Below are 56,616 nucleotides of genomic sequence, written 5' to 3'. Positions count from 1 at the left end.
CTCTCCGGCAGCCACCCCGCGGCGCGCGCGGTGGCCCACACCATCTTGAAGTGCATGGCCTGCGGGGCGCCGACCACGTACAGGATGCGGTCGGCCTTGAGGTCGTCCACCCGGTACCGGACGGTGGCCAGGTCCGTGGTGGCGTAGCCGTAGCCGCCGTCGCTCTTGCGGACGATCAGCGGGACCGGCTTGTCCTCGCGGCCGGTGAACCCCTCGAGGAACACGCACAGGGCGCCGTCGCTGATCTCGGCGATGCCCTTGGTCTCCAGCTCGTCGCACACGTCGGCGAGCATCGCGTTGTAGCTGCTCTCACCGGCGAGGTGTTCGTCGGTGAGGGTGACGCCCAGCTTGGCGTAGACCTTGTTGAAGTAGACCCGGGACAGGCCCACCAGCTTGCGCCACAGGCGCAGGGTCTCCTCGTCGCCGCTCTGGAGGGCCACCACGCGGCGGCGCGCGCGGGCGGCGAAGTCGTCCGTGCCCTCGCCGGAGGAGTCGAACTTGGTTCGGGCCGCCTGGTAGAAGGCGTTGGGGTCCGTGGTGAGGAGGTCGGCCTCCTCGGACTCCTCGCCGACCTCCAGCAGGTGCTCGATGAGCATGCCGAAGGGGGTGCCCCAGTCACCGATGTGGTTCTGCCGGATGACGTTGTGGCCCAGGAACTCCAGGGTGCGGGCCAGGGAGTCGCCCACCACCGTGGTGCGCAGGTGCCCGACGTGCATCTCCTTGGCCACGTTGGGCGCGGAGTAGTCGAGCGGGATGTTCAGGCGCTCCTGGACCGGAACGCCCACGCGCGGGTCGTCGAGGAGCTGGCGCGCCTGGTCGGCGATCCAGTCCTCGCGGAGCGTGAGGTTGATGAAGCCCGGCCCGCTGACCTCGACGTCTCTGCACACGTCGGCGACGTCCAGGTGCTCCATGATCGCCGCGGAGACCTCGCGGGGCTTGCGGCCCAGGCGCTTGGCGAGCGCGAGTGCGGCGTTCGCCTGGTAGTCGGCGAACTGGGACGGGCGGACGACGGGATCGGTGTCGGCGAACTCGGGGCCGAAGGCGGCACCGAGGGCGGACTGGACCCGTCGCGAGAGTACTTCCTGCGGGTCGACCATGCCCCTAAGACTACCGACCGCCTATCCCCCTCCCGACAGGTTTCAAACGGACCCCCGGGGCGCCGATTCGCCGGGGGCCGGCCGGATACCCTCCCTCCATGAAGCAACCGTGGAACCCCGAAGCCCCCGGTGTGTTGAGGCTCCCCTCCGGTCGCGTGGTCCGGGGCCGCGGCCTGGGCTACCCGTTGCCGGAGGGCCCGGTGCCCGTGTTCGGGCTGTACCTGCTGGACCACGAACCGCCGACCTTCACCTGGTCCGGTCGCTGGGTGCACTGGCCGGACTTCGGTCTGCCCGCCGATGACGCGGACGCCCTGGCCGCGCTCCGTGAGGCCCTGGACCGAGCGGACCGGGAGCGGGTGGAGCTGGCCTGTCTGGGCGGGCGGGGCCGGACCGGGACCGCGCTCTCCTGCCTGGCGGTGCTGGACGGGGTGCCCGCGTCCGAGGCCGTGGCCTACGTGCGCGAGCACTACTCGCCGCACGCGGTGGAGACCCCCGAACAGGAGGCCTACGTGCGGGCCTTCGGCGGTTCCGAGGGCTGAGCCGCGGGGAGACCGGGCCGGGTCCGGGTCAGCGCTCCTCGGAACGGCGGTGGAGCCAGTGCGGGGAGCGCTGGGGTACCCGGCGGCGGATCTGGTCGCCTATCCGGCCGCCCGCGAGGTCGTGGGCGAGCCGGCAGGCCTGCGCGATGCCCTCGGGGTGGCTGTCGCCGTGCGCGATGACCACGGTGCCGTTCAGGCCCAGCAGGGCGGCACCCCCGTAGGTCTCGCTGTCGAACCGCTCCCGCACCCCGCGCAGGGCACCGCGCTGGAGCAGGGCGCCGGTCCGGGCCAGGGCGGACGAGGTGAGCGCCTCCTTGAGGGCGTTCATCGTGAAGGCGGCGGTCCCCTCGATGGTCTTGAGCGCCACGTTGCCGGTGTGGCCGTCGGTCACCACCACGTCGACCCTTCCCCGCAGCAGGTCGTGGCCCTCGATGTTGCCCCGGAAGTCCATGGACTCGGAGTTCTCCGGGGCGGCCAGCAGCTCGCTGGCCCTGCGGATCAGCCTGTTGCCCTTGCCGGGCTCCGAACCGATGTTGAGCACGCCCACGCGGGGGCGTTCCACCCCGAAGGCGGTCTGGGCGTAGGCGCACCCCAGGTGCGCGAACTGGACCAGCATCTCCGGTTTGGCGTCGGCGTTGGCCCCGGCGTCCACCATGATCGTCGGGACCGGACCGGTCGGCAGGGTCACCGCCAGAGCCGGGCGCAGCACCCCCGGCTGGGTGCGCAGCCGCACGGTGGAGGTGGCCACTATCCCGCCGGTCGAGCCCGCCGAGACCAGCGCGTCCGCGTCCCCCCGGCGGATCAGCCGACAGCCCACCGCCGCGCTGGACCGGGGACGACGCCAGCTGGCCAGGGCCCCCTCGTCCATGGCGATGTTGTCCTCGGCGTGCACCACCGGGATGTCGCGCAGGGCGCCCTCCTCGGCGAGCTGGGCGGCGATCTCGGTGCGGCGCCCCACGAGCAGGACCCGCAGGCCCAGCTCACGGAAGGCCATGACGGCGCCGCGTACGACCTCACGGGGGGCGTTGTCGCCGCCCATGGCGTCCACCGCGATGATCGGCGGTGACGTACGCGGTACCGGTGCGTCCGCGTCGGGTGTGCCAGTCACAGCTTCCTCACACGGTCGGTTGGTGCTGACGGACGGGTGTGGCGTGCCGTTGGCGCAGCTGGGCGCGGGCACACGGCACGGATGAACACGCCTCTTCGGGGCCGCACGGGGTGATGTGGTGACACGCTATCGGGTCGCCCTCCCGCTGACTGCGGACGGCACCTTCGTGTAGTCATGCGAGGATACTTCCTGTATGTCCAGGTCAGGGCTGGATATTACGCAGAGCGGGTACAAAGCCCCTAGACGGGGTATATCCGCTCGCTGGCCGTGTCGCTGGAAACACTCTGGTCACAGCCGATAACTGATTTTTCATCCCCAGGTGGTCGCCCGGCACCCGTATGCCGGAGCCACCGGCTCAGGGCTGCCCTGCTCCACGCGGGCGGGCCCCTGTCCAACCGCAGGAGAGGAGAGGCGTGAGCGTAACGCCAGACGTGGCACAGTCCCCGTCCGCCGGACGTCGGTTTCGTGCCTACACGACGAAACACCTTGACGAGCTCACGGCGAGAGCCGGTCTCGCGGCTGACGAGCAGCTCGCGGTCAAGGCGGTCGCCCATGTGCTGCCGTTCCGGGTCAACAGCTACGTCATCGACGAGCTGATCGACTGGGACGCCGCTCCCGACGATCCGATCTACCGACTGGTCTTCCCGCAGGCCGACATGCTCCCCGCGGCCGACGTCTCCCGGATCGCCGACCTCATCAGTTCCGGAGCGGGCCGCAAGGAGCTCAACGAGGCCGCCAACGGCGTCCGCGCCAAGCTGAACCCGCACCCGGCCGGGCAGATGGACCTCAACGTGCCCACCACGGGTAACGAGGAGCCCATCCCGGGCATCCAGCACAAGTACAAGGAAACGGTCCTCTTCTTCCCGAAGCAGGGCCAGACCTGTCACGCGTACTGCACCTACTGCTTCCGCTGGGCGCAGTTCGTCGGTGACGCCGACCTCAAGTTCGCGTCCGGCGAGATCGACCAGATGGTCGACTACGTGCGCAACCACCCCGAGGTCACCAGCGTCCTGTTCACCGGTGGCGACCCGATGATCATGGGTGAGGGGGTCATCTCCCGCTACATCGAGCCGCTGCTGGAGATCGAGCACCTCGAGGCCATCCGGATCGGGACCAAGGCGCTGGCCTACTGGCCGCAGCGCTTCACCACCGACCCGGACGCGGACGACACGCTCCGTCTGTTCGAGAAGGTCGTGGCCTCGGGCAAGAACCTCGCGTTCATGGCCCACTTCTCGCACCCGAACGAGATGAAGTCCGGGCTCGTGCAGGAGGCCGTGCGCCGCATCCGCGAGACCGGGGCGGTCATCCGTACCCAGGCGCCGCTGATCCGCACGATCAACGACGACTCGGCCACGTGGGAGGACATGTGGCGGACGCACCTGCGTCACGGCATGGTGCCCTACTACATGTTCGTCGAGCGTGACACCGGCCCGCAGGACTACTTCGCGGTGCCGCTGGCGGAGGCCTACGACATCTTCCGGGGTGCCTACCAGAAGGTCTCGGGCCTGGCCCGGACCGTGCGCGGCCCGTCGATGTCGGCGACCCCGGGCAAGGTGTGCGTGGACGGGGTGACGGAGATCTTGGGAGAGAAGGTCTTCGTCCTGCACTTCATCCAGGCACGCGACCCGGAGCTGGTCGGCCAGCCCTTCTTCGCCAAGTACGACGAGAAGGCCGCCTGGCTGTTCGACCTCAAGCCCGCCCTCGGTGCCACCCACTTCCCGTGGGAGAACGCCCCGATCGGCGCCAACGGCCTGGTCGATCCCGCCAGCCTCTAGCCGGAGGCCGCGTCCGCCCCGGTGGACGCGGCGGTGAACAGCGGAGCCCGGCACCCTGGTGGGTGCCGGGCTCCGTCCGTGTCCGTGCCGTGGACGGATGCAGGCCGCCGTGGGACGGGTGTCGACCACGGGGCCGACGGCGCGGACACGGTCCCGGGAAGGTCTGCCTGTGGGGGAGGAGGGCCCGGGGCCGGATGGTTCGTGGGGGTGCGGTGCGCGGGTCCGGCACCGCCCCGGTCAGTCGAGGAGGGCGTCGAAGTCGCCGGTCTTGGCGCCCCGGACGAAGGCCCTGATCTCGGCGGGCGTGTAGACCAGCGCGGGCCCTTCCGGATCGCGGGAGTTGCGCATGGCGATGTCACCGCCGGGCAGGGTCGCGACCTCCACGCAGTTGCCGTCCGGGTTGCTCCAACTGCTCTTGGTCCATGCGACCTCCAACCGGTCCGCGGGGACGCCGTTGTAGATCGGTTGCATCCTCAACCTCCTGGAAGTTCGGGGACTGGTGAGCGGGGTGTCCGCGAACGGCTCAAGCACGCCGTGCGTGTCGGACCTGACCACCCGGACGTCCGCCTTGTCCAGGGGCGATCGGTTTCTTGGCGGGTGATCCATTTGTCCCCATACGAGCCCAAAGCGTAGTCCATGCACGTGCATCGGTGATTGCATCGGTAATCAACCCCCCGTGTGCGCGCAGGGGGAAGCCGAAGGAACCGCATGTCAGACCTAACGTGCCAGGGCCGCAGAAGGTTCGGCTTTCCGCGATTGTTTCCCAGTCGTGGCCGAAGCCGGACACGAAAGCGACCCCGTGGGTACGCAGGGCGTTCACGGGGTCGCGGGGGGTACGGGTCCGGGCACGGTCAGCTCGGGTGGGGGATCGGGACGCGGAGGGCTGGTGTGGGGGATCGGCGGGGCCGAGGGCGGCCGGTCGCGGGTGGCTGTGCGCGGACGGGTGCCCGGCGGACCGGCTCGGAACCTCAGCCCCCGTAGCGCTTGAGGAAGTCCTGGAGGATGTCCGGGGTCTGGCCCGGAAGGGGAGCCTGGGTCGCCAGGTGGTCCATGGTCTGCGCGTAGCGGCTGGTGTCGTCGAACTTGTCGAAGTACAGGGCGCTGCTCAGCTGCTCCAGGTAGACCACGTCGGGCAGCTGGGGCGTGGGGAACCGCAGGATGCTGAACGGGCCGCCGGCCGCCGGGTGGCCGCCCATGGCGAACGTGGCGATCTGGATGGTGATGTTGGGGCGGCGGGCCATCTCCAGCAGGTGCTCGACCTGCTCGCGCATGACCTCGGCGTCGCCGAAGGGACGGTGCAGGACCGCCTCGTCGATGACGGCCCACAGGCGCGGCGGATCGCCCTCGGCGGACGAGAAACGCCGTTGCCGATGCATACGCATGTTCACACGGCTGTTGACGTCCTCCTCCGAGGTGGCCGTGCGCGAGAGCCGGATCACCGAGCGGGCGTACCCCTCGGTCTGGAGCAGCCCGGGTACGAACTGGACCTCGAAGGTACGGATGACCGACGCGGCCTCCTCGAGGCCGACGTAGACGCCGAACCACTGCGGCAGCACGTCGCCGTACTTGTGCCACCAGCCCTGGGCGTTGGCGCTGGAGATCATCCCGACCAGGGCCTCGCGCTGCTCGGGCTCCTTCACTCCGTACAGCTTCAGCAGGTCGTCGACGTCCCGGTGTTTGAAACTGACCTGGCCGAGCTCCATACGGCTGATCTTGGCGTGGGACGCGCGGATGGCGTATCCGGCGTCCTCCCGGGAAATGCCCTTCTCCTGGCGCAGGCGCCGCAGCTGGGTGCCGAGCAGAATGCGCAGCACGGTGGGACCACCACTGGAATTGGCCAGGAAATCCTGTGTGACCTGGTGGTTCGGCGTCGGGTCTGCTACCACTTCGCCTCCCTATGGAGTGGTATTGGCGGGAGCGACCGCTCAGTATACCGATGTCGTTCTTCCGGGACAGGGGGTCGAGAGCCGAATCGAACCCCAGTGAAGGGTACCGGCGAGAATCACGGAAGAGGGGCGGACTAATTCTTCGTGAGAGGGCCTACCGAAAGGGGGAGGGCTTCCTATAGTGTTGCCCAACGTTGGGCTGCACGTGCATCTGTGGTTTGCGTATGTAAGGAACACGTACGCGGGGCAGGGAGCGGCGCAGGACGGACGCGCGAACCGACATCATCCGTGAGGACCGTGATGAACACAGAGCTGGTGCCTTCGGAGCTGCACGCCGGGGCATCCTGGGGCCGCTCCTCCCGGACGCGCACGCCCGAGTCGACGCGCGGCGGGTGGTGGGACCCGTCGCTCGGTCGCTTGGGTATCGGGGAGAGTCGGTGCGCGCCTGGTGGCGCCGCCGCCTCCTTCGGCGCGGTGCCGGACTCGGTCCGGTCGGCCCGGGAGTTCGGGGCCGAGAACCTGGCCGCGTGGGGGCTCACGCGGCTGGCCGAGGACGTCCGGCTCATCATCTCCGAACTGGTCGGCAACGCCTGTCGGCACGCGGTGACCGACGAGCCCCCCGAGCGCACCCGGGTCACCCTCCAGCTGCGGCCGTTCCCCAGGGACGGTGCGGTGGTGTGCATGGTCGCCGACCCCGAGCCGCGCGGACCGGTCCGGGTCGAGGCGCACCATTTCGCCGAGTCGGGACGCGGACTCGGGCTCGTGGCCGCATTCAGTCGCGAATGGGGCTGGAATCCCGTGGACGGTCACGGAAAGATCGTTTGGGCGATTTGCGGTTCTGATCCGTTCTGACGGCACGCCGATATCCACGGGAAACGGACGGCGACCGTGTTCCGGGACAGGTGTGGAGTCCGCCGGGCCGAGTAGGCTGTCAAGGCATGTCGGCATTTGACCGACGGCGGCACAGACCCCACCGACCCCCACCACGGGAGTAAGGCGTGGACGTACTGGACCCGGACCAGGAGCGCTTCCGCTGCGACGGCATGACCGTCATCCACCTCGAGGGCGAGATCGACATCGCCACGGCCGAGGGCGTCTTCGCCCGCCTGGCCTCCTCCGTGATCGAGAACTGTACGATCGTCGACCTGTCCGGGGTGGGCTTCATCGACGCCTCGGGGGTCAACGCGCTGGTCGGGGCCATGCGGATCGCCTCCGGCTCCCAGCGCCACCTGCTGGTGTCGAGCCCGCCGCGGCAGCTGAGCCGCATCCTGGACGTCCTGGACCTGCACGGGATGCTGCCCACCCACGCCGACGTCATCGCCGCTCGGGCCAGCCACACCGCCCACGTCCCGCACTGACCCCCGGAGTCCGCGCGGCAGCCGCCCGCCGACGCGAGCGGGGTGCGCCGCCGGGGGAGGACCCCCGAGCGACGCACCCCGAACCGCCCGGGTGCGCGTCCCGGCCTACTCCACGGTCACGCTCTTGGCGAGGTTGCGGGGCTGGTCGACGTCGTTGCCCTTGGCCAGGGCGAGTTCGCACGCGAACACCTGCATGGGGATCGTCGCGACGATCGGCTGGAGCAGGGTCGGCACCGCCGGGATCTCGATGAGCGAGTCCGCGTACGGACGCACCGACTCGTCGCCCTCCTCGGCGATCACGATGGTGCGGGCGCCACGGGCGCGCACCTCCTGGATGTTCGACACGATCTTGTCGTGCAGCACGCTGCGCCCCTTGGGCGAGGGCACCACGACGACCACCGGCAGACCGTCCTCGATCAGCGCGATCGAGCCGTGCTTGAGCTCGCCGGCGGCGAACGCCTCGGCGTGCATGTACGCCAGCTCCTTGAGCTTGAGCGCGCCCTCCATCGCCACCGGGAAGCCCACGTGGCGGCCCAGGAACAGGACGGTGTTCTCGTCGGCCAGGGAACGGGCCAGTTCGCGGACCGGCTCCACCGAGTCCAGGACCCTCTCGATCTGCTCCGGCATGGTGGCCAGCTGCGCGATCACGGCGTTGATCTCGTCGCCGAACTTCAGCCCGCGCACCTGTGCCAGGTACAGGCCGATCAGGTAGCAGGCGGCCAGCTGGGTGAGGAAGGTCTTGGTGGCGGCCACCCCGACCTCCGGGCCGGCGTGCGTGTACAGCACGCCGTCGGACTCGCGCGGGATCGTCGAGCCGTTGACGTTGCAGATCGCCAGTACGCGTGCGCGCTGCTCGCGGGCGTAGCGGACCGCCATCAGGGTGTCCATGCTCTCGCCGGACTGCGAGATGGCGATGACCAGGGTCTGCTGGTCCAGGATCGGGTCGCGGTAGCGGAACTCGCTGGCGACCTCCACCTCGCAGGGGATCCGGCACCAGTGCTCGATCGCGTACTTGGCGATCAAACCCGCGTGGTACGACGTGCCGCACGCGATGATGACGATCTTCTCGACCGACCGCAGCTCGGCGGGGGTCAGCCGCATCTCGTCCAGGGTGAGCTGGCCGTCGACCGAGACCCGGCCCAGGAGGGTGTCGGCGACAGCCTTGGGCTGCTCGACGATCTCCTTGAGCATGAAGTAGTCGAAGCCGTCCTTCTCCGCCGCCGAGGCGTCCCAGTCCACGTGGTACTCACGCACGTCCACCGGGTTGCCGTCGTAGTCGGTGACGACCACGGAGTCGGCGCGCAGCTCCACGACCTGGTCCTGGCCGAGCTCGACCGCCTCACGGGTGTGGGCGATGAACGCCGCCACGTCGCTCGCCAGGAAGTTCTCGCCCTGCCCGCGACCGACGACCAGCGGGGAGTTGCGGCGCGCCGCGACGACCAGGTCCGGGTCGTCGACGGAGACGGCGACCAGGGTGAAGGCACCCTCCAGGCGCTTGCACACCTCGCGCATGGCTCCGGGGAGGTCCCCGTCGCCGCGCCGCTCCAGCTCCTTGCTGAGCAGGTGGGAGGAGACCTCGGTGTCGGTCTCGGACAGGAACTTGCAGCCCTGCTCCTCCAGCTCCAGGCGAAGGGCGGCGAAGTTCTCGATGATGCCGTTGTGGACGACGGCCACCCGGTTGTCGTTGTCGACGTGGGGGTGGGCGTTCACGTCGTTGGGCGCGCCGTGCGTGGCCCAACGGGTGTGACCGATCCCGGCGCCCTCACCCGAGACCGGGTTCTCCTCCAGGGCCTGACGCAGGTTGGCGAGCTTGCCCGCCCGCTTCTGGGAGCGCAGGGTCCCTTCACCCAGCACAGCGACACCCGCGGAGTCATATCCGCGGTACTCCAACCTCGCGAGGCCGTTCACGACGACCTCTAGCGCCGGTTGCGGCCCGACGTAGCCAACGATTCCGCACATGGGCGCCAGCGTAAGCCAAAAGATGTCCGGAATCGACCAACCAGTGGTTCATACCACTTGTTGTTTTCCCAGGTGGCGGTATAGACCATTTGGTGCATGCTGAGTAGACCACGCAGGTGGGAGGGTGGGAGCGGTCGTCGAGTGGAACCGGTTCCCACTCCGACGAACCCACCCAAAAAACCTTGCGTGTCGGGCGTGTGAACGTGTGGTGTCCCGCACGTTCCGCCTCGGCGCCGGACAATCGGGGGACCGGCTGCCCGGAGTGGGGGAGCGCCTCGTCTAAGGTGGTCAACCGTGTCTCACGCGACGAAGAACGGCATCTCCTCGCCGTACGTGGAACTGGACCGCGCGGCCTGGGCCGCCCTCCGGGCCTCCACGCCCCTGTCCCTGACCGAGGCCGACCTCAGCGACCTGCGAGGTACCAACGACCCCACCTCCCTCGACGAGGTCCGCGACATCTACCTGCCGCTGTCGCGGCTGCTCAACCTCTACGTGGGCGCCACGCAGCAGCGGCACGCCGCCGTGCGCGCCTTCCTCGGGGAGTCCGACCGGCCGTCGCCGTTCATCATCGGCGTGGCGGGCAGCGTCGCCGTGGGCAAGTCCACCACGGCGCGACTGCTGCGCTCCCTGCTCGCCCAGTGGCCCAACCACCCGGACGTCGAGCTCGTCAGCACCGACAACTTCCTCCACCCCAACTCCGTCCTCCAGTCGCGCGGACTCATGCGCCGCAAGGGGTTCCCGGAGAGCTACGACCGGCGCGCGCTGGTCCGGTTCGTCTCGGAGATGAAGGCCGGGGCCGACCGCCTCGACATCCCCGTCTACTCCCACCTGCACTACGACGTCGTTCCCGACGAACGCCAGACCGTGCACCGTCCCGACATCCTCATTGTCGAGGGCATCAACGTGCTCCAGCCCGCGACCGCCGGACGCCTGGCCGTCGCCGACTTCTTCGACTACTCCATCTACGTGGACGCCAAGGTGGACAACGTCCGCAGCTGGTACCTGGACCGGTTCCGGGAGCTGCGGCGCACCGCCTTCTCCGATCCCCGCTCCTACTTCCACCACATGGCCACCACCATCGAGGAGAACGAGGCCCTGGAGTTCGCCGCCAACACCTGGCAGACCATCAACGAGGTCAACCTCGTGGAGAACATCCGGCCGACCCGGGGCAGGGCCACCCTCGTCCTGTTCAAGGGAGACGACCACCGCGTCAGCCGGGTGCGCCTGCGCAAGACCTGACCGGCCCGCCCCGCCACGGGGCGGGCGGTCCCGCAATCCGGCGAACGGCCCCGTGCTCCCCGCCTCATGACTACCGTGACCCTATGGCCACTCCCAACGAGTACGTCCCCACCCCCACCGAGGTCATCGCATCATGGATCCCGCATGATGCCCGCTGGGACAAGCAGGCCCGCGCCGCCGCCCGCAGAGGCGTCACCGACCTGCGCCAGTACGTGATCGGACTGGTCTCCGACTACCGCGACGGCGGCGTCGAACTCACCGACGAGTACGACCGGCGGACCATCGACGCCGTCGTCGAGGACGTGGAGCTCGGGGGCGGGCTCGGGCGTGTGCGCTGGGACACCGTCCAGGACGCGATGCTCGTCCCGGACCGCTCCGGCGTCTGGTAGCTCCCCTGGGAACCTGGTCCCGGTCCACCGGGCTCGGGTAGGCTCACAGGTTCGGCATCACCGCCCCGCCGGGGCGTGGTGCGCGCTCATGGATCGGAACGAACCGGGCCCCTCGTGGCGACCGGGGCGGGACCGCGCGCACGCGTGAGGTCGCGTCCTGTCCCGCCGAACCACGAGGTTCCCCATGACCACGAACGATCCCTCAGCCGTGTCCGCTGACCCCGAGATCATCGCCGAACGGCGGGCGCTCAGCGCCGCCCGCGCCGCCCTGCGGGGCATGCGGGAGACGGTCGACGCCACCGAGATCCTCTTCGGTGACGCCGCCAAGGACAAGGTCACCGACGCCGCCCTGCGCCGCGGGCGCGAACGCCGGCTGGCAGCCCTGGCCGACATCCCGGGCGCCCCCCTGTACTTCGGGCGCATGGACTTCGAGCCGGGAACCGTCTTCCTCGACGACACCCCCTCCGAACGCCCCGACCGCGTCCACATCGGCCGCCGCCACGTCCACGACGGCCGCGGCCGCCCCGTGGTCCTGGACTGGCGCGCGCCCATCAGCGTCGCCTACTACCAGGCCTCGCCCAGCGACCGGATGGACGTGCGGATCCGCCGACGCTACGGGTTCGGTACCGTCACCGGCGAGGACGGCGAGCCCGAGTCGGTCCTCACCGCCTTCGAGGACGAGGACCTCGTGCTCGGCCCCCGGGCCCCCGAGGCCTCGCTGGGCAGCGACCTCCTCAACTCCGAGATCGAGCGCCCCCGCACCGGCCCCATGCGCGACATCGTCGCCACCATCCAACCGGAACAGGACGCGCTGGTCCGCGCCCCGCTGGAGACCACCCTCTGCGTCCAGGGCGCCCCCGGTACCGGCAAGACCGCCGTGGGCCTGCACCGCATCGCCTTCCTGCTCTACAGCGAACGCGAACGCCTCTCCCGATCCGGTGTGGCAATCATCGGGCCCAACCGTTCGTTCCTCTCCTACATCCAGGACGTGCTCCCGGCGCTGGGCGAGGTGGACGTCCACCAGACCACCGTCAACGAGCTCCTCACCCGGGACCTGCCCGCGCGCCTGCGTCCGGCCCGGGGGTGGGTCCGCCGCGCGGAGACCCCCGAGGCCGCGCGCACCAAGGGCTCCGCGGTCATGGCCGAGGTGCTCCGCCGCGACCTGTGGGCGCACCTGCGGGCCCCGGAGGAGACCGTGATGGTCCGCCAGGGTTCGCGCCGCTGGCGGCTGTACCCGGAGGACCTGCGCCCCCTGCTCGACGAACTCGCCGAGCGCGGGGTGGCCTACGGGTCCGGCCGTGAACTCCTGTCCCACCGCATGGCGCACATGATCCTCTCCCTCATGGAGGCCGAGGGCCAGGTCTGCGACGACCGGACCCACACCCGGGTGCGCCGGGACCCTGCGGTGCGCGCCGCCGTCACCGCGCTGTGGCCCAAGGTGGACCCGCTCAGGATGGTGCTCGGTCTGCTCACCGATCCCGAGCGCCTGGCCCGCGCCGCCGAGGGCCTGCTCAGCGCCGAGGAACAGCGGGCCGTGCTCCTGCCGGGGCGGCCGCGCGGCCCCAAGTCGGCGCTGTGGTCGGAGGAGGACCTGGCCCTGGTGGACGAGGCCGCGGCGCTGATCGAACGGGTCCCGGGGCTGGGGCACGTGGTCGTGGACGAGGCCCAGGACCTGAGCCCCATGCAGTGCCGGGCGATCGGCCGCCGCGCCGGTGCGGGGTCGCTCACGGTGCTCGGCGACATCGCCCAGGGCACCAGCCCCTCCGCGGCCCGCAACTGGACGACGCTGCTGGAACACCTCGGCAAGCCCACCGGCCACCTGCACGCACTGAACCGGGGCTACCGCGTCCCGGCGCAGATCATCGACTTCGCCGCCCGGCTGCTGCCCTCGATCGCCCCGGGGCTGGGCGCCCCGGTCGCGGTCCGGCGTTCTCCGGGCGCGCTCCGGCTGGTCCCGGCCGCCGAGGGCATGGCCCGGGCGCTGGCCGAGTCCTGTCGTGGGGCGCTGGAGGGGGAGGGGTCGGTGGGTCTGATCGCCGCGGACCACCGTCTGCCCGAGCTGTGCGAGGCGCTGGCCGCCGAAGGGGTGAGCGCCCCGCTGTTGGGTGAGGCCGGTATGGACGGCTCCCGGCTGGTGGCGGTCCCCGCCAGCCTGGCCAAGGGGCTGGAGTTCGACACCGTGGTGGTCGCCGAACCCGCCGAGATCGTCGAGGCAGAGGAGCGCGGGGTGAACCGCCTCTACGTGGTCCTGACCCGCGCGGTGAGCTCCCTGCACGTCGTCCACACCCGCCCGCTGCCCGACACGCTCGCCTGACCTGCACCCCCGGAATCCGGCCCGTTCTTCGGAAAGGCGCGTGCAACCCCACGGGCGATTCGGCCGTCGGACCTGGTGCGGGCGGACGCACGAAGGGGGAACAGCATGAGGGGTGTCGTCCTCGACGACCTGGGGAAGCCGGTCGCGATCGGGGGCCCGGAGCTCGACCGACGGCTGCGAGGGGCCATGGAACGCGGCGGCGCCGATGAGTTCGGGGCGCTGCACGAGGAAGCCGAGGACCGGTTCGGGGCCGACGTGCTTTGGCCGTCGCGGGCCCGGGGTGACGCCGGGGCGCTTGGCGTCCACACGCGGCTGCGGGATCGTCGGGAGTGGGAGTGGGAGCCCACCCACCCGAACGTCCTCCTGGCGCCTCCGCGCCTGGCCACCGTGGGCGACCTCCCCCGGGCGTGCGTGGAGGCCCTGGGCCCCAGGACCCACGGGACGTGCGCGGCGCCGGAGGCGCACGCTCGGTGGCGGGTCCACGTGCTTGGGGGAGAGGAGCGCCGTTGCGCGTGAGGGCCCAAGGAGGCGGACGCGCCCCGGAACCCCGGGACCCGGACCCGCGCGGCCCCGGCCCCCGGACCCCCGAACCGAGAAGGCCCGGTCCCGGGGTTCCCCAACCCCGCAGGCCGCACCCCGACAGCAGTCGGTGCCGCGCTCCCGGATCAGCTGACGGCGTGCCTGGTGCGCGCGCGCTTCCACTGCCCGGGTACGACACCGGTGGCCAGCAGCCACAGGGCCACGGTCACCAGGTGGGCGCGTTCGGCCAGGCCGAGGGCGACCCCGGGCGAACCGTCCCCGGAGGACGCGAACACCAGCGCGGCCAGCACCAGGACCACCGCGGCGGCCACGGCCTGGGCCAGCGTGATCACCGCGAGGACCACCCAGGCGCGCTCCCCGGCCCTGCGGCGGTCCCAGGTCAGGGCAGCCGACGCCAGCAGGGCGGCCAGGGTGGCGACCACGGCCAGCACCGGTTGGACGGCCGTCGCCCCACGGACCCCCTCCACCACGGACTCCACCGTGCAGGCGGCGTCCGTGGCCACCACGCACCGGCCGGGCAGCAGGGACGCCGCCAGGGAAGCGGCACCGAACACGGCCATCGACCACCAGGAGACCGTCAGCCAGCGGCGGGGGCGCCGCGCCCCCAGGGCCAGCCCCAGACCTGCGGCGAGGACCACCAGGATCGCGGCCGTCCGGTACGCGCTGTCGAGGAACTGCCCGAAGCCGGAGGCGGGATCGGCGAGGGCCCCCTCGGTGACACCCGGGCCGACAGGGAGGATGATCTCGACGGCCCACAGGCTGTAGACGACGGCGGCGACCACGGCGGCGACACGGCCGTCGCGGTGGTCCCAGTGCGGTGTCGCGGTGTTCGAGTGTGGCATCGCGCCCCCAGTCTCCCCAGCTGACTCGTGTATGTCTCTCGGACGCGGCGAGGCGCCCGCACGTTCCGTCGTCGCGGGGACACGGGCCGTTCTGGGACCCTACGTCAGTCAACTCGCGGCGGCACTGTTATCCACGGGTGCGTGTTCGAGCGGCATCATCGTGGAACACCACGGGACACCGGCCGGTAGGTCCGGGAGCCGCGAGGGTATCGACGACCTACGGAAGGGCGCACGTGATGAACGGCGCAACCACGACACGATGGCTGATCGTGGGGGTGGACGGCACCGACTCCAGCAGGCACGCCCTGGAGTGGTCCGCGCACCAGGCCACGCTCCGCGGCCTCGGGGTACGGATCGTCGCCGCGGCGAACCCCCTGGCCACCGAGGACTTCGGGGTCTGGGGCGACGAGGGGGGACGCATCGAGGAGGGACCGGGCGCGGGCGCGCGACGGCTGCTCGACCGCGCCAGCGACTGGACGTCCCGGCTGTTCCCCGAGCTCTCCGTCCAGACCCGCCTCTCCTACTCCCGCCCGACGGAGGCCCTGCTCACCGAGGCGGCCGCCCCCGGAGCGGTGGCCGTGGTGGTGGGGTCGCGCGGGCTGAGCGGGATCGCCGCCGCGTTCGTGGGGTCGGTGGGTATAGAACTGGCCGCCCGCTCGCCGCTCCCGGTCATCGTGCTGCCCCGGGACCACGCGTCCGCGCACGGGGTGCGCAGCCGGGTGATCGTGGGGGTGGACGGCTCCGGACCCAGCCGCCACGCCCTGGAGTTCGCCTTCTCCCAGGCGGAGTTCGCCGACACCGACCTGGTGGCGGTGAGCGCCTGGCAGCCGCTGGTCGCCTTCGCGGCGGCCACGGGACCGATCCCGCCCGAGCTCTTCGACGACGCGACCGCCGCCGAGGCCGCGCGGCACGCCCTGGAGGAGGAGCTCACCGACCTGCGCCTGCTCCGCCCGGAGGTCCGCGTCCACACGCGGGTGGTGCGCGCGCACCCGGTCGTCGCGCTCCTGGAGGAGGCCACCCCGGCCGACCTCATCGTGGTGGGATCGCGTGGGCGCGGCGGCTTCCGGGGCCTGCTGCTGGGCTCCGTGAGCCACTCGGTCCTGCACGGTGCCCGGGGCCCCGTCGCCATACTCCGCTGAGCCCGCGGATCCGGGCAGAGGTCTATTCCGCGTGAACCCGCCCCTCGTCCGTTGTGTGACGAACAGCACCGTGTGTCGCTCTGGAGGGCCGTCCGGCCCGTGACACAGGGGAAACCGGCTCCGAGCAGTACCGGAGCACGGCCCGTGCGGACACGTTCCGGCACGTACCCGAACCACCCGAATCCCCTGCTGTGCAGTGGAATCGGCTTCGTCGACCCCGGGCGTATAGACCATTGGCCTAGTCCAATTGGTCAGCTTCGGCACTCGTCGTTCATGATGCGAGGGATCTCGTAAGTTCGATGAGGAGCCGTTGTGACTGCTGACGTGGGTACTGATGTGGGCGCCGCCCCGACCAAGAACGAGGAACTCGTCTCCTGGGTTCGTGAGGTCGCCGAGCTCACCCAGCCGGACGAGGTCGTCTGGTGTGACGGCTCCGAGGAGGAGTGGACGCGCCTGACCGACCAGCTGGTCGAGCAGGGCACCTTCACCCGTCTCAACTCCGAGAAGCGTCCGAACAGCTTCTACTGCAAGTCGGACCCCACGGACGTCGCCCGGGTCGAGGACCGCACCTTCATCTGCTCCGAGCGTCCCGAGGACGCCGGGCCCACCAACAACTGGATCGCCCCCGACGAGATGCGCGCCACCTTCGGCGAGGTCTTCCGGGGCTCCATGCGCGGTCGCACCATGTACGTCGTGCCCTTCTGCATGGGCCCGCTGGGCGGCGACATCTCCCAGCTCGGCGTCGAGATCACCGACTCCGCCTACGTCGTGGTCTCCATGCGCATCATGGCCCGCATGGGCTCCGCCGCCCTGCGCCTGATCGAGGAGCGCGGCGAGTTCGTCAAGGCCGTCCACTCCGTCGGCGCTCCCCTGGAGCCCGGCCAGCAGGACGTCGCCTGGCCCTGCAACTCCACCAAGTACATCTCGCACTTCCCGGAGACCCGCGAGATCTGGTCCTACGGTTCGGGCTACGGCGGCAACGCCCTGCTCGGCAAGAAGTGCTACGCGCTGCGCATCGCCTCGGTGATGGCCCGCGACGAGGGCTGGCTGGCCGAGCACATGCTCATCCTCAAGGTGACCTCGCCCGCCGGGAAGTCCCACTACGTCGCCGCCGCCTTCCCGAGCGCCTGCGGCAAGACCAACCTCGCCATGCTCCAGCCGACCATCCCCGGCTGGAAGGTCGAGACCGTCGGTGACGACATCGCCTGGATGCGCTTCGGCGCCGACGGCCAGCTGCGCGCCATCAACCCCGAGGCGGGCTTCTTCGGAGTCGCCCCCGGCACCGGCGCCAAGACCAACGCCAACGCGGTGGAGACCCTCTGGGGCAACAGCATCTTCACCAACGTCGCGCTCACCGAGGACGGCGACGTGTGGTGGGAGGGCCTGACCGAGGAGGCCCCGGCCAACCTCACCGACTGGAAGGGCCGTCCGTGGACGCCCGAGTCCGGTGAGCCCGCCGCCCACCCGAACTCCCGCTTCACCACTCCGGCCGGGCAGGCCCCGACCATCGCCGACGAGTGGGAGGACCCCGCGGGCGTCCCGATCTCCGCGATCCTCTTCGGCGGCCGCCGCGCCACCGCCGTGCCGCTGGTGTCGGAGTCCTTCAGCTGGCAGCACGGCGTGTACCTGGGTGCCAACGTCTCCTCCGAGAAGACCGCCGCCCAGGAGGGCTCCGTCGGCGAGCTGCGCCGCGACCCGTTCGCGATGCTGCCGTTCTGCGGCTACAACATGGGCGACTACTTCGCGCACTGGATCAGGATCGGCAAGCAGGCCGACGCGTCCAAGCTGCCGAAGATCTTCTACGTCAACTGGTTCAAGAAGAACGCCGACGGCAAGATCGTGTGGCCGGGCTTCGGTGAGAACAGCCGCGTCATCAAGTGGATCGTGGACCGCCTGGAGGGTGAGGCCGCCGCCGTCGAGACCCCGATTGGCTACCTGCCGACCACCGACGGCATCGACACCGACGGACTGGACGTCTCCGCCGAGGACATGGAGTTCGTCCTCGACGTCGACACCGACGTCTGGAAACAGGAGGCCGCCCTGGTCCCCGAGTTCTTCGGGACCTTCGGTGACGACCTGCCCGGCGAGCTCTGGGACGAGTACCACTCGCTGCTGAGCCGCCTGGAGAAGTAGGGCCTCCCCGACTGTCCGTCCACACGTACGGACGGTCGACTCCCGAGAGGGTGCGGGCACCACACGGTGCCCGCACCCTCTCGTCTTTGGTGTGTCCGGGCAGGTCATGACATGGGGGGACAGGTCCCGGTGGGTGCGGGCACGTCCCGGTGACGCTTTGCGCTTTCCACGCGAATGGCGCGGTGCCGCGTGCTAAGGATGGTCCGTCCTTAGCCGAGAATCCCCGGGGAGCCCCCTTGGTCACGCTGTTCGTCGTCCTCGCCGTCCTGGTCGCCATGGTCGGCGGCGCCGCGCTCGCCGCCTGGCGCTACCGGATCAACGGCGCCTTCGCCGACGGTGCCCTGGGGGTCGTCATCGCCCCCTGCGTGCTGTCCCTGTACCTGGTGTCGGCGGCGATGGCCGTGGTCATCGGCTGGGAGGACTTCAAGTCGGCCGAGGACGACATGATCGCCGAGGCCGGGGCGGCCCAGGCCCTGTACTGGAGCAGCACCGCGTTCCCCGGCGAGGAGGGCGAGGCCGTGCGCGGCCACCTGCGCGCCTACATGGCGACGGTGGTGGAGGACGACTGGCCGCTGATGGAGTCACGGGGAGAGCTGAGCCCCGGAGGCGACGACGACCTCGCCCTGTTGGCGGGGTCGGTGCGGGGCCTGTCCGTCTCCGACACCGGCGACGGGCTGGACCGGCTGACGGCGCGCCAGGAGGTCACCAAGCTCAGCGACGCCCGCAGCCAGCGCGCCGACGCGGCGGGGGACCAGATCCCCCTGGCCCTGCTGGTCGTCTCGGCGCTGTCGGCCGTGGCCATCGCGGTGCTGCCCTACGCGATGATCAAGAAGGGTGCCAGGACGGCCTACTTCTGGGCCGGGGTGAACCTGGTGTTCGTGTTCGGCACCATCGTGCTGCTGCTGTTCATGGGGAACCCGTACAACGGTGTGCTGGCCAACGACGCTGGCGCCATGGAGGACGCGGTGGCGGCGTTCGACCGCGCCGACCTCACGGTGGACCGCCCGTAGGCGGTCCCGGACCGTCCCGCCGGAACCCGGCGGGACGGGACCGCGTCAGTCGGCGGTGCTTGCCACCACGGCACGGCCCCCGACGACGGAGGCACCGGCCGCGACGATCGCGACGACGACCATCGTGCGCAGCGGGGTGAACGCCGAGGAGGACGTGGACGGAGCGGGCGGGCCCGCGTCCACCAGGAGCGCCTGGGCGGGGGGCGAGGGTTCGGCGGGCGGTTCGGTAACCGGGGTCGGGGTCGGGGACGCGGGCGGGTCGGGGGTCGGGACGGACGTCGATGGCTCCGGGGAGGCCTCCGGTTCGGGGCGGTCCGGCTCGGGCTCGGCGGGGGCCATCCGTTCCTCCCGCTCGTGCGGCGGCGCGGGTTCCTCCTGGGGCGGCGGTTCCGGCGGTGGTGGTGCCGGGGGCCGCGGCTCGGGCGGTACCGGCGGAGGCGGAGGCTGGGGGCACGACGGAGCCTGACCCGTGTGGACGACCACGCGGACACCGTTGGCACACACCAGGACATGGGACCCGGGCCGGACGTCGACGTGGGCGTCCGGGGTGTCCACCTGGGTGCCCGTGGGACCGATGTCCACCTGGGAGGTGCCGTCGCCGACACGCACCCCTGACGGGCCGACATGTACGGAGGGGTCCGCCTGTTCGGCGAAGGCCGGAGCGGGTCCGCAGGCGAGTACGCCTGCGCCCGCCACCAGGGTGAGGAGCGCCCAGATCCGCCGGTGGGGGCTGAGGGCCCTCCACCGTGCGTGCCGGTGCCGGGGAGGTGACGGGGGTTGTGGGGGCGGCGAGAGGTTCCGTGACCGCCCGTGCTGAGGTCTGTTCACACGGTGATGCTACGGGGTGTGATCGGCGCCCAGGGTGGATTCGGGGCGCCGCCCGGGGCGCACGCCACGCTAGCGGCAGCTGATGTACTTGTTGACGAAGGTCTTGTTCTGCTCGTCGACCTGCATGCGGCCCTGGACGTTGCCAATGGGGGAGAGGTTGGCGGTGAAGCTGCGGGTCTGGCCCGCGTTGATGTTCAGGGTGGGGCCGTTGCGGGTGAGACTACCGAGCTGTGCGACGGAGAACTTGATGGTCAGCCGGGACCCGGTGGTCTTCTTGTAGGTGACCGTCGCGCTGTTGCAGCCGGTGGTGCGCGTGGTCAGTGTGCCGTGCGTGATGGGGAGGGACTCGGTGGCGCGGGCACCGACGCGGTCCGGGTCCTCGACCGCCGGAGCGTACTCGGGGTTCTCCTCCAGGAAGGCGTCCAGGCTCTCCACGTCCTCACCGACCTCGAAGACCCCCTCGTCGGTGATGATGATTTCCTGGCTCTCCGTGCGGACCTGACCCATCTCGGCGCTGGCCGTGCCGGGAACGAGGAGGACGGTGGTCGTGACCAGGGCGAACAGCGCGGTGAGCCGGGACGTTTTCTTCAGGCGGGGGGAAGCGTGGGGCACTTTGTCCTCCGGTGGTGGGTTCGCGCGGGGGTGCTGTGAACCTACCAACCGCAGACTCGACGGCCCAAGGGCCTTTTGGTCCCGGGACCTTCCGTGCCCCTATGTGGGAGGGGATGGCCGGGGCCCGGTGGCGAGGTCGTCACCGGGGCCCGGTCTCTCGTCGGGTCAGCTCAGGATGCCGAGGTGGTGGGGGAGGGTCCGGCCCAGGGCTTCCAGGGTGGTCAGTCCCAGGAGGAGGGTGGAGCTGATGGCGGTGGCGGGCCACCCCCACCACCGGCGCGGCGCCCGGTGACGGCCCCGGGGAAGCACGGGTTCCGGCTCGACCCGGGAAGCGGCCTGTTGGGCTTCCCGGGCCTCCCGCGCCGCGCGTTCGCGCTGTTGGCGGGCGACGTGCACCCAGTGCGGCACCGGACCGTGTTCGAGCATGTAGGCCACCCGGGGGTTGCCCTGCATCTGGCGGAGCAGTCGTTCCTGACGGGCTTGGTGCGATTCCGGCTCCTGGGACGCCGCTGACGGAACCGGGACGCCCCAGGAGGGGGCGGACCTCGACCTCCGCTGTGGGCGTGCGGCGGGCCGGGGGAAGCGGTGGCCTCGGGGTGCGGCCAGGACCGACCGCACTTCCGTGCTGACCTGAGCGCTGCCGGTCACCGGGCACCACCACTGGCGGAGCCGGTCCCGCGCGTGATGGCGCCACCGGTGGTCAGGGTGGGGAGGGTGAACTCGGCCCAGATGACGGTGCCGAGCCCGGCGCAGAACGGGAAGTCCAGTACTGGGCGGAACCCCCACCGGGACGCCAGCTCGCCCACCATGAACAGCCCCCGGCCGCGTTCGGCCTGAGCCCACTCGCTCCTGGTGCTCCTGCGCGGAACCCTGGGGGCGCTGTTGGTGGTGGCGTCGGTGCGGGTGCCGTCGTCGATGATCGAGATCCGGACCGTTCCCGGACGAGGCAGGTCCAGGGTGCGGACGACTCGTCCGTCGGGGTCTTCTCCGGAGCGGGAGTGGTCGCAGGCGTTGGCGAACATCTCGCTCACGCACAAGGCCATCTCCTCCCGCACATCGATCGTAGGGCCGGTCATCCGGCCGAGGTCGGTGTTCAGGTCCGCGCGGACCCGGCTGGTCTGCGACAACTGCCCCGGGTAGACGCGGTACTCCCACCGCCGTCCGGCGGGTGGGGTGATCGAGTAGTCGAGGGCATGCGTGTGCGGCACAATGGCCATGTCGGCAATCGCTTTCTCTTGAACGGGTGGTTGTTGTCGGCCTGCTCTGGGGGTGTTGTCGCACCCGCCAGAGCTTTTTCGTGGAAGGGCTTCGGGGACGGTCAGGCAGCGGGCGGAGGTTCCGGATCGCTCCGGTGAACACCGAGGTGGCGGTGGGCGAGCAGCCGCAGGAGTTCGGTGCGGTTGGGTGCGGTGATGCGCTCGTAGGGGTCGCCGTCCCCGGTCCAGCCCAGGGGGCGGCGGGCCACGTAGACCTCGTTTGGGGGCTGGCCTTCGACGGTCATGTTCCAGTGCTTGTGCAGCAGGGTGCAGAGCACGTGTTCGGGGACCGGCAGCGACTCTGTCTGGGGGTTGTGCTGCTTCGGGACCGTGCCCGCCACCGGCCTGTTGCCGGGTACCCGTGTGGGTGCGGGGTGGTCGTGGATGGCCTGGTCGATCAGCTGCATCGCTTGTTGCGCGTCGCTCTCTTCTCGGGCGATCCGCAGGGCCTCCAGGACCAGGGGGAGGCGGTTGCGCAGGGTGTGGTTGTGCCACACGTCCACCTGCGCGGGAGTCAGATGCGCGGGAGCGGCCAACGCGTCCTCGGCCACCGCCAGCAGGTCCCTAGTGTCGATGTCCAACATCACTGCTTCCCCTCGATCCGGGTCCACGGGTTGTTGGTGAGGTCGTAGGACAGGTGGAACCAAACCTGCCGGAACTTCGGGTTGCCGTTGTCGCCCCACCGGTCCGCCAACGCATTCACCAGCCCCAACCCCAGTCCCTTGCGCATACGGAACGGGGTGCCCACCGTGCGGGAGAAGTAGTGGGCGTGGAAGGGCTTGATGAAGCTGGCCAGGGGGACCGTGGTCTCGCGTTGGGTCAGTTCGGGGGAGAACACGCTCATGTGGCCACCGCCAACCGTCGTAGCCCGGCCAGGACGGTTCCCAGGACCTGCATGGGGGCGGAGTCGATCGGCCTCCTGGGCGAGGGGATCAACGGACCACGAGAACGAGACGTGGTGGTGCGGGGGTTGGCGGCGAAGGCACGCACACGCGCAGCCTGCCTGGGACGACGGCGGTGGAACGCCACGGACGCGAGATGGCACACACATGCCAGCGCGGACAGATTCAGGGAACGGGGCGCCACGGCGCACACCTCCGGTACGGAGAGTGCCGGGGATGGGGACCCCGGCGGAGTTGGGTACGCAACCATATTGACTCTGTCAGACTGACGCGTCAATAGGACCTCGTCAGACTGACCGTAATGCCCGTTTCTGGGTAGGAGCTTTATGATCCAGATGTCACCACCCGATCCAGCAAAGGCAGACGTGGCACAGAAAGACCGACCCAGTATTGAGCGGAGACGGTTCGCAGCGGAGCTGCGAAGGATGCGTGAAGCCGTCAGCATGACCGTGGAAGAGGCTCGCCTTGCACTGGCGTGGTCGTCCGGGCGCCTCAACCACATGGAGGGTGGGCGGCACAGCATCCCCGATGTATCGGCGCTCAGTGCCCTCATGGATCTCTACAAGGTGACGGATCCAGCTAGACGTGAAGCCTTGCTGGCACTTCGTCGTGAAGCGAGAACACGACCGTGGTGGCATGATTTCGAGGACGTACTGGACGATGGCTACGTGGGGTTCGAAGCTCAAGCACGCCGTATCTCAGCGTTCCATCCGATCGTGGTGCACGGTCTACTCCAAACACCGGCTTACGCAGCTGCTTCTGCACGCGCATCCCTAGCGCGCACTGAGGCTGAGATTGAACGCATCGTTGCTGCCCGCATTGAACGCCAGAAGCTGCTCAAGAGCCCTGGCGCCCCGGAGTTTCGATGTGTGCTCGACGAGGCGGTTCTTCTTCGGTTGGCAGTCAACTCTGAACTCGCACGTGACCAGTTGCAGCACTTGGTGGACATCGCGGAAGCCATCAACACCGTGGCGCTGCAAGTCCTCCCTATCGGGGCAGGGTTGCACGGTTGCATGCACGGCTCAACCGTCATTCTCGATTACGAGGACCAGCGGGATCCCAGCCTGGTCTACCTCGAAACGCGAGGGCGAGGCACCTACTTGGACTCCCCTGCGCAGGTATCTGACTACCGCCTCGCGCTGGATGACGTCGCCTCAGATGCTCTGTCCAAGATGGCAACGATCGAGCTCATCAAGAGCTTGATGAACGATTAAAAGAGGTACACCATGTATTCATCCCAGGCGTTTCACAAGAGTAGTTACAGCGCTAACGAGGCTGCCTGCGTTGAGGTCGCAGAGGGGCGGAGTGTGTTGGTTCGCGATACCCAGAACCGAGAGGCTGGGGCTCTGCGGTTCCCGCCCACCGAGTGGCAGGCCCTGATTGGCTCTACTCAAGACGAAGCATAGGAAAGCAAGCAGAAGCCCCCACCGGCAAGAGTGGGGGCTTCTGTGTATTCATCCCGCGAGCACTCTACTTCCCGAAGTGAGATCGGCTGTCCGCAGCTGGACAGGGATTTGGGACGTTGCCTCTGAACACGAGGTGTAGAAGCGGGCAGGACTGTGTATGAGTCAGTCAGTGCCCCCACCCGCAGCGGAGGTTCCCACGATGCACCCCCACATCGACGAACTCACCTTCCACAAGTCCAGCTACAGCGACCGCAACAACTGCGTCGAGGTCGCCCGCTACCGCAAGTCCTCCTACAGCGGCTCCACCACCCAGAACTGTGTGGAGGTTGCCGATCTCCCTGGTGAGCACCTGGTTCGCGACACCCAGAATCGCGCCCTGGGCGCTCTGGGGTTCGCCGGGGCAGAGTGGGCCGCTGCCCTCGGCGTTATCCGTGCCGACCAGATGTAGCCCCCTGTCCGTCTACAGGCCCTGACTGATCGCAGTCGGGGCCTGTCCGTTCGTCTAGCTGCCGCGAACTGGGTTCGCACCACCTTGTCGCTCCACGGGTCATGGGCTCCGCCGTCCGCAGTTGGGCAGGATCGGAGCTTCCACCGGTACCTGACCAAACGGCTCGCCAATCCGCTGTGGGACGCCAAACAGCTCGTGCTCTTCCGTAACATCCCGGTGTCGGATTCCCGGATGCTGGCCGAGGCACTGGCCAGTGTTCGAGAGTCGTTCAGCAAACACAACCTCGCTCGCGTGTACGCGGCCCTGGCCCCTGGAAGGGCATGACCCTCGATGCCACTGATGGAGATTGAGCGCAAACGTAAGTTGGAGAATCGCGAGCTCCTGGAACAGCGGCTGGAACAGTCGGGGTTCGTCGCGATGAGGCCGACGGTGGAGGTCGATACCTACTACAGCAGGCCCGACGTCGACTTCCTGGTCACTGTCGAGTGCCTGCGGGTCCGTGAACGTGACGGCGGGTGCGAGGTCACCTACAAGCCCGCCTCCGACTCCACCACCCACAGCACCACGGGTGTCATCGCCAAGCAGGAGACGAACGTGGCGCTGGCGGACACTGCCCAGGTCGCACACGCCCATGCTCTGCTGGAGGCGTTGGGCATGGTCCGGCTGGCCCGGGTGGAGAAGTCGCGCACCTGCTACCGCGACTCGGGGCAACCGGAGCTCTCGGTGGTGGTGGACACGGTCACGGGCCTGGGATCGTTCGTCGAGACCGAAATCGTCTCCGAAGGCTCTCGCCAGGAAGCCGTGCGGCAACTCGAAGAGATCGAACAGCTCCTGGAGCTGGGTCCCCACCCGGTGGTGACCTCGCCATACCGGGACCTGCTGTTGAGCGCCCAAGCGAACGAGGGCGCGGTGCGCACCTCTGTGTCCTGATCCGTCCTTGATGGCGTGGCCGGGTGGGGAGATGGGCTGGGCCATCCGCAGGAAGCCCAGAGGCATGACCACGATCTCGCTCGTCTCATGCCAGGGCGCCGGACTAGGGAGAGTGCAGGCGGAGCACCGCGTGCTCGGCCCACTCCGGCGGGCGGGTGAACCGCGAGACCACCATCATCGTGAGGAAGGCCAACGGGATGGTCCAGGCCGCTGGTTGTGCCAGCAGCACGCTCACCCAGCCCTCGGGCGTGCTGAACAGGATCGACCAGCCGACCGCGCCGGTCGCGGTGACCCCGCCGACGATCAGCCCGGCGGCCGCCCCGGGCAGGGTGAGCCGCCGCCACCAGATGCCCAGCACCAGCAGGGGACAGAAGGTGGACGCCGCCACCGTGAACGCCCACACGACCAGCACGTTGATGTCGATCATCTGCGCGGGCAGTGCCAGGAGCACGGCCACGCACGCGCCGACCGCCACCGCCAGCCGCAGCCGGGGCACGCTCCCCTGGAACAGGTCGTGGGACAGCCCTCCAGCCAAAGCCAGCAGGAGGCCCGAGGACGTGGACAGGAACGCGCCGAAGGCCCCCGCCGCTACCAGGGCGGTCAGGATCGTGCCCACCGAACCGGGGACCGCCTCGGCGGGCAGCACCACCGCCACGGTGTCGGTGCCCTGGAGCATCACCAGCTGCGGTGTGAGCACTCGGCCCAGCAGGCCGTAGACCGTGGGGAACAGGTAGAACAGCCCCAGCAGGGCGATGACGCCGACCGCCACCCTGCGGGCGATCCGCGCGGTCGGACTCGTGTGGAACCGCATGATCACGTGCGGCAGGCCCATACAGCCGAGGGTGATGGCGAGCAGGGTCGACCAGGTCTCGAACAGCGGGTACCCGCCCACATCCAGCAGCGGAGTGCTCCACCGCTCACTGCCCAGCTCCGGCAGGCCCGCGGGGTGCGGGATGGTGGCGCCCTCCGGGAACACGTACTCCGTGCCCTCGGACACCGAGTGCCCTCCGGCGGCCAGCTCCAGTTCCTCGCCGTCGGGGGTGGTCACGGTGACCGCGTCGTCCAGGCTGAAGTCCGTGGCCACGGTGAACTCCACCGGCGTGGTCCGGGGGAAGTGCGTGCCCCACTCCGGGTGCAGCGCGTCCGCGCGGGTGTCCGCGCCCGCGTGCACCACGAGGAAGATCGCGGGAACGGCGAGGAAGGCCAGCTTGACGACGTAGTGGAAGGCCTGCACGTAGGTGGCCGAGCGCATACCGCCCGCCGCGATCGACCCGCTCACCACCAGGCCCGCCAGCAGCACGCCCACCCAGTAGGGGGTCCCGCTGACCAGGCTCAGCACCACCCCGGCGCCCTTGAACTGCGGCACCAGGTACAGCAGCATGATCACCAGCACCACGCACCCGCAGAGCTTGCGCAGCCGGGGCGCGCCCAGCCGGTACTCGGCGAAGTCCGGCACGGTGAAGGCTCCGGACCGCCGCATCGGCCCGGCCACCAGCGCCACCACGGCGACGTATCCCGCGGTGAACCCCACCGCGTACCACATGGTGCCCAGCCCGTTCTTGAGCAGGAGCCCGGCGAGGCCCAGCACCGAGGCGGCCGACAGGTACTCACCGGCGATGGCGAGGGCGTTCCAGTTCGGCGACACGCGCCGGGATGCCACCAGGAAATCCGAGGTGGAGCGGGCCGCCCGCACCCCGTACAGGCCGATCACCAGGCTGGTGACCAGGACCAGGCCGATCGCCAGCACGGCCGTGGTCATGGTGTTCCGTCGGGATCGGCGCCGTCCGCCTCGGCCCGTTCCGACGCTCGGGCCTCGGCCCGGTCCTCCAGGCGTTCGGCCGCGCGCACGTGCCACAGGGCCAGACCGAACAGCAGCGGGTAGACCGCCACCGTCAGCAGCAGCCAGGAGACCGGGACCTCGGCCAGCCGCGTCCGCCCCAGTTCGGGGAAGGCGGCGAAGGCCCCGCTCAAACCGAAGAGCACCCCCGCCAGCAGCAGGACCGTGCGCACCGCCGTGCGCCGCTGGGCCCGGAAGAGCCGCCGCGCCGCCTCGGTGTCCACCGGGGCGGGCACCGGGATGAGGTGGTGCGCGGGTCGGTTGCCCCTGGCCAGCGCGATGCGGGTCTGCGGGCTGGTGAGCTTTTCGCGGCGAGGGCTCATCCGCGCCCCCGTCCGGCGTTCACTGCTGCTCCTTGACCGCTCCGGGCGGGCGGGCCGAACGGCCGAGCTGGTCGCGCTTGGCCGCCTCCATGAGCTGGCTCCGGAGGTGGCGGCTGTGGCGTCGGCTCACCGGCACGTCACCGGCGGGGGTCCCGGCCACCAGGCCTGACGAGGAGGTCACCCGCAGGTCTCGCACCCAGGGGATGGCGATCAGGAACCCCCGGTGCACCCGGATGAACCCGGCCGAGGCCCACACCTCCTCCAGGTACGACAGCGACAGGCGGATCAGGTGCGTGCCGTCGGCCGTGTGCAGCCGCACGTAGTCGCCCTGCGCCTCCACGAACTGCACGTCGTCGCGCTTGACGAAGACGGTCCGGCGCCCGGAGTCGATCTGCACCACGTGCAGGTCCTCCGCGGGGGGCGCGGTGCCGCCGGACCCGCGCAGCTGCGCGATCCGCCCCACCGCCTCGGCCAGCCGCTCCGGCCGGATCGGCTTGAGCAGGTAGTCCACGGCCCCGATCCCGAAGGCCTCCACGGCGTGCGCCTCGGAGGCCGTCACGAACACGATGGACGGCGGCTCCGACATCACGCTCAGCACGCGTGCCACGTCCATGCCGTCCAGCCCGGGCATGAGGATGTCGAGGAAGGCGGCGTCGATGCTGGTCGTACCGAGCAGGCGGACGGCGGTGGCGCCGTTCGACGCGACCAGGACCTCCGAGACCTCGGGCATGTCCGCCAGAAGGGAGGCCATCTCCTGCCGGGTGGAGGACTCGTCCTCCACCACCAGCACACGGAGTTCGGGCTTCACCGGACCACCACCCCGGGTGCGAATCTCGGTACGCGCACGGTCACCTTCGTCCCTTCTCCCAGAGCGGTCTCGATCACCAGACCGTACTCGGGCCCGTAGACCGCCCGCAGCCTCTGGTCGACGTTGGCGAGACCGACGCCCCGGGACTCGGGGCCGGTGCCCGCCAGCAGCGCCCGGGCCAGCTCCGGGTACATGCCCACACCGTCGTCCTCGATCTCGATGACGCACAGCGGCCCCTCGCCGAACCCGGACACGCTGATGTGCCCGGTGCCCTCCTTGCGTTCCAGCCCGTGCCGGATCGCGTTCTCCACGATCGGCTGTACGACCAGGAAGGGGATGGCAACGGGGAGCACCTCGGGAGCCATCCGCACGGTGATGTCGAGGCGGTCGTGGAACCGGGCCCGCTGGAGTTCGAGGTAGGTCTGGGTGGCTTCCAGTTCGTCGGACACCGTGGCGTAGTCACCCTTCTCCGAGAACCCGTACCGGAGGTAGTCGGCGAAATCCGAGAGCAGGTGACGGGCCCGGTCCGGGTCCGTGCGCACCAGCGCGGCGATCACGGCGAGCGCGTTGTGGACGAAGTGCGGGGAGATCTGCGCGCGCAGGGTCCGCAGGTCGGCGGCGGCGATCCGGGCGCGGGCCCGGCGCAGGGCGGCGTGGTCCAGGCAGTCCGAGACCAGCGCGGCCGCCGCCTCCACGTCCGCCTCCACAGGGTGGCCCGAGGCCACCAGCGCGCCGGAGAGCTCGTCGGCGACGGTGAGGGGCACCGCGCACACCGAGGAGCCGTCGGGCAGACGGGTGCGGGCGCCGCCCCCGTACTCGAAGACCTGGGACAGCAGGGCTTCGACCTCGGCGGGGGCCGGGCACCTCCCATGGGAGGCGACCGTTCCGTCGAGGTCGGCTAGCAGCACCCCGTCCACCGCCAGGACCTGGCGCAGGCGGCGGGCGGCGGAGTGCGCGCCGCGCCCGTGCAGGCCGTCCCGGAGGTCGACCCCCAGGGCGTGGACCTGGCGCATCAACTCGACGCTCGCCCGGCGTTCCGAGGACGTGGGGCGCCGGGAGGGGGAAAGCCACGACAGCCACCGATAGGACACGGACCGATCTTATCCTCGTAAAATGTGTCGACGATCACGTGCTGACGTCGCCTTTCCTCTTCGTGTCGGGGCGCGCACCGTCGGTGCGGACGGTGCACGGGGACGGGCCCGTCGCCTGGGGAGGCGACGGGCCCGTCAGTGGGAGACCGGCGAGCTAGTGGCTGCCGGCCTTCTCCGCGCCCGCGCCGGTGAGGGCGCGGACCTGGAGCATCGCGAACTTGTCGAAGTCGCGCTCCTTGGACATCAGCGTTCCGACGATCGCGCAGACCAGGCTGATCGGCACCGACACCAGGGCCGGGTTGGGCAGCGGGAACCAGGCGAAGTCGACGTTGGGCATGAGCGCGGTCTCCGAGCCCGAGACCACGGGCGAGAAGAACACCAGGCCGACGGCGCTGATCAGACCGCCGTAGATGCCCGCGAGGGCCCCGGCCGTGTTGAAGCGCTTCCAGAACAGGCTGAGCAGCAGTGTCGGCAGGTTCGCGGAGGCGGCCATCGCGAACGCCAGCGAGACCAGGAAGGCCACGTTGAGGTTCTGCGCGAAGATCGCCAGCACGATCGCCACCACTCCGACACCGATGGCCGAGAACCGCGCGACCCTGACCTCCTCGGCGCCGGTCGCCTTGCCCTTGCGGATGACCGAGTTGTAGAAGTCGTGGGCCAGCGAGGACGAGGAGGCGATGACCAGGCCCGCCACCGTCGACAGGATCGCGGCGAAGGCGGCGGAGGCGATGACGGCCAGCAGGACCGCGCCGACCATCTCGCCGCCGATGCGTTCACCCACCACCGAGGCGAGCTGCGGAGCGGCCGTGTTCCCGGCCGCGTCCTGTGCCGTGATGGCGTCGTAGCCCACCAGGGCGGCGGCGCCGAAGCCCAGCACGAGGGTCATCAGGTAGAACGCGCCGATGAGGCCGATGCCCCAGTTGACGGACTTACGGGCGCTCTGGGAGTCCGGGACCGTGTAGAAGCGGATGAGGATGTGCGGCAGACCGGCGGTGCCCAGGACCAGCGCCAGCCCCAGGCTGATCAGGTCCAGCTTGTTCCACAGGGTCTGGAGCGCGTCCCCCTCGACGACGACCCCGTAGCGCTGGCCCGGTTCGAGGAACGCGGCCGCGTCGCCGTCGGCCGCCGCCTGGCTGGCGTTGGCCGCGTCGGTCATCAGGGCGCCCAGGTTGAAGCCGTAGAGCGACAGCGTGAGCAGGGTCAGCAGCGCGGCGCCAGCCATCAGGATGACGGCCTTGACGATCTGCACCCAGGTGGTGCCCTTCATGCCGCCGAAGGCCACGTAGATCGTCATGAGCAGACCGATGACGACGATCCCGACGATCTTCGCGGTCGGGGCGTCCATGCCGAGGAAGGTCTGTCCCTCCTGGATGCCGAGCAGCAGGGCGATGAGCGCGCCCGCGCCGACCATCTGGGCGAGCAGGTAGAAGATCGACACGACCACGGTCGAGACCGCGGCCGCGGTGCGCACCGGGCGCTGCTGCATCCGGTAGGAGAGGACGTCGCCCATGGTGTAGCGGCCGGAGTTGCGCAGCAGCTCCGCGACGAGCAGCAGGGCGACCAGCCAGGCCACGAGGAAGCCGATGGAGTAGAGGAAGCCGTCGTAGCCGAAGAGCGCGATCATGCCCGCGATGCCCAGGAAGGACGCGGCGGACATGTAGTCGCTGCCGATGGCCAGGCCGTTCTGGAGCGGAGAGAAGCCGCGTCCGCCGGAGTGGAAGTCGGTGGCCGAGCGCGTGTTGCGGCTGGCCCAGACGGTGATGCCGAGCGTCGCCGCGATCATCAGGGCGAAGAGGACGAGGGTGACGATGCGGCTGCTCTCGCTGACCGCCTCCTGAGCGAGCATCATCGGCCGTCCTCCTGGTCCGTCGAGGAACCGTTCTGGAGTTCGTCGCGCAGCTCGGTGGCGAGCGAGTCGAAGTTCCGGTTGGCGTACATCGTGTACAGGACGGCGATCCCGAAGGTGGACACGAACTGGAGGATGCCGAAGACCAGGGCGACGTTGACGCTGCCGAACAGCACGGTGCCCATGACGTCGCGGCCGAACGCGGACATGAGGACGTAGAGCAGGTACCAGGCCATGAAGGCGATGCTCATGGGGAAGATGAAGCGGTACAGGCGCCGTTTCAAGTCGACGAACCGCGGGTCGGCGTGCATCGCGACGTACGCCGCGTCGGTGATGGGTGCGTCGCCACCGCCGTTGCCGTCCGGTGGTGTCGGACCCTTCGGGGGGCTGTCGTGTGCCATGTTTCGTGAACCTCCGGGGGGATGGCGGGGAAGGTGCCGCGTCCGGTCGCGTTCCCGCGTCGAGCGGGTTCGCCTGGAATAACCGGTTCGTGTGACGTGCGTTACTCAGCACTGTAAGGAGGGCCACCCGGCCTGAGCAGGGGGGCGTGCCGGGGCGCGCGCCGAACGCGGACGAGGAGCGTCGAGCGGTCGCCCACCGTGCGACGAACGGTCGGTTGACGCGACGAACGGTCGACGGGCGGTCCGCGCCCCGTCCCGCCTGGGGAGACGGCCCTCGGAGGGCACTTCCCGCACAGCTGACGGCCCCGGCGGGTGGGGGCCCGCCGGGGCCGTCAGCTCGGTTCCCGTTCCGTGGACGGGGGCGGGTCAGTCCGGGCGCCCGCGGCCGCCCGGTGACCGACGCGCCCTGCGCCCCTCGCGTCGGCGGTTGAGATGGGCCGCGTGCACCAGGTAGCGCTGGAACAGCGCCTCCGCCACCGGGTTGTGGCCGCGCACGCGGATCAGCCAGTGCGGCATGGTCCGCTCGTGCAGCCACAGGAAGCCGATGGTGAAGCCGAAGCTCAGCATGGCCTGCAACGCGAGGAACGACATCAGCGGTTCGCGCAGGGCGGGGCCGTCACCGATCACCCACGCGACCATGTGGGCGTCGAACAGTTGGGCCGCGGGGAACCCGACCAGCCAGTACAGGGCCAGCGGGGCCACCGCCCCGATGGGGAAGACCCCGCGTGCCAGCAGCACGCTGTACACGGCGCCGAGCACGGCGAGGGGGAGGCCCAGCGCCAGCCCGGCGGTGCCGGTCATGGCCAGCGGCAGCCCCGCCACCATCCCCACACCCGTGGCGAACAGGCCGGCGACCAGGCCGATGGCCGCCCCCGGAAGCGCGACCTCCAGGTGGTTGGGCGGGGTGCCTCCCAGACGGAGGGCGGACGTGGCGGGCATCAGTCGACCACCACCCCGAAGGCGAACAGCGAGTAGAAGAGCGCGCCGAGGTAGAACACGGCGGCCAGGGCGATGATCGCGTTGGAGACGATCCCGGGACGGATCGGTTTGGGCAGCGCGATGTTGTTCACCAGCAGCAGCACCACGCAGTACGCGCCCATCGCGAAGGCCGATAGGAAGGCCAGCACGTCCAGGATGGCCGCCGGGCCGTCCGCCGGGCCGAACAGCAGGATGACGGTGCCGAAGGCGATCAGCCCCCACAGGAACATCCCGTACAGTTTCGACATCCCGAGCCGTTTGGCGCCCGGCACGAAGTTGTACGTCATGTCGGCCTGGCCGCGAGAGAAGGAGTCGAACAGACCCAGGGTCGCGTTGATGCCGATGAGCGCGATGAAGAGGAAGAAGACCGTGCCGAGCACGGGGCTCCCGGCCGCCGAGAAGGCACCGGCCATCGCGTCCAGCGACGCCTCCCGGTCGCCGTCCCGGATCAGCTGCGCCACCTGCGGGTCGAACCGGGCCGCGGACTGGGCCAGCACGGTGAAGGAGATCGTCACCAGCATGGTGATGCCCCAGAAGAGCACCAGGGCGTCGAAGGTCACCCAGCGGCGCCACCCCCTCCACTTCTCCATCTCCCTCGGGTCCGAGGTGTCGAACATGAAGCCGCGCGAGGGTATGGCCTCCTGCTCGCCCGCGTGCCGCAGGCCCCGGATCTGGGGGATGTGCGCGCCCATGCCCGCGCCCTTGTCACGCAGGTGCAGGGTGTACCACATCTGCTGCATCCCGGAGGGCCCGGCGAAGGCGATGGCGCCGACGACGATCGGGAACCAGGCCGCGGACATGGCCTCCTCGGGGAAGTACCCGAACGCGAACATTCCGCTGATGGTGGAGGTGAGGTCGGACAGGTTGCCGACCATCGCGGCGACCACGGACGTGCCGACCACCAGCAGGCCGATGCAGATGGAGAGCACGTTCTCCAGCAGGTCGTAGATGACCTTGGCGAGGGTGAACACCACGCCGACCAGGATCATCCCGGCCACCGCCGTGACCTGCCAGGGAACACCGGTCACCCGCTCGAACGCGGAGGCGCCCGCCGAGAGGTGCCCCGGCCAGATGTACACGAGGATCGCTGTGAGGAAGAAGAACCACATCAGCGGCTTGAACACGCGTGCCGCGCCGTAGAAGATGCTCTCCCCGGTGGCCATCGCGTAGCGCGACATCTCCAGCATGACCACGGCCTGGAGGGAGACGCCGATCAGGAACAGCCAGCGGATCTCGGGGCCGAAGACGAGGACCAGGCGCGGCCACATGTAGGACTCGCCCATGCCCACGCCGAGCGCGACGAGGAACACCGTGGGGCCGAGGATGTGGATGGAGGGGGGAGCCTTCGGCAGGCTCCGGATGGGCATCGGTTCCAGCTTGCCCGCCTTCCAGAACCGCTCCTCCTGCGGGGGTGCGGCCACGTCGTCCGGGGTGTCGGAGGACGCGCCGTCGGAGGCGGTGACCGGTTCGGTGGCGGGGCCGGTCTCTGAGGGGTGGGGCTGGCGCTGGGCCGGGACGTGGGGTCGTCGGGTCCCGGACGGCGCCGGGGGTTCTGAGGAGTCGGGGTCGGGGCGTGAGGAATCCAAGGCGGTACTCCGTATGTGCGCGAATGCGATTCGGTGGTTCGCATGTCGCCCCCGGGTGGTGCGGCACCTCCCTGCTTGTGGTGGACACGTGGCTGGGGGTCACCGTGTCTGGACGTGGCTGTCCCTTGCGGTGGCCGGGGGCCCGGCGGCCTTGCGGCGGCGGCTCCAGGACTGCCGGGCTGGTGTGGCTCGTGTGCTCAGTGTGTGGCGCGTGGCTGTTGTCGGTTCTGGGTCGTGACGGCCCGGCCGGGGCCGGTGGCACCGGCCGGGCACTCGGTCAGAGTAGTCCGGCCGCGCGGGCCCAGCGATACTTCGCGCCCAGAACCTTCACCGGCATCTCGGTCGTGTAGGGGTAGGCGACGATCCCGTGCTCGAACAGCTTCTGGCTGGCCGCCTCGACCTCGGTGTCACCCGAGAGGGAGGCCACCACCGGCTTGTCGATCCCGGCGGCGCGGGCCTTGCTCACCACGTCGATCACGACGTCGGCGAAGACCAGCGGCGGGGTGACGATGGTGTGCCAGTAGCCGAGGACGAGGGCGTGGACGCGGGGGTCCTCCAACCCGAGGCGGATGGTCTTCTCATAGGTGGAGGGCGGTTCGCCGCCGGTGATGTCCACCGGGTTGCCGGCCGCCCCGAACGGCGGGATGAAGGCGCGGAAGGCCTCGTCCAGGTCCGGGGGGATCTCGTACAGCGACATCCCGTTGTCCACCACCGCGTCCGACAGCAGCACGCCGGAACCGCCCGCGCCGGTGATGATCACGATGTTCTCGCCGCTGGGCGCGGGCATGACCGGCAGGGCGCGGCCGTACTCCAGGAGTTCGGTCAGGCCGGGGGCCCGGACCACGCCCGCCTGGCGGAGGATGTCGTCGTAGACCTTGTCGTCCCCGGCGAGCGCGCCGGTGTGCGACCCGGCGGCGCGGGCCCCGGCGGAGGTCCGGCCGGCCTTGAGCACCACCACGGGCTTCTTGGGGACCACCTCGCGGGCGGCGGCCACGAACGCGCGGCCGTCCTTGAGGTCCTCCAGGTGCATGGCGACGGCGTTGGTGTTCTCGTCCTGCCCGAAGAAGGTGAGCAGGTCGTCCTCGTCGATGTCGGCCTTGTTGCCCACCCCCACGATGGCGGACACGCCCGTGCGCGTGCTGCGGCTGTACCCCAGGATCGCCATGCCGATCCCCCCGGACTGCGAGGTCAGGGCGGTGCCTCCGGCCACGTCGTAGGGGGTGCAGAAGGTCGCGGACAGCTTCTCCGGCGTGTAGTAGTAGCCGTAGATGTTGGGGCCGAGGATGCGGACCCCGTGCCTGCGGGCGACGGCGAGGACCTCGTCCTGGAGCTCGTGCTCTCCGGTCTCGGCGAACCCGGACGGGATGAGGATGGCGCCCGCCACCCCCTTGCGTCCGGCCTCCTCCAGCGCCCCGGCCACGAACTTCGCCGGGATCGCGAAGACCGCCACGTCCACCTCGCCGGGCACGTCCGTGATCGACTTGTACGAGGTGAGGCCGTTGACCTCGTCCGACTTCGGGTTGACCGGGTGGATCCCGCCCCGGAACCCGCCGTCCACGATGTTGCGGATCACCGAGTTGCCGATCTTGCCCGCCTCGTTGGAGGCGCCGATCACGGCGATGGAGCGCGGCTTGAAGATGCGCTCCATGGACGCCAGGATCTCCTCCCGCTCGAAGGTCCGGGGCCCCTCGGCGGGCTCGAAGTCCAGGACGAACCGCAGGTCGGCGGCGATGGCCCCGGAGGCCGAGGCGAACACGGGGTTGAGGTCCGCCTCGGCGATCTCCGGGAAGTCCGTGACCAGCTCGGACAGGCGCACGAGGAGGTCGGCCAGGGCGCCCCGGTCCACCGCCTCGGCGCCCCGGACCCCGTCCAGGACCTCGGCCGCCCGGATGTCGGCGACCTGGGCCAGCGCCTCCTCTCGCGTGACCGGGGCGAGGCGGAAGGAGACGTCCTTGAGGACCTCCACCAGGACGCCGCCCAGCCCGAACACCACGACCTTGCCGAACGTGGGATCGGTGGTGGCGCCGACCAGGACCTCCAAACCGCCCTGGACCATCTGCTGGACCTGCACACCGTCGACGCGGGCGTCGGGGTCGTGTGCGCGGGCGTTGGCGGTGACGCGCTCGTAGGCGGCGGCCACCTCCTCGGCGGTGTTCAGTCCGATCTCCACGCCGCCCGCGTCGGTCTTGTGCAGGATGTCGGGGGAGACGATCTTGGCGGCCACGGGCAGGCCGATCTCGGTGGCCAGGGCGGCGGCCTCCTCGGCGCTGCGGGCCAGTGCCTCGCCGGGGACGGGGATGCCGTAGGCCTCGGCGAGGAGGCGGCCCTCGGGGGCGGTGAGCGCGGTCCGGCCCTCGGCCCGGGCCCGGTCGAGGACCTCGCGGACCGGGGAGGGGTCGCGGTCGGAACGCTCGGGTGTGTAGACGGCCATGCGCTCAGATCACTCCGTTCGATGAGAGCTCCGCCAGTTCCTCGGAGGTCAGGCCCAGCTCGTCGCGGTAGATGTCGGGGTTGTGCTCACCGAGCAGGGGGGACCGGCTGACGTCCACCGAGGAGTCGGAGAGGCGGATGGGTGAGGCCACGGTGTGGTAACTGCCGCGTTCGGGGTGGTCGACCTCGGTGACCACGCCGTTCTCCCGCAGGGTGGGGTCCTCGATGATCTCCCGGGTGGACATGATCGGCCCGCAGGGGATGTTGTGCGCGTTGAGAGCGGAGAGCACGTCCCACTTGGGCAGTTCCCGGGACCACTCCTCGATCAGGGCGAAGGCCTTGTCGAGCTTGTCGAGCCGGGCCTCGGGTGTGGCCCACTCGGGGTCCTCGGCCAGTTCGGGACGGCCGATCAGCCGCGCGATGGGCGCCCAGCCCGCGGGCTGGATGATCACGTACACGTAGTCGTTGGGGCCGCCGGGCGCGGTGCGCACGGCCCAGCCGGGCTGTCCGCCGCCGGAGGCGTTGCCGGAGCGCGGGACCTCGTCGGTGAAGTCGTCGTTGGGGTACTCCGAGAGCGGGCCGTGCGCGAGCCGCTGCTGGTCGCGCAGCTTGACCCGGCACAGGTTGAGCACCGCGTCCTGCATCGCGACCTGTACGCGCTGGCCCCGGCCGGTGTGCACCCGCTGGTACAGCGCGGCGAGGATACCGGCCACTGTATGCATTCCTGTGCCCGAGTCGCCGATCTGGGCGCCCGTGGCCAGCGGCGGGCCGTCCTCGAACCCGGTGGTGCTCATGGAGCCGCCCATGGCCTGGGCGATCACCTCGTAGGCCTTGAAGTCCGCGTACGCGCCCGGACCGAAGCCCTTGATCGAGGCGTAGACCAGTCTCGGGTTGGCCTCCGCGAGCACCTCCCAGGTGAACCCCATCCGGTCCAGGGCTCCGGGCGCGAAGTTCTCCACCAGCACGTCGCTGCGGCGCACCAGGTCCAGGAAGATCCGCTTGCCCTCGGCGCTCTTGGTGTTGAGGGTGATGCTCCGCTTGTTGGAGTTGAGCATCGTGAAGTACAGGCTGTCCACGCCGGGCCGGTCCCGGAGCTGGCGCCGGGTGATGTCGCCCGAGGGCGCCTCCAGCTTGACGACGTCGGCGCCCATCCACGCGAGGATCTGCGTCGCGGACGGTCCCGACTGGACATGGGTCATGTCCAGGACGCGGACCCCGTCGAGTGCCTTGCCCATGACTCTCCTTCCGGGCTACTTGTACATCGTCTGGTTCATGGTCCCCGGGGCGTACACCTCGGGGTCGATCCAGACGTTGATCAGTGAGGGCTTGCCGGACTCGCGGGCCCGCAACAGGGCCGGGCCGATCTCGGCCGGGTCGTGGACCTCCTCGCCGTGTCCGCCGAGCATCTTCGCGAACTCGGAGTAGCGCACGTCGCCCAGGGTGTTGCCGAGTTCGCCCCGGTCCGCGCCGTACTTGGCGATCTGGCCGTAGCGGATCTGGTTCATCGAGGAGTTGTTGCCGACGATCCCGACGAAGGGCAGGTCGAAACGGACCAGGGTCTCGAAGTCCCATCCGGTGAGGCTGAAGGCGCCGTCGCCGAAGAGCGCGACCACCTCCTTGTCCGGGCGGGCGTACTTGGCCGCCATCACGAACGGGATCCCGACGCCCAGCGTGCCGAGCGGCCCCGGGTCCAGCCAGTGGCCGGGCGACTTCGGCTGGACCACCTGGCCGGAGAAGGTGACGATGTCGCCGCCGTCGCCGACGTACACGGAGTCCTCGGTGAGGAACTGGTTGATCTCGTTGACCAGGCGGTAGGGGTGGATCGGGGTGGAGTCCGAGGTCAGGAGGTGCGCGCGCTTGTCGAGCGCGGCCTGCTCCTGGGTGCGCAGCTCCTCCAGCCAGCCCTTGCGGCCCTGCGCCCCGGTGTCGCCGTAGCCGGAGACGGCCTGGAGCGCCGAGGACAGGATGACGTCGGCGTCGCCCACGATGCCGAGGTCGATGTCGCGGTTCTTGCCGACGGTGGCGTAGTTGAGGTCGATCTGCACCACGGTCGCGTCGGGGGAGAGGCGCTTACCGTAGCCCATCCGGAAGTCGAACGGCGTGCCGACGATGATGATGAGGTCGGAGTTGCTGAAGGCGTAGCGCCGGGAGAGCTGGAAGTGGTGCGGGTCCCCGGGCGGGAGGGTGCCGCGTCCCGCGCCGTTCATGTACGCGGGGATGTTGAGGGCGCGGACCAGTTCGACGGCGGAGTCGGTGGCCCGGGTCGTCCACACCTGGTTGCCGAGCAGGATGCTGGGACGCTCGGAGCGCACGATCAGTTCGGCGAGGCGCTCGATGGCGGCAGGGTCGCCCGCCTGACGGGTGGAGGCCCGGTAGTGCCCGGCGGCGGGGACGCGCGCCCGCTCCACGGGGACCTTGGCGTCCAGCACGTCGCGCGGGATCTCCAGGAAGGACGGGCCGGGGGCGCCGTTGTTGGCCTCGCGGAAGGCCATGGAGACCAGGTCGGCGACGCGCTCGGTGTGCGGGACGGTGGCCGCGAACTTGGAGATCGGGTTGATCATGTCCACGTGCGGCAGGTCCTGGAGGGAGCCCATCTTGTGCTGGCTGAGGGCGCCTTGGCCGCCGATGACCAGCATGGGGCTCTCGGCGCGGTAGGCGTTGGCGATGCCGGTGACCGCGTCCGTGGTGCCGGGGCCCGCCGTCACCACCGCGCAGCCGGGCTTGCCGGTGATGCGCGCGTAGCCGTCGGCGGCGTGGGCGGCGACCTGCTCGTGCCGGACGTCGATCACGTCGATGCCCTCGTCGGCGCAGCCGTCGTAGATGTCGATGATGTGGCCGCCGCAGAGCGTGAAGACGACGTCGACCCCCTCGGCCTTGAGGGCCTTGGCGACCAGGTGGCCGCCGGAGATCGTGCTGCTGTCGCTGTTCGTTTCGGTGGGTACCTTGCCTTCGGCCATCGGTGCGACGACCCCTTTCGTGCTGAGGTGCGGAGCGTACGGTTCAGTGAAGATCGGATACTGTATACCGTGTGCATCACATTGGAACACTCCGGCGCCGCGCTGTCCAGACCCCGTGGGACTCCGTTGTCCCGGCAGTGTGGGGCAGCGTCCGGATCGGCAGGGGGCGGCGCAGGCGCGCGGTCAGGACGGCGGCCACGGCCGTGAGCAGGCCGGAGGCGGCCAGAGCGACGGGTTGGGCGGTGGTCGGGACCAGACCGAGCAGGGCGATCGCGCCGCCCACGCCGAGCAGCCCGCCGACCGCCTTGGAGCCGTGGACCAGCCCCGCGAGGTCGGCCGAACGGGCGGGGTCGTCCTCGCGGGGGGCGCGGAACCGGCCCGCGCCACCGCGTTGCCCCGCGCCGCCGCGTTGCCCCGCACCACGGTGCTGCCCCGCAAGACTGTGCTGGACTGCACCACTGTGCTGGCCCGTACCACTGTGTTGGCCCGTACCGAAGTGCCCCTCGGTGATCGCGCGGGTCAGCGGGTAGCAGGAACCGGTGCCCGCGCCCACCACCAGGACGCCGGCGATCAGGAGCGGCAACGGACCCTCCGGGGCGGTGGCGGCCAGGACCGACTGCCCGAGCGTGGTCGCCGCCAGCAGCGCGGCGAGGGTCCGACGCCGCCCGGCCCGCTCCGCCGCCCCGCTCGCGGCGAGCCGTCCGACCCCGCTGGCCAGGGCGAACGCGGTCACGGCCACCGCGATCTCCGAAGGGGCGCGGCCCGCGCCCGACAATACGGGCGGGAGTGCTACGAGGGTGAACAGCCCGACCGTTCCGGACAGCGCGACGATCGCGTGCAGTGCGTGGAGCGAGTGCCCGCTCGCCCACGCCTGGCCCGCGCTGAAGTCACGTGCGGCGGGCGGCTCCGCGCCCCGCCGCAGCGCGGCCGCTCGGGGGTCGCTCCCCGGGGGCCACCAGAACGCCGGGGCCCCGCGCTGGCCCGCGCCGCCCGCCACGCCCAGTATGAGGACCGCCGCCGCGAGCACGGTGGCCGCAGCGCCGGGGTCGCCGGGCGGCCCCAGGACGAGCGCGGGCAGCAGGGGTACCGCGCCCAGGGCGAAGGCCCCGCCCACGGCGCCCAGGCGCACGGTGCGCCGGTCCGGGAACCAGCCGCCCACCAGGTCCACGCAGGAGTGGTAGACCAGCCCCGCTCCCACGCCGCCGAGCAGCCCGTACCCCACCACGGCGGCCAGCGGGTCCCCGAAGTGTCCGACCGTGTACACGGCCGCGGCGCACAATGCCGCCCCCACACAGATCGCCGTGCCGGGGTCGAGGAGCCCGCGCGTCCGGAGCAGGCGCGGCACGGGGGCGAGGGATCCCTGGACCAGGGCCCAGACCAGGAACGGCGTCAGGGCCTGTGCGGGGGACCACCCGTGCGTCGCCGTCAGCAGGGGGACCGCCGCGCCGTAGCCGAACTGGAGCACGCCCACAGCCCCGACGGCGATCAGCGCGCGGGCCAGCAGCACGGACCGGGGTGTTCCGGTGAGCCTGCTGGCTGAGGGGCCGACGGTGTAGCGCCTGCCCCGCCAGTCGTGGACGTGCGTGGGCGTCGACGCGGTGGCGGGTGGGGGCTCCGGCGCCGGTGGAGCGGGCCGGGGCGGTGGTTCGGGCAGATGGCGGGGGAACATGGCGACCTCCTTGTATGCAGTATGCAAAGCGGGGCGACGCTTGTGAAGGGCCATCTCGACAAGAATGCCTATTGAATACTGCATACAATGTGGAGTATCACTGGAGAGGGGGCGACGAGCGGACGGAGGAGGAGCGTTGGATCTCCACGAGTACGAGGCCAAACAGATCTTCGGTGAGTACGGGGTCGCGCTGGTTGAGGGCGAGATCGCCGACACCCCCGGACGGGTGGCGTCGGTGGCCGGTCGCCTCGGCCGGAGGGTCGTGGTCAAGGCCCAGGTCAAGACGGGCGGCCGAGGCAAGGCCGGCGGCGTGAGGGTGGCCGAGGGAGCCGACGAGGCCCGAGCGCGGGCCGAGGAGATCCTCGGCATGGATATCAAGGGCCACTCGGTCCACCGTGTTCTCGTTGAGGAGGCGAGCGACATCGCCGAGGAGTACTACTTCTCCTTCCTGCTCGACCGCGCCAACCGCGAGTTCCTCTCCATCTGCTCGGCACGGGGCGGCATGGAGATCGAGGAGGTCGCCGCCGCCGAACCCGACGCGGTCGTGCGCACCCCGGTCGGCCCCGAGGGGGTGGGCCGGGAGGAGGCGCTGGGCATCTGCGCGGCCGCCGGACTGCCCGAGGCGGTCCGCGACAGGGCCGCGACGGTCATCGCCGCCCTGTGGGACGTGATGGTGGGCGAGGACGCCACCCTCGTCGAGGTCAACCCCCTGGTCCGCACCGCGGACGGGCGGATCGTCGCCCTCGACGGCAAGGTCACGCTGGACGACAACGCGGCCCACCGCCACCCGGAGCGGACCCCCTTCACCCACGGCGCCGGGACCGACGAACGCGAACTCCGCGCGCGTGAGCGGGGCCTCAACTACGTGCGGCTCGACGGCGAGGTCGGCGTCATCGGCAACGGCGCGGGACTGGTGATGTCCACCCTGGACGTGGTCGCCCAAGCCGGAGCGGACCACGGCGGCGTCCGCCCCGCCAACTTCCTCGACATCGGCGGCGGCGCCTCCGCCGAGGTGATGGCCAACGGCCTCGACGTGATCCTGGGCGACCCGGCCGTGCGGAGCGTGTTCGTCAACGTCTTCGGCGGGATCACGGCCTGCGACGCCGTCGCCAACGGCGTCGTGCAGGCCCTCGAACTCCTGGAGAGCCAGGGCGAGGACGTCAGCAAGCCGCTGGTGGTGCGCCTGGACGGCAACAACGCCGAGCAGGGCCGCCAGATCCTCACCGCCCGCGCCCACCCGGCCGTGCGCCAGGTGGACACGATGGACGGCGCCGCCGAACTCGCCGCCGAACTCGCCGCACGCTGACCGGCCCACCCCCTTCGACAGGAGAAACCCATGGCCATCTTTCTCAACAGGGACAGCCGGGTGCTCGTCCAGGGCATGACCGGCGCCGAGGGCACCAAGCACACCCGGCGCATGCTCGCGTCCGGTACCAACGTCGTCGGCGGCGTGAACCCGCGCAAGGCCGGTCAGAGCGTCGACTTCGACGGCACCGAGGTGCCCGTCCTCGGCTCCGTGGCGGAGGGCGTGAAGGCGACCGGCGCCGACGTCACCGTGGTGTTCGTCCCGCCCCGGTTCACCAAGGACGCGGTGGAGGAGGCGATCGAGGCCGAGATCGGCCTGGCCGTCGTCATCACCGAGGGCGTCCCGGTCCACGACACCACGGCTGTCTGGCACCTGGCCACCGCGCGCGGAAACCGCACCAGGATCATCGGCCCCAACTGCCCCGGCCTCATCAGCCCGGGCCAGTCCAACGCCGGGATCATCCCGGCCGACATCACCCGGCCCGGCCGGATCGGCCTCGTCTCCAAGTCCGGCACGCTCACTTACCAGCTCATGTACGAGCTGCGGGACCTCGGCTTCTCCACGGCGGTGGGGATCGGCGGCGACCCGGTCATCGGCACCACGCACATCGACGCCCTGGCCGCCTTCGAGGAGGACCCGGACACCGACGTGATCGTGATGATCGGTGAGATCGGCGGTGACGCCGAGGAGCGCGCGGCCGCCTACGTCCGGGACCACGTCAGCAAGCCCGTGGTCGGCTACGTGGCGGGCTTCACCGCCCCGGAGGGCAGGACCATGGGCCACGCGGGGGCGATCGTCTCCGGTTCCTCCGGAACGGCCGCCGCCAAGAAGGCGGCCCTGGAGGCGGCCGGGGTTCGGGTCGGCCGGACCCCGAGCGAGACCGCCCGCCTCACCCGGGAGCTCCTGGGCTGAGGCCGAGCGGTCGGATCGACCGGGACACCGCGACGGGGCGACGGCACGGATGCCGCCGCCCCGGGTGTGCCGGTATCGGACCTGGTTGGTGCGGGGGGCTGGAACGCGCCAACCAGGTCCGCGTCTACCGTTCCGGAGGGCGCGCAGCCCCTGGGGCCGCCGAGGACGCGGTGAGCGTCCTCTCCAGGAGAACGCGATGCCTTCCGGTGTAGACGTTCATGGAGCTGCCGCGCAGGAAGCCGACGAGCGTCATGCCCGCCTCCGTGGCCAGGTCGACAGCAAGGGACGAGGGCGCCGAGACGGCGGCCATCATGGGGATGCCCGCCATCCACGCCTTCTGGACCAGCTCGAAGGAGGCGCGGCCCGACACCATGAGCACGGTCCCGCTCAGCGGGAGGCGGTCGGAGCGCAGGGCCCAGCCGATCAGCTTGTCCACCGCGTTGTGCCGCCCCACATCCTCGCGCACGGCCAGCAGCTCACCGTCGGCGGTGAACAGCCCGGCGGCGTGCAGGCCGCCGGTGCGGTCGAACACCCGCTGGGCCTCACGCAGCCGGTCCGGGAGGACGGTGAGGGTGGGCACGTCGATCCGCAGGCCGTCGTCGGACACCGGCCACCGCGCCTTGGTGCGCACGGCGTCCAGGCTGGCCTTGCCGCACAGCCCGCACGAGGACGACGTGTAGAAGTTGCGCTCCAGCGAGGTGTCGGGGAGTGCCACCCCGGGAGCCAGGGACACGTCCAGCACGTTGTACGTGTTGGACCCGTCCTCGGTGGCCCCCGCGCAGTACCGGATGGCGGTGACCTCGGGCCCCTCGGAGACTACCCCCTCGCTCACCAGGAACCCGGCGGCGAGGTCGAAGTCGCTCCCCGGGGTCCGCATGGTGATGCTCAACGGGGCGCCGTCCAGCCTGATCTCCAGCGGCTCCTCCACTACGAGGGTGTCGATGCGTTCGCTCTCGACTCCCTCTCTGATCCGGAGGACCTTCTCACGGGCGGTCACCCGTCCCATTCCCCACCACCGCCTTCCGGTGCACGAGTGCGTTTACTGGTCTACTCTTCCCGACATTCGGTGTCGAGGGGACGAAGCGTCAAATCGGCGTATGGAGGACAGACCGCCCCGAGAGGCCCAGGCCACCGTCCGGTGCCTCAGCCGTCGCCGCGCCGCTGCACGTGTTGGAAGCCGAACCTGCCCTTGATACACAGGTTGCCGTGCGTCACCGGGTTGTCGTGCGGCGAGGTCACCTTGACGATCTCGTTCTCCTGGACGTGCAGGGTGACGTTGCACCCCACACCGCAGTAGGTGCAGATCGTCGTCGTCTCGGTCTGGCTCTCCTCGTCCCAGGTGCCCGCCGCGCGCATGTCGAACTCGGTGGCGAACGACAGCGCCCCGGTCGGGCAGACCTCGATGCAGTTCCCGCAGTACACGCAGGCCGAGTCGGGGAGCTCCACGTCGTGTTCGGTGGAGATGCGGGCGTCGAACCCCCGCCCGGCCACCCCGATCGCGAACGTGTTCTGCCACTGGTCGCCGCAGGCGTCCACGCACTTGTAGCACATGATGCACTTCGAGTAGTCGCGCACGTAGAGGTCGTTGTCCACCTTGGCGGGCTGCTCGACCGTGGCGGCCGCCCCGCCGTCGCCGGGCTCGTGCTCGCCCGCGCGCCGGGCGTCACGGACCCCGAGCGCGGCCGGTTCGGCGCGGGGGCCGAACCGCTCCGGCTCCGCCTCGTAGCGCTCCATCCACTCGGAGACCTTCGGGGTGGTGGACAGGTCCACCGAGGAGCCCAGCAGTTCGAGCACCAGTTTACGGCTGTGCCGCACCCGTTCGGAGTCGGTGGCCACGCTCATGCCCTCCTCCAGCTTGCGTGAGCAGGCCGGGGCCAGGGTGCGGGCGCCCTCCACCTCGACGACGCACACACGGCAGGCGTTGCGGGGGGTGAGTGTGTCGCCGTGGCAGAGGGTGGGGACCTCGGTCCCGGCGGAGGAGCAGGCCTCCAGGACGGTGGTGCCCTCCGGCACCCGGACGGTCTCGCCGTCGATGGTCGCGTCGATCAGGCGTCGGGGAGTGGGCAGGAGTACGGGGACGGTCATCGGGCCTCCTCGGTCGCAGCCCGGTCGCCCGGGGCTGGAGTGTGCGCGGGGTCGGGGTCGCGCGGATGGTCGGGGTCGGCGGCGCCGGAGCCGTCGGGGCCGGTCCCGGAGTAGAGGCCGAGCCGGTCGATCGCGGACTCCACCGCGTTCCAGGCGGTCTGGCCCAGGCCGCAGATGGACGCGTCCCGCATGGCCCGTCCGACCTCCCGCAGAAGGGGCAGTTCCCGGGCGGGTGAGGCACCGGAGCGCAGCCGCAGCAGCGACTCCTCCTGGCGTACCGTCCCCACCCGGCAGGGCACGCACTGCCCGCAGGACTCGTCCCGGAAGAAGGCCGCCACCCGGGCGAGGGTCGCACCGAGGTCGGCGGTGTCGTCCAGGACCAGTACCACGCCGGACCCCAGCGAGGTCCCGGCCGCCCGCGCTCCCTCGAAGGTCAGCGGGATGTCCAGCTCGTCGCCGCGGACGAAGGTTCCGGCCGCCCCGCCCAGGAGCACGGCCCGGATGGAACGCCCCTCGGGCATCCCGCCCGCGGCCTCGACGAGGTCGCCCAGGGTGGCGCCGAAGGGCAGTTCGTACAGTCCGGGGCGGCGCACCCCGCCGGACACGCAGAACAGTTTGGGTCCGGTGGAGCCCTTCGTGCCCACGGCGGCGTAGGCGGGCCCGCCCATGAGGAGCACGGGGAGCACGTTGACCAGGGTCTCCACGTTGTTCACCGCGGTCGGTTTGCCGAACAGCCCCTTCTCCACGGGGAAGGGCGGTTTGGTGCGGGGCTCGCCGCGCTGGCCCTCGATGGACCCGAAGATGGCGGTCTCCTCGCCGCAGATGTAGGCGCCAGCACCGCGCCGGATCTCGATGTCGAACGAGAAGCCGGATCCGAGGACGTCGGGGCCGAGCAGGCCGCGCTCCCGGGCCAGGGACAGCGCGTTCTCCAGGTGGCGCAGCGCGCGGGGGTACTCGCCCCGGATGTAGAGGTAGCCGGTGCGGGCGCCGATCGCGTACCCGGCGACGGTCATGGCCTCGACCACGGAGAAGGGGTCGCCCTCCATGAGGACCCGGTCCTTGAAGGTGCCGGGCTCGCTCTCGTCGGCGTTGCACACCAGGTAGTGCGGGGTGTCCGGCTGCTGAGCGGTGGCGTTCCACTTGCGCCCGGTGGGGAAGGCGGCGCCGCCCCGGCCCACCAGACCGGAGTCGGTGACCTCGCGGATCACCCCGGCGGGGCCGAGGCGCAGGGCCTCGCGGAGCGAGGCGTATCCGCCCGCCGCGCGGTAGTCGTCGAGGCTGAGGGGGTCCACGCGGCCGATCCTGCTCAGCAGGACGTGGCCGGGGGAGCCGGCGTCGGGGACGGCGGCCGCAGGGTCGGGTTCGGGGGCGCCGCCGAGGAGGGGGTCGGACGCGTAGGTGGTGGTGCCGGGACGGTGGCTGTCGGGGGAGCGCCCGTTGTCGACGTTGACGGCGCGGGCCGGGGTCGGCGGGGCGGCGTTCGCTGAGTCGTCGGCGGTGCCGTCGGTGCCGGTGGTGTCGTCCGGGGCGTGCGCGCCATCGTGCGCCGGGTCGTCCCCGGCGCTGGTCGCGGATTCCGTCTCCGGGGGCGGGGCGTCGGCGAGGGCGTCGAGGGAGTCGGGGGTCGCGGGGGCCGCGACCGCGTACCGTGCGGGGCTCCCGGCCTCAAGGGCGAGCGCGGCGGGGGCGCGCTCGCACAGGCCCAGGCAGGGGCTCTCGTGCCAGGTGGTTCCGGGGGCCTCGGGGTCGTCGGGGTGACCGCCGGGCGGGCCCAGACGGGCGTTCAGGCGGTCGCGGAGCCCGCCGGAACCGGAGGCCGCGCAGGCGATGTCGGTGCACAGGTGCACGACCCGGCGGGGGCGCTCGTGCAGCGCGAACATGGCATAGAAGGAGGCCACGGCGTAGGCCTCGGCCGGGGGGACGGTGAGCCTGCGGCAGATGTGGTTGAGCGCGCCGCGGCTGATCCAGCCCATGCGGTCGTTGACGGCGTGCAGGGCGGGCAGGAGCAGGTCGCGCCGGTCGCGTGCGGCGTGTCCGCCCCGTGCGTAGCGCAGGTCGGAGTCCTGGCGGGTCCCGCCCTCCCAGCCGGATTCGGGTGCTCCCAGGAGTGTGTCGACGGCGTCGCGTTCGGCGTCGGTGGCCACCTCGTCCAGAAGTCGCAGGTCCACGCCCGGATCACCTCAATCATGTGTAAGACAGATCACAGGATTCTGTATACAAGAGACAGTAAGATGGGTGTTGCGGATTGACAACCCTCGTTCCCCAAGTGAGTTGGGGGACGGGGGTCGCCCTCCGGGCACACCGGGCGGACCGTCCCACCGGGGCTGGTGGGACGGCCCGCGCCGTGCTCGGCCCGCCTCCACGTGCTCGGACCGGGTGACTCAGCCCGAGACCCGTTCGGGGACCTCCCGTCCCTGGTTCCGGGGGCGCGGGGCCACCCGTTCGATGCGTACCGCCGCCGCCTTGTACTCGGCGGTCCCGGCGATCGGGTCGGTGGCATCGATGGTGAGCAGTTGCGTGTCCACCTGGTGCGGGAAGTGGAAGGTCATGAACACCAGTCCGGGCCGCATGGACTCGGTGACCGACGCCGGTACCAGCACCGAACCGCGCCGCGAGGTCACCCGGACCGTCTCACCGTCCTCCACTCCCAGCTTCGCCGCGTCCTCCGGGGACAGGTCCAGCAGTTCTCCACGGCGCATCGGCGAGGAGAAGCCGGAGGTCTGCACGCCGGTGTTGTAGTCGTCCAGGCGGCGGCCGGTGGTGAGCCGGAACGGGAAGTCCTCGTCCAGCAGGTCCACCGGTGGCGAGTGCCCGACGATCCCGAACGGTGCGGGCTCACCCCTTTCGAGCGGGTCCTTCGACCACAGCCGGGAGTGCAGGTAGCTGGGCTCCAGGGTGTCCTCGGAGTAGCAGGGCCACTGGATGCCGTCGTGCTCGGCCAGGCGCGCGTAGCTCATGCCCCGGTGTATGGGGGACAGTGAGCGCACCTCGTCCCAGATCTCCTCCGCCGAGGGGCGTTCCCAGTCGTACCCCAGCCGGGTCGCGAGCGCGCACATGATCTCGATGTCGTCCCTGGCGCCCTCCGGCGGGTCCAGGGCCTTGCGGACCAGCTGCACCCGCCGCTCGCTGTTGGTGAAGGTGCCGTCGGACTCGCACCAGGCGGCGCTGGCCGGGAGCACCACGTCGGCGAGTTCGGCGGTGCGGGTGAGGAAGATGTCCTGGACCACCAGGTGGTCCAGGGACCGCAGCCGTGCGGTGGTCTTGTGCGTCTCGGGCTCGGACTGGACGGGGTTCTCGCCGATGACGTAGAGCGTCTTCAGCTCGCCCTCCTCCATGGCCTCGAACATCTGGGTGAGGTTGAGGCCCTTGCGGTCCTGGATGGGGCGGCCCCAGGCCTGCTCGAACGGGGCCCTGACCTCGGCGTCCAGGATGTCCTGGAACCCTGCCAGGCGGTCGGGGATGGCGCCCATGTCGCCGCCGCCCTGCACGTTGTTCTGGCCGCGCAGCGGGTTGAGGCCGGAGCCGTGCCGCCCGACGTGTCCGGTGAGCAGGGACAGGTTGATCAGAGAACGCACGTTGTCGGTGGCGTTGTGGTGTTCGGTGATGCCCAGGGTCCAGCACATCTGGGCGCGTTCGGCGCGGGCGTAGGTGTGCGCGAGTTCGCGGATGGCCTCGGCGGGGACACCGGTCTCGGCCTCGGCGGCCGAGAGCGTCCACGGCTCCACCAGCGCGCGGTACTCGTCGAGCCCGCTGGTGGCGCGCTCGATGAAGGACTCGTTGGCCAGTCCGGCGTGCAGGATCTCCCGGCCCACGGCGTGGGCGAGCGGGATGTCCGTGCCCACGTTGAGGCCGAACCAGCGGTCGGCCCACTCCGCGGTGGGGGTGCGGCGGGGGTCCACGACGAAGAGCCGGGCCCCGTTGCGCACTCCCTTGAGCACGTGCTGGAAGAAGATCGGGTGGGCGAAGCGGGGGTTGCCGCCCCAGATGACGATGAGGTCGGTGTCCTCGATCTCCGCGTAGGAGGAGGTGCCGCCGCCGGAGCCGAAGGCGGCGGACAGGCCCGCGACGCTGGGGGCGTGGCAGGTGCGGTTGCAGGAGTCGACGTTGTTGGTGCCGACCACGACGCGGGTGAACTTCTGTGCGACGAAGTTCATCTCGTTGGTGGCCCTGGCACAGGAGAGCATGCCGAAGGAGTTGGGTCCGTGGCGGTCGACGCCCTTCCGGAAGCCGGCCGCGGCGCGGTCGAGGGCCTCCTCCCAGCTGGCGGGGCGGAGTTCTCCGTGTTCGCGGACGAGGGGTCGGGTGAGTCGGTCGAGGGGGTTGGAGTGGTCTGCGGAACGTCGCATGTGGCCTCGCTCGGGGTTCGTGGCCTCAAAGGGAATACTGTATGCAATGTTGGTGAAACGGGCAATGGTACGGGGTTGTGGAGGCGCTAGACCAGCGCGGGTTCCGACACCCGCTGGTTGAGCAGGCCGGCCACGGCGTCGACCGCGCGCAGGGTGGGCGCGGGGGCGCCGGTGAGGTCGGCCAGCTCGACCACGGCGGACAGGATCACGTCCAGCTCCATCGGGCGGCCGCGTTCGAGGTCGTGCAGGGTGGAGGTCCGGTGGTCCCCGGTCCGTTCGGCGCCCGCGAGCCTGCGCTCCACGGAGACGTCGGTGCGCACGCCCAGCCGGGCGGCCACGTCCAGGGTCTCGTTCATCATGGTGCGGGCCAGGTCGCGGGTCGAGCGGTGGCGGCAGATCTGCGCCATGGTCGAGCGGGTGAGCGCGCTCAGCGGGTTGAAGACGATGTTGCCCATCAGCTTCACCCAGACGTCCACGCGGAGGTCGGGCACGACCGGGCACTTGAGCCCGCCCGCCGTCATCGCCTCGGAGAGGTCGCGACAGCGCCGGGAGTCGGAGCGGTCCGGCTCCCCGACGGAGAACCGGGTGCCCTCGATGTGCCGGACCACCCCCGGTTCCACGATCTCGGTGGCCGCGTAGACCACGCAGCCGACGGCGCGCTCGACGGGGATGGCGCGGCTGACCGCCCCCGCCGGGTCCACGCTCTCGATGCGATGGCCGGCGAGCGGCCCCTCCACCCCGTGGAAGTACCACCAGGGGATGCCGTTCTGCGCGGCGACCACGGCGGTCGCCGGTCCCAGGAGGGGGCGCAGCATCGGTCCGCAGTCGGCGTAGTGCTGGGCCTTGAGGCCGAGCAGGACGGCGTCCACGGGGCCGATCTCGGCGGGGTCGTCCGTGACGTGGGGGCGTGCGGTGAAGTCGCCACGGGGGCTGAGGACCCGGACGCCGTGCTCGCGCAGGGCGCGCAGGTGGGCGCCCCTGGCGATGAGGTGGACGTCTGCTCCGCCGCGATGGAGGGCGGCGCCCGCGTAGGCGCCGATGGCTCCGGCGCCGAGGACGGCGATGCGCATGAGGACTCCTTCCTATTCCATACTGTATACAGTATGCTCACTTGCACCCGTCCCCTCACCACGGCAGGGAGAGAAGGAATGCCCGACTCGGGTGCCTGGGAAACTTCTCCGCTTCTTCGTGACCGCCGCCCCTCCGGAGACCACACGCCCACCCCGTGGCCCCGGGCGCGCGAGCTGGCCCGGGAGGTCGGCGCCGCCGCGGGCACGCCCGCCGAGGACGTGCCCCTGACCGAGGCCCGGGGTGCCACCCTGGCGGCCGACCTCGTCTCCGCCATCGACGTGCCCGTCCTGGACAGCGCCGCCATGGACGGGTACGCCGTCTGCAGCGAGGGGCCCTGGCTCGTCCTCGGGCGGTCACTCGCCGGTCACCGGGGGCCGGTCGTGCGCCTGAATCCGGGAGAGGCGGTGGAGACGGCCACGGGCGCCGTCGCGCCGGACGGAACCACCGCCGTCCTTCCCTACGAACACGCCACCCTGGCCCCCTGGGAACCGGACGGCACAGGGAGAATCGGTGATCCGGCATCCGGAGCCGACGCCCCTTCCGCGCCGGACGGTGCACGGCTGCTGTACGGCGAGGTCGCGCCCGGGCGGCACCTCCGCCGCAGGGGCGAGACCACCCTGGCCGGGACGGTGGCCGCACGGGCTGGCAGCCCCGTGACCCCCGCGCTCCTGGGGCTGGCCGCCAGTCTGGGCAACGACTCCGTCCGGGCGCTGCGCCCGCGCGTGCGCGTCCTCGTCACCGGTGACGAGGTGGTGCATGAAGGGGTGCCTCGCCCGGGCGCCGTCCGTGACGCCATCGGCCCGATCCTCCCCGGGCTGGTGGCCTGGGCGGGCGGCCGCTGTGAGCCCCCCGTCGCGGTGGCGGACCGCGCGGGTGCCCTGGAGGAGCGGCTGGACGCCGCGTCGGGGACGGATACCGTGGCCGTCTGCGGCTCCTCCTCGGCGGGCCCCGCCGACCACCTGCGCGCGGCACTGACCGCCCTGGGTGCGATCTTCGCGGTCGACGGGGTGGCCTGCCGTCCCGGCCACCCGCAACTGCTCGCCGTCCTGCCCTCGGGGGCCGTGGTCGTCGGCCTTCCCGGTAACCCCGGTGCCGCCTTCGTGGCCGCGCTCACCCTTCTGGTCCCCGTGCTCAGCGGGCGCGCCGACCGTCGGGACCCCGCGCACACCGGAAGGCGGGTCCGGCTGGTCGGTGACGTTCGGCCGCACGCATCCGACACCCGCCTGCTCCCGGTGCGGGTCAGCCGCGACCTCGCGGTGGAACTACCCGCGAGCGGCTCCGCCGACCTGCGCGCCGCCGCCGTGGCCGACGCGCTCGCGGTGGTCCCGCCCGGCCGGGTTCCCGGCCGCGTCGAGCTGGTCGGCCTTCCCGTGTGACCCACGCACGCACCGAACTTCGTACACTGTCTACAACGACCACCGGATCCGGGAGACTCCTCATGTCCTCGCAGGGATTGAACGCCGTAGCGGGACGCATCCAGCGCCCGGTTCCGCTGCGCGAGGCCGTCTACGAGGCGATTCTCGACCTGATCACCACCCGGGCGCTCTCACCCGGGCAGCACCTGGTCGAGACCGAGCTGGCACGCACCCTGGGGGTCTCGCGCCAGCCGGTCCGCGAGGCCATGCAGCGGCTCAGCAACGAGGGCTGGGTGGACCTGCGGCCCGGCTACGGGGCCTTCGTGCACACCCCCACCGAGAGCGAGGCCGACCAGCTCCTGGCCGTGCGTGCCATGTTGGAGGCCGAGTCCGCGCGGCTGGCCGCGGAGAACGCCTCCGACGAGCAGATCGGCCAGCTGCGCGACCTGGTCTCCACCGGCCGCGCCGCAGCTGAGCGAGCCGACACCGACGCCGTGGTCAAGGCCAACGCCGACTTCCACCGCACCGTCACCGAGGCCTCCGGCAACCGGGTGCTCGCCGAACTCGCCGCGCAGGTGGACCGCCGGGTCCGCTGGTACTACGCGCCCGTGGCCCGGATCCGCGGCTCCGCCTCCTGGGACGAGCACGAGCAGTTGGTCGAGGTCATCCAGCGGGGCGAAACGGCTCGCGCGCGCGAACTCATGAGTGAGCACACCGAACGCACCCGCCGTACCTACCATGAGGAAGTCGACGGCACGCGGCCCTGAGATGGTGACGGGTCTGACCACCCACCCTGGAAGCCTCACCCCTCAGGGGCCGTTGTAGGGTTCGAGTACCTGAGACTCCGGACGAGGGGCGCCGTACCCGGTCAAGACAAGACGGCGCGAACCACAGTTCGTACGTCTTGGAGGTAACAGGTCATGGCCTGGATCGTTCTCGTGATCTCCGGTCTTCTCGAAACCGCGTGGGCCGCCGCGCTCCACGCCTCACAGGGCTTCACCCGCTTGTGGCCCTCGGTGATCTTCGGTGTCACCCTCGCCCTGAGCATGGCCGGTCTGGCGTTCGCGCTGCGCACCATCCCGCTCGGCACGGGTTACGCCGTCTGGGTGTCCATCGGTGTGGTCGGTACCGCGCTCATCGGTATGTTCTTCCTCGGTGAGGGCTTCAGTGTGCCCAAGGCACTGTGCCTGATCGCCATCGTCGCCGGCGTCGTCGGCCTGAAGGTCCTCCACTAGTCACCCGCCCGCCCGGGCTCGGCGCCCGGGCGGACGGCCCGCCCGCTGTTAGGGTGCCCGCATGACTCAGGGATCCCTGGCCCAGTGGGTGGTCAACGCCGTCGACCCGCTCGCCCTCGCCCGCTTCTGGGCCTTCGTGATCGGTGGTGAGGTCGAGGCCCGGTCGGACGGCTGGGCCGTTCTCCACGGAGCCGACGGCCAGCCCCGGCTGTCGTTCCAGCCGACCCCGGAGGCCAAGGCCCGCCCCAACCGCGTCCACGCGGACGTGGTCGTCGACGACCTCTCCGCGTCCGTCCGTTCCGTCGTGGAGCACGGCGCCACCCCCGTGGGGGAGGTGGTCACCGATGAGGAGGGCTCGTTCCAGGTGCTGCGTGACCCCGAGGGAAACGAGTTCTGCCTGGTCAAGCCGGACGCCGACGGCTTTTGACCGGCCCCTTCCCCTACCCTCGGGCGAGGCGGTAGCGGCTGCCGTCGTCCTCGCGGTCCAGGAAGCCCTCCTCCACCAGGTAGCGGCGCAGGGCGGAGGGGTCGTCGAAGCAGGTCAGGATCGCCGTGTTCACCTGTTTCTCCGTGTACTCCAGCTCCGGGGCGAACAGGCGCTCGGCGATACGTCCGAGGGCCGCCAGGCGGAGGTCGCGCTTGGCGGGCATCGAGGTGAGCCGCCCCTCGTGGAAGAGCGCGTCCACGGGGTCGGTCGTCCGGGTCACGTCCTTGTGCTCGCGCATGGCCTCGGTGAAGACCCCGGGCACGGCGACGAGCCGCGCGCCCTCCTCGCGCACCAGACCGTCACGCACGAGCCGCGCCAGGTGCTTGGCCGTCCCCCGGACCTCACCCCGGTCGAGCCCCTCGGGTCCGGCGGTGACGATCCGGGCGAACAGCGACAGCCGCTCGGGGGCGGCGAGTGACGACACGAGCTGGGTGGGGTGCGGCACGGCGGGTTCCTCGGGGCAGAGCGAATGGATTCCGCCACCGTAGGGGCCGCGCCGCGACCCCGGCCAGTGATTATCCGGTCAGGCCCGCTCCAGGATCTCCTCCACCACGCGGCCCACCCCGTCCTCGAAGCTGGACGGGGCCACCCTGAGACCCAGCGCGGGATCGAGCAGGTCCCGGTGCCCACTGCTCATCGCGTACCCCGAACCCGCCCAGGTCAGCGCGGAGCGGTCGTTGGGCATGTCCCCGAAGGCCACGACCTCCTCGCGGTCGACGCCCCAGCGCTCGCAGAGCATCGCGAGCGTGCTGCCCTTGTTGACCCCCGCCGCGCTGATCTCCACCAGGCCCGCCCCGCCCGAGTAGGTCGGCTCGGCGAGCGTGCCCACGGCCGTCACGGCCGCCTCGTACATCTCGTGTACCGGGTACTGCTTGGACCGGGCGATGAGCTTGGTGACCGGGGTCGCGGCGGTCAGCAGGGCGTCGGTGCCGTCCAGCACCCCCTTGACCCACTCGGCCCGAATCCACGGCTCCAGGTGGTAGTCGGTGTCGTGGTAGAAGTCCGTGCCGGTCTCCACCCCGAACCCGAGGCCCGGCAGGGAGAACCGGAGTTTCTCCACGATCGTGCCGGAGGTGTCGCGGTCGATCGCCCGCACCAGCGGCTCCGCCTCCCCGGGCAGCTGGGTGTGGGCGCCGTTGCCGCAGACCACGGCGGCGCAGTCGAACATGGCGGCGAAGGGTTCTGTGGTGCGCGGCGGACGGGCGGTCACGATGACCACCCTGACCCCCGCCTCCACGGCGGCGGTGAGGGCTCGGTGGTTGCGGGGGGAGACCTGGCCGTTCTGGTCGAGGAGGGTTCCGTCAAGGTCGGTGGCGATCACACGAGGAAGGACCATGGGCACATTATGGCGTCGGGGAGTGACGGTCCCGGAGGGGCCCCACCCCCCGGGACCACCGGCCGTGGCGCCGCCAATTCCTGGCTTGTGGGGGGCCAAATGTTGCGAAAACCGGGTTACCCGGATGAGGGCCACGGGCATCCCCAGCCCGGGTTCCGGGACGGAGTACGCGTGCGGAACCCCGACCCGTTCTGACGCCGTACCCATGGAGTAGGCATGTCCGAGAACAAGGTGGTTCTGGAGAGGGAAGCCCAGGAGTTCGCCGACGCCAACGCCAACGAGCCCTTCATCTACCAGCTCCCTCCCGAACAGGGCCGGGACATCCTGGAGGGCGTGCAGAGCGGCGAGGGGGTGCCCAAGCCGGAGATCACCGACGAGTGGATCACCATCGAGGGCGGGCCGACCGGCCAGGTGCCGATCCGGATCGTGCGCCCCGCGGGCGCCACCGGCGTCCTGCCGGTGATCCTCTACGTCCACGGTGCGGGCTGGGTGTTCGGCAGCTCCAACACCCACGACCGCCTGGTCCGTGAACTGGCCACCCGCACCGGTGCCGCGGTGGTCTTCCCCGAGTACGACCGCTCACCGGAGGCCAGGTACCCGACCGCGATCGAGCAGAACTACGCGGCCGCCCAGTGGGTCGTGCGCCACGGCGCCGAGAGGAACCTGGACGGCGGCCGTATGGCGGTGTCCGGTGACTCGGTCGGCGGCAACATGGCCACCGTGCTGGCGCTCATGGCCAAGGACCGCGGTGACGTCTCGCTCAGGGGACAGGCACTGCTCTACCCCGTGACCGACGCCGACTTCGACACCGGCTCCTACCACCAGTTCGCCTTCGGGTACTTCCTGA

At 70.8% G+C, this 56,616-nt stretch carries 53 protein-coding genes and 1 riboswitch (2 of these 54 running past the window's edge); of the genes, 22 read left to right on the top strand and 31 right to left on the bottom strand.

Annotation, left to right across the window (positions count from 1 at the left end):
- Positions 1-1,097 carry the 5' portion of an arginine--tRNA ligase gene (gene argS / locus BDW27_RS12510; RefSeq protein ID WP_017544001.1) on the bottom strand. 649 nt of this gene lie to the left of the window's left edge, so 1,097 of the gene's 1,746 nt are visible here — the first part of the coding sequence; the start codon lies at positions 1,095-1,097; its stop codon lies beyond the left edge, outside the window.
- A 98-nt stretch (positions 1,098-1,195) separates the two neighbouring features.
- Between argS and BDW27_RS12505 the strand changes: the two genes are divergently transcribed.
- Positions 1,196-1,636, top strand: coding sequence for a protein-tyrosine phosphatase family protein (locus BDW27_RS12505; protein ID WP_026129152.1), 441 nt, complete (start codon positions 1,196-1,198; stop codon positions 1,634-1,636).
- 28 nt (positions 1,637-1,664) lie between these two features.
- On the opposite strand, the gene plsX is transcribed toward BDW27_RS12505, so the two are convergent.
- Positions 1,665-2,744 (bottom strand): phosphate acyltransferase PlsX, encoded by a 1,080-nt coding sequence (gene plsX, locus BDW27_RS12500; protein ID WP_110049414.1) that lies wholly within the window; start codon positions 2,742-2,744, stop codon positions 1,665-1,667.
- A gap of 431 nt (positions 2,745-3,175) precedes the next feature.
- On the opposite strand from plsX, the gene BDW27_RS12495 reads away from it, so the two are divergent.
- Positions 3,176-4,519: a KamA family radical SAM protein gene (locus BDW27_RS12495; RefSeq protein WP_110049413.1), complete on the top strand. Its 1,344-nt coding sequence runs from the start codon at positions 3,176-3,178 to the stop codon at positions 4,517-4,519.
- 237 nt (positions 4,520-4,756) lie between these two features.
- Here the strand turns inward: BDW27_RS12495 and BDW27_RS12490 are convergent, their stop codons facing one another.
- Together BDW27_RS12490 and BDW27_RS12485 are read right to left on the bottom strand one after the other, a co-directional pair.
- Entirely contained in the window at positions 4,757-4,990 is a 234-nt protein-coding gene (locus BDW27_RS12490) for a DUF397 domain-containing protein (RefSeq protein ID WP_110049412.1), read from the bottom strand.
- Positions 4,991-5,487: 497 nt separating this feature from the next.
- The gene (locus tag BDW27_RS12485; protein WP_017543996.1) at positions 5,488-6,333 is read right to left on the bottom strand and encodes a helix-turn-helix transcriptional regulator; all 846 of its coding nucleotides are present in this window, start codon (positions 6,331-6,333) and stop codon (positions 5,488-5,490) included.
- A 372-nt stretch (positions 6,334-6,705) separates the two neighbouring features.
- On the opposite strand from BDW27_RS12485, the gene BDW27_RS12480 reads away from it, so the two are divergent.
- Both BDW27_RS12480 and BDW27_RS12475 read left to right on the top strand, forming a co-directional pair.
- Positions 6,706-7,257: an ATP-binding protein gene (locus tag BDW27_RS12480; RefSeq protein ID WP_110049411.1), complete on the top strand. Its 552-nt coding sequence runs from the start codon at positions 6,706-6,708 to the stop codon at positions 7,255-7,257.
- 146 nt (positions 7,258-7,403) lie between these two features.
- Entirely contained in the window at positions 7,404-7,763 is a 360-nt protein-coding gene (locus tag BDW27_RS12475) for an STAS domain-containing protein (RefSeq protein WP_017543994.1), read from the top strand.
- Between the two features lie 105 nt (positions 7,764-7,868).
- Here the strand turns inward: BDW27_RS12475 and glmS are convergent, their stop codons facing one another.
- Positions 7,869-9,722, bottom strand: a complete 1,854-nt coding sequence (glmS, locus tag BDW27_RS12470) for a glutamine--fructose-6-phosphate transaminase (isomerizing) (protein WP_083927483.1) — start codon at positions 9,720-9,722, stop codon at positions 7,869-7,871.
- A 333-nt stretch (positions 9,723-10,055) separates the two neighbouring features.
- Here glmS and coaA point away from each other — a divergent pair, with 333 nt between their 5' ends.
- The 4 genes from coaA to BDW27_RS12450 all read left to right on the top strand — a co-directional run bounded on the left by coaA (position 10,056) and on the right by BDW27_RS12450 (position 14,180).
- The gene (gene coaA, locus BDW27_RS12465) at positions 10,056-10,961 is read left to right on the top strand and encodes a type I pantothenate kinase (RefSeq protein ID WP_026129148.1); all 906 of its coding nucleotides are present in this window, start codon (positions 10,056-10,058) and stop codon (positions 10,959-10,961) included.
- Between the two features lie 83 nt (positions 10,962-11,044).
- Entirely contained in the window at positions 11,045-11,350 is a 306-nt protein-coding gene (locus BDW27_RS12460) for a hypothetical protein (RefSeq protein ID WP_017543991.1), read from the top strand.
- Positions 11,351-11,534: 184 nt separating this feature from the next.
- Entirely contained in the window at positions 11,535-13,664 is a 2,130-nt protein-coding gene (locus BDW27_RS12455; protein WP_017543990.1) for an AAA family ATPase, read from the top strand.
- 105 nt (positions 13,665-13,769) lie between these two features.
- Entirely contained in the window at positions 13,770-14,180 is a 411-nt protein-coding gene (locus BDW27_RS12450; RefSeq protein WP_110049410.1) for a hypothetical protein, read from the top strand.
- Between the two features lie 149 nt (positions 14,181-14,329).
- Here the strand turns inward: BDW27_RS12450 and BDW27_RS12445 are convergent, their stop codons facing one another.
- Positions 14,330-15,046 (bottom strand): DUF998 domain-containing protein, encoded by a 717-nt coding sequence (locus BDW27_RS12445; RefSeq protein WP_110049409.1) that lies wholly within the window; start codon positions 15,044-15,046, stop codon positions 14,330-14,332.
- A gap of 236 nt (positions 15,047-15,282) precedes the next feature.
- On the opposite strand from BDW27_RS12445, the gene BDW27_RS12440 reads away from it, so the two are divergent.
- The 3 genes from BDW27_RS12440 to BDW27_RS12430 all read left to right on the top strand — a co-directional run bounded on the left by BDW27_RS12440 (position 15,283) and on the right by BDW27_RS12430 (position 19,328).
- A complete protein-coding gene (locus BDW27_RS12440) occupies positions 15,283-16,185 on the top strand; it encodes a universal stress protein (protein WP_110049408.1) in 903 nt (300 codons plus the stop codon).
- 324 nt (positions 16,186-16,509) lie between these two features.
- Positions 16,510-18,318, top strand: a complete 1,809-nt coding sequence (locus BDW27_RS12435; RefSeq protein WP_199560646.1) for a phosphoenolpyruvate carboxykinase (GTP) — start codon at positions 16,510-16,512, stop codon at positions 18,316-18,318.
- A 236-nt stretch (positions 18,319-18,554) separates the two neighbouring features.
- Entirely contained in the window at positions 18,555-19,328 is a 774-nt protein-coding gene (locus tag BDW27_RS12430) for a DUF4239 domain-containing protein (protein WP_017543985.1), read from the top strand.
- 45 nt (positions 19,329-19,373) lie between these two features.
- Here BDW27_RS12430 and BDW27_RS27245 read toward each other — a convergent pair whose 3' ends face one another.
- The 6 genes from BDW27_RS27245 to BDW27_RS28150 all read right to left on the bottom strand — a co-directional run bounded on the left by BDW27_RS27245 (position 19,374) and on the right by BDW27_RS28150 (position 22,868).
- A complete protein-coding gene (locus tag BDW27_RS27245) occupies positions 19,374-20,024 on the bottom strand; it encodes a hypothetical protein (RefSeq protein WP_158543577.1) in 651 nt (216 codons plus the stop codon).
- A gap of 201 nt (positions 20,025-20,225) precedes the next feature.
- Positions 20,226-20,768, bottom strand: coding sequence for a hypothetical protein (locus BDW27_RS12420; protein WP_110049405.1), 543 nt, complete (start codon positions 20,766-20,768; stop codon positions 20,226-20,228).
- A 165-nt stretch (positions 20,769-20,933) separates the two neighbouring features.
- Positions 20,934-21,221: a hypothetical protein gene (locus BDW27_RS12415; RefSeq protein WP_110049404.1), complete on the bottom strand. Its 288-nt coding sequence runs from the start codon at positions 21,219-21,221 to the stop codon at positions 20,934-20,936.
- A 191-nt stretch (positions 21,222-21,412) separates the two neighbouring features.
- Positions 21,413-21,985, bottom strand: coding sequence for an ATP-binding protein (locus BDW27_RS12410; RefSeq protein ID WP_110049403.1), 573 nt, complete (start codon positions 21,983-21,985; stop codon positions 21,413-21,415).
- Positions 21,986-22,086: 101 nt separating this feature from the next.
- Positions 22,087-22,608, bottom strand: coding sequence for a hypothetical protein (locus BDW27_RS12405; RefSeq protein ID WP_110049402.1), 522 nt, complete (start codon positions 22,606-22,608; stop codon positions 22,087-22,089).
- Positions 22,608-22,868, bottom strand: a complete 261-nt coding sequence (locus BDW27_RS28150; protein ID WP_110049401.1) for a hypothetical protein — start codon at positions 22,866-22,868, stop codon at positions 22,608-22,610. The genes BDW27_RS12405 and BDW27_RS28150 overlap by 1 nt, the downstream gene beginning before the upstream one ends.
- A gap of 384 nt (positions 22,869-23,252) precedes the next feature.
- On the opposite strand from BDW27_RS28150, the gene BDW27_RS12395 reads away from it, so the two are divergent.
- The 4 genes from BDW27_RS12395 to cyaB all read left to right on the top strand — a co-directional run bounded on the left by BDW27_RS12395 (position 23,253) and on the right by cyaB (position 25,710).
- Positions 23,253-24,140 (top strand): helix-turn-helix transcriptional regulator, encoded by an 888-nt coding sequence (locus tag BDW27_RS12395; RefSeq protein ID WP_370446482.1) that lies wholly within the window; start codon positions 23,253-23,255, stop codon positions 24,138-24,140.
- 12 nt (positions 24,141-24,152) lie between these two features.
- On the top strand, positions 24,153-24,332 hold the full coding sequence (locus tag BDW27_RS12390) for a DUF397 domain-containing protein (protein WP_083927481.1): 180 nt from the start codon (positions 24,153-24,155) through the stop codon (positions 24,330-24,332).
- 199 nt (positions 24,333-24,531) lie between these two features.
- Complete coding sequence (locus BDW27_RS12385; protein WP_110049400.1) at positions 24,532-24,780, top strand: DUF397 domain-containing protein; 249 nt, start codon at positions 24,532-24,534, stop codon at positions 24,778-24,780.
- A gap of 330 nt (positions 24,781-25,110) precedes the next feature.
- Entirely contained in the window at positions 25,111-25,710 is a 600-nt protein-coding gene (cyaB, locus tag BDW27_RS12380; protein WP_110049399.1) for a class IV adenylate cyclase, read from the top strand.
- A gap of 103 nt (positions 25,711-25,813) precedes the next feature.
- On the opposite strand, the gene BDW27_RS12375 is transcribed toward cyaB, so the two are convergent.
- The 12 genes from BDW27_RS12375 to BDW27_RS27765 form a co-directional block, all read right to left on the bottom strand.
- Complete coding sequence (locus BDW27_RS12375) at positions 25,814-27,469, bottom strand: cation acetate symporter (RefSeq protein WP_110049398.1); 1,656 nt, start codon at positions 27,467-27,469, stop codon at positions 25,814-25,816.
- Positions 27,466-27,870, bottom strand: a complete 405-nt coding sequence (locus tag BDW27_RS12370) for a hypothetical protein (protein WP_110049397.1) — start codon at positions 27,868-27,870, stop codon at positions 27,466-27,468. Before BDW27_RS12370 ends, BDW27_RS12375 begins: the two co-directional genes overlap by 4 nt.
- 19 nt (positions 27,871-27,889) lie before the next feature.
- On the bottom strand, positions 27,890-28,678 hold the full coding sequence (locus BDW27_RS12365; RefSeq protein ID WP_110049396.1) for a LytTR family DNA-binding domain-containing protein: 789 nt from the start codon (positions 28,676-28,678) through the stop codon (positions 27,890-27,892).
- The gene (locus BDW27_RS12360; RefSeq protein ID WP_110049395.1) at positions 28,675-29,691 is read right to left on the bottom strand and encodes a sensor histidine kinase; all 1,017 of its coding nucleotides are present in this window, start codon (positions 29,689-29,691) and stop codon (positions 28,675-28,677) included. The genes BDW27_RS12365 and BDW27_RS12360 overlap by 4 nt, the downstream gene beginning before the upstream one ends.
- A 232-nt stretch (positions 29,692-29,923) precedes the next feature.
- Positions 29,924-31,618, bottom strand: a complete 1,695-nt coding sequence (locus tag BDW27_RS12355; protein WP_110049394.1) for a cation acetate symporter — start codon at positions 31,616-31,618, stop codon at positions 29,924-29,926.
- The gene (locus tag BDW27_RS12350; protein WP_110049393.1) at positions 31,615-32,016 is read right to left on the bottom strand and encodes a DUF485 domain-containing protein; all 402 of its coding nucleotides are present in this window, start codon (positions 32,014-32,016) and stop codon (positions 31,615-31,617) included. The genes BDW27_RS12355 and BDW27_RS12350 overlap by 4 nt, the downstream gene beginning before the upstream one ends.
- A gap of 366 nt (positions 32,017-32,382) precedes the next feature.
- The gene (locus BDW27_RS12345) at positions 32,383-32,955 is read right to left on the bottom strand and encodes a hypothetical protein (protein ID WP_110049392.1); all 573 of its coding nucleotides are present in this window, start codon (positions 32,953-32,955) and stop codon (positions 32,383-32,385) included.
- On the bottom strand, positions 32,955-34,580 hold the full coding sequence (locus BDW27_RS12340; protein ID WP_017543965.1) for an Nramp family divalent metal transporter: 1,626 nt from the start codon (positions 34,578-34,580) through the stop codon (positions 32,955-32,957). The genes BDW27_RS12345 and BDW27_RS12340 overlap by 1 nt, the downstream gene beginning before the upstream one ends.
- 277 nt (positions 34,581-34,857) lie before the next feature.
- Positions 34,858-37,011 (bottom strand): acetate--CoA ligase family protein, encoded by a 2,154-nt coding sequence (locus tag BDW27_RS12335; protein ID WP_017543964.1) that lies wholly within the window; start codon positions 37,009-37,011, stop codon positions 34,858-34,860.
- A 4-nt stretch (positions 37,012-37,015) separates the two neighbouring features.
- On the bottom strand, positions 37,016-38,245 hold the full coding sequence (gene frc, locus BDW27_RS12330) for a formyl-CoA transferase (RefSeq protein ID WP_017543963.1): 1,230 nt from the start codon (positions 38,243-38,245) through the stop codon (positions 37,016-37,018).
- 15 nt (positions 38,246-38,260) lie between these two features.
- Positions 38,261-39,967: a thiamine pyrophosphate-binding protein gene (locus BDW27_RS12325; RefSeq protein ID WP_017543962.1), complete on the bottom strand. Its 1,707-nt coding sequence runs from the start codon at positions 39,965-39,967 to the stop codon at positions 38,261-38,263.
- 76 nt (positions 39,968-40,043) lie between these two features.
- Positions 40,044-41,636, bottom strand: coding sequence for an MFS transporter (locus tag BDW27_RS27765; protein WP_110049391.1), 1,593 nt, complete (start codon positions 41,634-41,636; stop codon positions 40,044-40,046).
- Between the two features lie 190 nt (positions 41,637-41,826).
- Between BDW27_RS27765 and sucC the strand changes: the two genes are divergently transcribed.
- Positions 41,827-42,942 (top strand): ADP-forming succinate--CoA ligase subunit beta, encoded by a 1,116-nt coding sequence (sucC, locus tag BDW27_RS12315; RefSeq protein WP_370446492.1) that lies wholly within the window; start codon positions 41,827-41,829, stop codon positions 42,940-42,942.
- A gap of 30 nt (positions 42,943-42,972) precedes the next feature.
- Positions 42,973-43,854 carry a succinate--CoA ligase subunit alpha gene (gene sucD / locus BDW27_RS12310; RefSeq protein ID WP_110049389.1) on the top strand — a complete coding sequence of 294 codons (882 nt, stop codon included), beginning with the start codon at positions 42,973-42,975 and terminating at the stop codon, positions 43,852-43,854.
- Positions 43,855-43,978: 124 nt separating this feature from the next.
- Here sucD and fdhD read toward each other — a convergent pair whose 3' ends face one another.
- The 5 genes from fdhD to BDW27_RS12285 form a co-directional block, all read right to left on the bottom strand.
- Complete coding sequence (fdhD, locus tag BDW27_RS12305) at positions 43,979-44,860, bottom strand: formate dehydrogenase accessory sulfurtransferase FdhD (protein ID WP_110049388.1); 882 nt, start codon at positions 44,858-44,860, stop codon at positions 43,979-43,981.
- A 137-nt stretch (positions 44,861-44,997) separates the two neighbouring features.
- Entirely contained in the window at positions 44,998-45,939 is a 942-nt protein-coding gene (locus BDW27_RS12300) for a 2Fe-2S iron-sulfur cluster-binding protein (RefSeq protein ID WP_017543958.1), read from the bottom strand.
- Complete coding sequence (locus BDW27_RS12295; RefSeq protein WP_110049387.1) at positions 45,936-48,107, bottom strand: NAD(P)H-dependent oxidoreductase subunit E; 2,172 nt, start codon at positions 48,105-48,107, stop codon at positions 45,936-45,938. Before BDW27_RS12295 ends, BDW27_RS12300 begins: the two co-directional genes overlap by 4 nt.
- Positions 48,108-48,320: 213 nt before the next feature.
- Positions 48,321-50,285 carry a molybdopterin oxidoreductase family protein gene (locus tag BDW27_RS12290; RefSeq protein ID WP_110049386.1) on the bottom strand — a complete coding sequence of 655 codons (1,965 nt, stop codon included), beginning with the start codon at positions 50,283-50,285 and terminating at the stop codon, positions 48,321-48,323.
- Between the two features lie 86 nt (positions 50,286-50,371).
- Complete coding sequence (locus tag BDW27_RS12285) at positions 50,372-51,355, bottom strand: 2-dehydropantoate 2-reductase (RefSeq protein WP_110049385.1); 984 nt, start codon at positions 51,353-51,355, stop codon at positions 50,372-50,374.
- A gap of 78 nt (positions 51,356-51,433) precedes the next feature.
- Between BDW27_RS12285 and BDW27_RS12280 the strand changes: the two genes are divergently transcribed.
- The 4 genes from BDW27_RS12280 (at position 51,434) to BDW27_RS12265 (ending at position 54,373) form a co-directional block, all read left to right on the top strand.
- The gene (locus BDW27_RS12280; protein WP_110049384.1) at positions 51,434-52,732 is read left to right on the top strand and encodes a molybdopterin molybdotransferase MoeA; all 1,299 of its coding nucleotides are present in this window, start codon (positions 51,434-51,436) and stop codon (positions 52,730-52,732) included.
- Between the two features lie 62 nt (positions 52,733-52,794).
- The gene (locus BDW27_RS12275) at positions 52,795-53,478 is read left to right on the top strand and encodes a GntR family transcriptional regulator (protein ID WP_017543952.1); all 684 of its coding nucleotides are present in this window, start codon (positions 52,795-52,797) and stop codon (positions 53,476-53,478) included.
- A 55-nt stretch (positions 53,479-53,533) separates the two neighbouring features.
- A riboswitch (guanidine-III (ykkC-III) riboswitch) is annotated at positions 53,534-53,599 on the top strand.
- Positions 53,600-53,631: 32 nt separating this feature from the next.
- Positions 53,632-53,946, top strand: coding sequence for a multidrug efflux SMR transporter (locus BDW27_RS12270; protein WP_049579064.1), 315 nt, complete (start codon positions 53,632-53,634; stop codon positions 53,944-53,946).
- A 61-nt stretch (positions 53,947-54,007) separates the two neighbouring features.
- Complete coding sequence (locus BDW27_RS12265) at positions 54,008-54,373, top strand: VOC family protein (protein ID WP_017543950.1); 366 nt, start codon at positions 54,008-54,010, stop codon at positions 54,371-54,373.
- Between the two features lie 13 nt (positions 54,374-54,386).
- Here BDW27_RS12265 and BDW27_RS12260 read toward each other — a convergent pair whose 3' ends face one another.
- The gene (locus BDW27_RS12260) at positions 54,387-54,878 is read right to left on the bottom strand and encodes a DUF2087 domain-containing protein (RefSeq protein WP_017543949.1); all 492 of its coding nucleotides are present in this window, start codon (positions 54,876-54,878) and stop codon (positions 54,387-54,389) included.
- A gap of 78 nt (positions 54,879-54,956) precedes the next feature.
- A complete protein-coding gene (locus BDW27_RS12255) occupies positions 54,957-55,769 on the bottom strand; it encodes an HAD family hydrolase (RefSeq protein ID WP_026129142.1) in 813 nt (270 codons plus the stop codon).
- A gap of 216 nt (positions 55,770-55,985) precedes the next feature.
- On the opposite strand from BDW27_RS12255, the gene BDW27_RS12250 reads away from it, so the two are divergent.
- Positions 55,986-56,616 carry the 5' portion of an alpha/beta hydrolase gene (locus BDW27_RS12250; RefSeq protein WP_110049383.1) on the top strand. It continues 383 nt past the right edge of the window, so 631 of the gene's 1,014 nt are visible here — the first part of the coding sequence; its start codon is at positions 55,986-55,988; its stop codon lies beyond the right edge, outside the window.

Source organism: Nocardiopsis sp. L17-MgMaSL7 (assembly GCF_003182025.1).
Classification (GTDB): Bacteria; Actinomycetota; Actinomycetes; order Streptosporangiales; family Streptosporangiaceae; genus Nocardiopsis; species Nocardiopsis prasina.
The sequence above is the reverse complement of the archived record's forward strand: the minus strand, read 5'-3'. Positions and strand labels throughout refer to the sequence as shown.

Coding starts and splice junctions, on each gene's coding strand:
- BDW27_RS12505 (WP_026129152.1), top strand. CDS start 1,196: ATGAAGCAACCGTGGAACCCCGAAGCCCCCGGTGTGTTGAGGCTCCCC.
- BDW27_RS12490 (WP_110049412.1), bottom strand. CDS start 4,990: ATGCAACCGATCTACAACGGCGTCCCCGCGGACCGGTTGGAGGTCGCA.
- BDW27_RS12480 (WP_110049411.1), top strand. CDS start 6,706: ATGAACACAGAGCTGGTGCCTTCGGAGCTGCACGCCGGGGCATCCTGG.
- glmS (WP_083927483.1), bottom strand. CDS start 9,722: ATGTGCGGAATCGTTGGCTACGTCGGGCCGCAACCGGCGCTAGAGGTC.
- BDW27_RS12460 (WP_017543991.1), top strand. CDS start 11,045: ATGGCCACTCCCAACGAGTACGTCCCCACCCCCACCGAGGTCATCGCA.
- BDW27_RS12455 (WP_017543990.1), top strand. CDS start 11,535: ATGACCACGAACGATCCCTCAGCCGTGTCCGCTGACCCCGAGATCATC.
- BDW27_RS12450 (WP_110049410.1), top strand. CDS start 13,770: ATGAGGGGTGTCGTCCTCGACGACCTGGGGAAGCCGGTCGCGATCGGG.
- BDW27_RS12445 (WP_110049409.1), bottom strand. CDS start 15,046: ATGCCACACTCGAACACCGCGACACCGCACTGGGACCACCGCGACGGC.
- BDW27_RS12440 (WP_110049408.1), top strand. CDS start 15,283: ATGAACGGCGCAACCACGACACGATGGCTGATCGTGGGGGTGGACGGC.
- BDW27_RS12415 (WP_110049404.1), bottom strand. CDS start 21,221: ATGCAGGGCAACCCCCGGGTGGCCTACATGCTCGAACACGGTCCGGTG.
- BDW27_RS12410 (WP_110049403.1), bottom strand. CDS start 21,985: ATGGCCATTGTGCCGCACACGCATGCCCTCGACTACTCGATCACCCCA.
- BDW27_RS12405 (WP_110049402.1), bottom strand. CDS start 22,608: ATGTTGGACATCGACACTAGGGACCTGCTGGCGGTGGCCGAGGACGCG.
- BDW27_RS28150 (WP_110049401.1), bottom strand. CDS start 22,868: ATGAGCGTGTTCTCCCCCGAACTGACCCAACGCGAGACCACGGTCCCC.
- BDW27_RS12395 (WP_370446482.1), top strand. CDS start 23,253: ATGATCCAGATGTCACCACCCGATCCAGCAAAGGCAGACGTGGCACAG.
- BDW27_RS12390 (WP_083927481.1), top strand. CDS start 24,153: ATGTATTCATCCCAGGCGTTTCACAAGAGTAGTTACAGCGCTAACGAG.
- BDW27_RS12385 (WP_110049400.1), top strand. CDS start 24,532: ATGCACCCCCACATCGACGAACTCACCTTCCACAAGTCCAGCTACAGC.
- cyaB (WP_110049399.1), top strand. CDS start 25,111: ATGCCACTGATGGAGATTGAGCGCAAACGTAAGTTGGAGAATCGCGAG.
- BDW27_RS12375 (WP_110049398.1), bottom strand. CDS start 27,469: ATGACCACGGCCGTGCTGGCGATCGGCCTGGTCCTGGTCACCAGCCTG.
- BDW27_RS12370 (WP_110049397.1), bottom strand. CDS start 27,870: ATGAGCCCTCGCCGCGAAAAGCTCACCAGCCCGCAGACCCGCATCGCG.
- BDW27_RS12360 (WP_110049395.1), bottom strand. CDS start 29,691: ATGCGCCAGGTCCACGCCCTGGGGGTCGACCTCCGGGACGGCCTGCAC.
- BDW27_RS12355 (WP_110049394.1), bottom strand. CDS start 31,618: ATGATGCTCGCTCAGGAGGCGGTCAGCGAGAGCAGCCGCATCGTCACC.
- BDW27_RS12350 (WP_110049393.1), bottom strand. CDS start 32,016: ATGGCACACGACAGCCCCCCGAAGGGTCCGACACCACCGGACGGCAAC.
- BDW27_RS12345 (WP_110049392.1), bottom strand. CDS start 32,955: ATGCCCGCCACGTCCGCCCTCCGTCTGGGAGGCACCCCGCCCAACCAC.
- BDW27_RS12335 (WP_017543964.1), bottom strand. CDS start 37,011: ATGGCCGTCTACACACCCGAGCGTTCCGACCGCGACCCCTCCCCGGTC.
- frc (WP_017543963.1), bottom strand. CDS start 38,245: ATGGGCAAGGCACTCGACGGGGTCCGCGTCCTGGACATGACCCATGTC.
- BDW27_RS12325 (WP_017543962.1), bottom strand. CDS start 39,967: ATGGCCGAAGGCAAGGTACCCACCGAAACGAACAGCGACAGCAGCACG.
- BDW27_RS27765 (WP_110049391.1), bottom strand. CDS start 41,636: ATGTTCCCCCGCCATCTGCCCGAACCACCGCCCCGGCCCGCTCCACCG.
- sucD (WP_110049389.1), top strand. CDS start 42,973: ATGGCCATCTTTCTCAACAGGGACAGCCGGGTGCTCGTCCAGGGCATG.
- fdhD (WP_110049388.1), bottom strand. CDS start 44,860: ATGGGACGGGTGACCGCCCGTGAGAAGGTCCTCCGGATCAGAGAGGGA.
- BDW27_RS12300 (WP_017543958.1), bottom strand. CDS start 45,939: ATGACCGTCCCCGTACTCCTGCCCACTCCCCGACGCCTGATCGACGCG.
- BDW27_RS12290 (WP_110049386.1), bottom strand. CDS start 50,285: ATGCGACGTTCCGCAGACCACTCCAACCCCCTCGACCGACTCACCCGA.
- BDW27_RS12285 (WP_110049385.1), bottom strand. CDS start 51,355: ATGCGCATCGCCGTCCTCGGCGCCGGAGCCATCGGCGCCTACGCGGGC.
- BDW27_RS12280 (WP_110049384.1), top strand. CDS start 51,434: ATGCCCGACTCGGGTGCCTGGGAAACTTCTCCGCTTCTTCGTGACCGC.
- BDW27_RS12275 (WP_017543952.1), top strand. CDS start 52,795: ATGTCCTCGCAGGGATTGAACGCCGTAGCGGGACGCATCCAGCGCCCG.
- BDW27_RS12270 (WP_049579064.1), top strand. CDS start 53,632: ATGGCCTGGATCGTTCTCGTGATCTCCGGTCTTCTCGAAACCGCGTGG.
- BDW27_RS12265 (WP_017543950.1), top strand. CDS start 54,008: ATGACTCAGGGATCCCTGGCCCAGTGGGTGGTCAACGCCGTCGACCCG.
- BDW27_RS12255 (WP_026129142.1), bottom strand. CDS start 55,769: ATGGTCCTTCCTCGTGTGATCGCCACCGACCTTGACGGAACCCTCCTC.